At 67.1% G+C, this 55,578-nt stretch carries 54 protein-coding genes and 2 pseudogenes (1 of these 56 only partly in view); 30 read left to right on the top strand and 26 right to left on the bottom strand.

What is annotated here, in order from left to right; all coding sequences use genetic code 11:
* The 5 genes from ACFRJ8_RS00280 to ACFRJ8_RS00260 all read right to left on the bottom strand — a co-directional run.
* Positions 1-1,376: the 5' portion of an aspartate ammonia-lyase gene (locus ACFRJ8_RS00280; RefSeq protein ID WP_377984169.1), read on the bottom strand. It extends 40 nt beyond the left edge of the window; only the first 1,376 of its 1,416 coding nucleotides appear in the window; it begins with the start codon at positions 1,374-1,376; its stop codon lies beyond the left edge, outside the window.
* Between the two features lie 8 nt (positions 1,377-1,384).
* On the bottom strand, positions 1,385-2,428 hold the full coding sequence (locus tag ACFRJ8_RS00275; protein WP_377984168.1) for an asparaginase: 1,044 nt from the start codon (positions 2,426-2,428) through the stop codon (positions 1,385-1,387).
* A gap of 151 nt (positions 2,429-2,579) precedes the next feature.
* Positions 2,580-3,275 carry a FadR/GntR family transcriptional regulator gene (locus ACFRJ8_RS00270; RefSeq protein ID WP_377984167.1) on the bottom strand — a complete coding sequence of 232 codons (696 nt, stop codon included), beginning with the start codon at positions 3,273-3,275 and terminating at the stop codon, positions 2,580-2,582.
* 139 nt (positions 3,276-3,414) lie between these two features.
* Positions 3,415-4,182 carry a YcnI family protein gene (locus tag ACFRJ8_RS00265; RefSeq protein WP_377984166.1) on the bottom strand — a complete coding sequence of 256 codons (768 nt, stop codon included), beginning with the start codon at positions 4,180-4,182 and terminating at the stop codon, positions 3,415-3,417.
* Positions 4,183-4,297: 115 nt separating this feature from the next.
* Positions 4,298-4,909 carry a hypothetical protein gene (locus tag ACFRJ8_RS00260; RefSeq protein ID WP_377984165.1) on the bottom strand — a complete coding sequence of 204 codons (612 nt, stop codon included), beginning with the start codon at positions 4,907-4,909 and terminating at the stop codon, positions 4,298-4,300.
* A 379-nt stretch (positions 4,910-5,288) separates the two neighbouring features.
* Between ACFRJ8_RS00260 and ACFRJ8_RS00255 the strand changes: the two genes are divergently transcribed.
* Together ACFRJ8_RS00255 and ACFRJ8_RS00250 are read left to right on the top strand one after the other, a co-directional pair.
* The gene (locus ACFRJ8_RS00255) at positions 5,289-5,627 is read left to right on the top strand and encodes a type II toxin-antitoxin system Y4mF family antitoxin (RefSeq protein ID WP_377984164.1); all 339 of its coding nucleotides are present in this window, start codon (positions 5,289-5,291) and stop codon (positions 5,625-5,627) included.
* The gene (locus ACFRJ8_RS00250; RefSeq protein ID WP_377984163.1) at positions 5,624-6,892 is read left to right on the top strand and encodes a type II toxin-antitoxin system HipA family toxin; all 1,269 of its coding nucleotides are present in this window, start codon (positions 5,624-5,626) and stop codon (positions 6,890-6,892) included. The genes ACFRJ8_RS00255 and ACFRJ8_RS00250 overlap by 4 nt, the downstream gene beginning before the upstream one ends.
* A 91-nt stretch (positions 6,893-6,983) precedes the next feature.
* Here the strand turns inward: ACFRJ8_RS00250 and ACFRJ8_RS00245 are convergent, their stop codons facing one another.
* Positions 6,984-7,601: a uracil-DNA glycosylase gene (locus ACFRJ8_RS00245; RefSeq protein WP_091564911.1), complete on the bottom strand. Its 618-nt coding sequence runs from the start codon at positions 7,599-7,601 to the stop codon at positions 6,984-6,986.
* Between the two features lie 988 nt (positions 7,602-8,589).
* On the opposite strand from ACFRJ8_RS00245, the pseudogene ACFRJ8_RS00240 reads away from it, so the two are divergent.
* The 3 genes and pseudogenes from ACFRJ8_RS00240 to ACFRJ8_RS00230 form a co-directional block, all read left to right on the top strand.
* Positions 8,590-9,129: pseudogene (locus ACFRJ8_RS00240) on the top strand (serine hydrolase); the annotation flags it as partial.
* Positions 9,130-9,166: 37 nt separating this feature from the next.
* A complete protein-coding gene (locus ACFRJ8_RS00235) occupies positions 9,167-10,303 on the top strand; it encodes a serine hydrolase (RefSeq protein WP_377984666.1) in 1,137 nt (378 codons plus the stop codon).
* A gap of 56 nt (positions 10,304-10,359) precedes the next feature.
* Entirely contained in the window at positions 10,360-10,869 is a 510-nt protein-coding gene (locus tag ACFRJ8_RS00230) for a hypothetical protein (protein ID WP_377984162.1), read from the top strand.
* 51 nt (positions 10,870-10,920) lie between these two features.
* Here ACFRJ8_RS00230 and ACFRJ8_RS00225 read toward each other — a convergent pair whose 3' ends face one another.
* Positions 10,921-12,480 (bottom strand): amidohydrolase family protein, encoded by a 1,560-nt coding sequence (locus tag ACFRJ8_RS00225; RefSeq protein ID WP_377984161.1) that lies wholly within the window; start codon positions 12,478-12,480, stop codon positions 10,921-10,923.
* Between the two features lie 258 nt (positions 12,481-12,738).
* On the opposite strand from ACFRJ8_RS00225, the gene ACFRJ8_RS00220 reads away from it, so the two are divergent.
* The 4 genes from ACFRJ8_RS00220 to ACFRJ8_RS00205 all read left to right on the top strand — a co-directional run bounded on the left by ACFRJ8_RS00220 (position 12,739) and on the right by ACFRJ8_RS00205 (position 16,186).
* Entirely contained in the window at positions 12,739-13,086 is a 348-nt protein-coding gene (locus ACFRJ8_RS00220; RefSeq protein ID WP_377984160.1) for a hypothetical protein, read from the top strand.
* Complete coding sequence (locus ACFRJ8_RS00215; protein ID WP_377984159.1) at positions 13,083-14,138, top strand: zinc-dependent alcohol dehydrogenase family protein; 1,056 nt, start codon at positions 13,083-13,085, stop codon at positions 14,136-14,138. Before ACFRJ8_RS00220 ends, ACFRJ8_RS00215 begins: the two co-directional genes overlap by 4 nt.
* Positions 14,135-14,329, top strand: coding sequence for a hypothetical protein (locus tag ACFRJ8_RS00210; protein WP_377984158.1), 195 nt, complete (start codon positions 14,135-14,137; stop codon positions 14,327-14,329). The genes ACFRJ8_RS00215 and ACFRJ8_RS00210 overlap by 4 nt, the downstream gene beginning before the upstream one ends.
* A gap of 75 nt (positions 14,330-14,404) precedes the next feature.
* Positions 14,405-16,186, top strand: a complete 1,782-nt coding sequence (locus ACFRJ8_RS00205) for a DUF4389 domain-containing protein (RefSeq protein WP_377984157.1) — start codon at positions 14,405-14,407, stop codon at positions 16,184-16,186.
* 79 nt (positions 16,187-16,265) lie between these two features.
* On the opposite strand, the gene ACFRJ8_RS00200 is transcribed toward ACFRJ8_RS00205, so the two are convergent.
* From ACFRJ8_RS00200 to ACFRJ8_RS00190, 3 genes are all read right to left on the bottom strand, one after another.
* Entirely contained in the window at positions 16,266-17,216 is a 951-nt protein-coding gene (locus ACFRJ8_RS00200) for a hypothetical protein (protein ID WP_377984156.1), read from the bottom strand.
* Positions 17,213-17,695 (bottom strand): hypothetical protein, encoded by a 483-nt coding sequence (locus tag ACFRJ8_RS00195; RefSeq protein WP_377984155.1) that lies wholly within the window; start codon positions 17,693-17,695, stop codon positions 17,213-17,215. Before ACFRJ8_RS00195 ends, ACFRJ8_RS00200 begins: the two co-directional genes overlap by 4 nt.
* A 115-nt stretch (positions 17,696-17,810) precedes the next feature.
* Complete coding sequence (locus ACFRJ8_RS00190) at positions 17,811-18,287, bottom strand: hypothetical protein (RefSeq protein WP_377984154.1); 477 nt, start codon at positions 18,285-18,287, stop codon at positions 17,811-17,813.
* Between the two features lie 338 nt (positions 18,288-18,625).
* Between ACFRJ8_RS00190 and ACFRJ8_RS00185 the strand changes: the two genes are divergently transcribed.
* Positions 18,626-19,405, top strand: coding sequence for an SDR family NAD(P)-dependent oxidoreductase (locus ACFRJ8_RS00185; protein ID WP_377984153.1), 780 nt, complete (start codon positions 18,626-18,628; stop codon positions 19,403-19,405).
* A gap of 6 nt (positions 19,406-19,411) precedes the next feature.
* Here ACFRJ8_RS00185 and ACFRJ8_RS00180 read toward each other — a convergent pair whose 3' ends face one another.
* The 4 genes from ACFRJ8_RS00180 to ACFRJ8_RS00165 form a co-directional block, all read right to left on the bottom strand.
* Positions 19,412-20,071: a GntR family transcriptional regulator gene (locus tag ACFRJ8_RS00180; RefSeq protein WP_377984152.1), complete on the bottom strand. Its 660-nt coding sequence runs from the start codon at positions 20,069-20,071 to the stop codon at positions 19,412-19,414.
* 103 nt (positions 20,072-20,174) lie between these two features.
* Positions 20,175-21,182 (bottom strand): transketolase family protein, encoded by a 1,008-nt coding sequence (locus ACFRJ8_RS00175; RefSeq protein ID WP_377984151.1) that lies wholly within the window; start codon positions 21,180-21,182, stop codon positions 20,175-20,177.
* Positions 21,179-22,042, bottom strand: coding sequence for a transketolase (locus ACFRJ8_RS00170; RefSeq protein ID WP_377984150.1), 864 nt, complete (start codon positions 22,040-22,042; stop codon positions 21,179-21,181). The genes ACFRJ8_RS00175 and ACFRJ8_RS00170 overlap by 4 nt, the downstream gene beginning before the upstream one ends.
* Before the next feature lie 44 nt (positions 22,043-22,086).
* On the bottom strand, positions 22,087-23,424 hold the full coding sequence (locus ACFRJ8_RS00165; RefSeq protein ID WP_377984149.1) for an MFS transporter: 1,338 nt from the start codon (positions 23,422-23,424) through the stop codon (positions 22,087-22,089).
* A gap of 192 nt (positions 23,425-23,616) precedes the next feature.
* Between ACFRJ8_RS00165 and ACFRJ8_RS00160 the strand changes: the two genes are divergently transcribed.
* The 4 genes from ACFRJ8_RS00160 (at position 23,617) to ACFRJ8_RS00145 (ending at position 26,613) form a co-directional block, all read left to right on the top strand.
* Positions 23,617-24,441, top strand: a complete 825-nt coding sequence (locus ACFRJ8_RS00160) for a sugar phosphate isomerase/epimerase family protein (protein WP_377984148.1) — start codon at positions 23,617-23,619, stop codon at positions 24,439-24,441.
* Between the two features lie 99 nt (positions 24,442-24,540).
* A complete protein-coding gene (locus ACFRJ8_RS00155) occupies positions 24,541-25,314 on the top strand; it encodes an SDR family NAD(P)-dependent oxidoreductase (RefSeq protein ID WP_377984147.1) in 774 nt (257 codons plus the stop codon).
* 19 nt (positions 25,315-25,333) lie between these two features.
* Positions 25,334-25,633: a DAK2 domain-containing protein gene (locus ACFRJ8_RS00150; protein WP_377984146.1), complete on the top strand. Its 300-nt coding sequence runs from the start codon at positions 25,334-25,336 to the stop codon at positions 25,631-25,633.
* A 98-nt stretch (positions 25,634-25,731) separates the two neighbouring features.
* Positions 25,732-26,613, top strand: coding sequence for a cytochrome c oxidase assembly protein (locus tag ACFRJ8_RS00145; RefSeq protein WP_377984145.1), 882 nt, complete (start codon positions 25,732-25,734; stop codon positions 26,611-26,613).
* Positions 26,614-26,623: 10 nt separating this feature from the next.
* Here ACFRJ8_RS00145 and ACFRJ8_RS00140 read toward each other — a convergent pair whose 3' ends face one another.
* From ACFRJ8_RS00140 to ACFRJ8_RS00125, 4 genes are all read right to left on the bottom strand, one after another.
* The gene (locus ACFRJ8_RS00140) at positions 26,624-27,757 is read right to left on the bottom strand and encodes a sulfite oxidase (RefSeq protein ID WP_377984144.1); all 1,134 of its coding nucleotides are present in this window, start codon (positions 27,755-27,757) and stop codon (positions 26,624-26,626) included.
* A gap of 151 nt (positions 27,758-27,908) precedes the next feature.
* The gene (locus tag ACFRJ8_RS00135; RefSeq protein WP_377984665.1) at positions 27,909-28,763 is read right to left on the bottom strand and encodes an SDR family oxidoreductase; all 855 of its coding nucleotides are present in this window, start codon (positions 28,761-28,763) and stop codon (positions 27,909-27,911) included.
* Positions 28,764-28,773: 10 nt separating this feature from the next.
* A complete protein-coding gene (locus ACFRJ8_RS00130; RefSeq protein ID WP_377984143.1) occupies positions 28,774-29,778 on the bottom strand; it encodes an aldo/keto reductase family protein in 1,005 nt (334 codons plus the stop codon).
* Between the two features lie 41 nt (positions 29,779-29,819).
* The gene (locus ACFRJ8_RS00125; protein WP_377984142.1) at positions 29,820-30,467 is read right to left on the bottom strand and encodes a hypothetical protein; all 648 of its coding nucleotides are present in this window, start codon (positions 30,465-30,467) and stop codon (positions 29,820-29,822) included.
* Between the two features lie 289 nt (positions 30,468-30,756).
* Between ACFRJ8_RS00125 and ACFRJ8_RS00120 the strand changes: the two genes are divergently transcribed.
* A complete protein-coding gene (locus tag ACFRJ8_RS00120; RefSeq protein WP_377984664.1) occupies positions 30,757-31,161 on the top strand; it encodes a YchJ family protein in 405 nt (134 codons plus the stop codon).
* A 26-nt stretch (positions 31,162-31,187) separates the two neighbouring features.
* Here the strand turns inward: ACFRJ8_RS00120 and ACFRJ8_RS00115 are convergent, their stop codons facing one another.
* The 4 genes from ACFRJ8_RS00115 to ACFRJ8_RS00100 all read right to left on the bottom strand — a co-directional run bounded on the left by ACFRJ8_RS00115 (position 31,188) and on the right by ACFRJ8_RS00100 (position 35,139).
* Positions 31,188-31,982, bottom strand: coding sequence for a hypothetical protein (locus ACFRJ8_RS00115; RefSeq protein ID WP_377984141.1), 795 nt, complete (start codon positions 31,980-31,982; stop codon positions 31,188-31,190).
* A 113-nt stretch (positions 31,983-32,095) separates the two neighbouring features.
* Complete coding sequence (locus tag ACFRJ8_RS00110; protein WP_377984663.1) at positions 32,096-34,063, bottom strand: acyl-CoA dehydrogenase family protein; 1,968 nt, start codon at positions 34,061-34,063, stop codon at positions 32,096-32,098.
* A gap of 147 nt (positions 34,064-34,210) precedes the next feature.
* Positions 34,211-34,549: a hypothetical protein gene (locus ACFRJ8_RS00105; RefSeq protein ID WP_377984140.1), complete on the bottom strand. Its 339-nt coding sequence runs from the start codon at positions 34,547-34,549 to the stop codon at positions 34,211-34,213.
* Between the two features lie 206 nt (positions 34,550-34,755).
* Positions 34,756-35,139, bottom strand: a complete 384-nt coding sequence (locus ACFRJ8_RS00100; RefSeq protein ID WP_377984139.1) for a PepSY domain-containing protein — start codon at positions 35,137-35,139, stop codon at positions 34,756-34,758.
* Positions 35,140-35,322: 183 nt separating this feature from the next.
* Here ACFRJ8_RS00100 and ACFRJ8_RS00095 point away from each other — a divergent pair, with 183 nt between their 5' ends.
* From ACFRJ8_RS00095 to ACFRJ8_RS00050, 10 genes and pseudogenes are all read left to right on the top strand, one after another.
* The gene (locus ACFRJ8_RS00095) at positions 35,323-36,795 is read left to right on the top strand and encodes a DUF3375 family protein (protein WP_377984138.1); all 1,473 of its coding nucleotides are present in this window, start codon (positions 35,323-35,325) and stop codon (positions 36,793-36,795) included.
* Between the two features lie 2 nt (positions 36,796-36,797).
* Positions 36,798-37,604 (top strand): annotated as a pseudogene (locus tag ACFRJ8_RS00090) (DUF4194 domain-containing protein); the annotation flags it as partial.
* 437 nt (positions 37,605-38,041) lie between these two features.
* Positions 38,042-41,569: an ATP-binding protein gene (locus ACFRJ8_RS00085; RefSeq protein WP_377984137.1), complete on the top strand. Its 3,528-nt coding sequence runs from the start codon at positions 38,042-38,044 to the stop codon at positions 41,567-41,569.
* Positions 41,570-41,768: 199 nt separating this feature from the next.
* Positions 41,769-42,443 (top strand): hypothetical protein, encoded by a 675-nt coding sequence (locus ACFRJ8_RS00080; RefSeq protein WP_377984136.1) that lies wholly within the window; start codon positions 41,769-41,771, stop codon positions 42,441-42,443.
* A gap of 109 nt (positions 42,444-42,552) precedes the next feature.
* On the top strand, positions 42,553-43,659 hold the full coding sequence (locus tag ACFRJ8_RS00075; protein WP_377984135.1) for an iron-siderophore ABC transporter substrate-binding protein: 1,107 nt from the start codon (positions 42,553-42,555) through the stop codon (positions 43,657-43,659).
* A gap of 9 nt (positions 43,660-43,668) precedes the next feature.
* Positions 43,669-44,736 carry a FecCD family ABC transporter permease gene (locus ACFRJ8_RS00070; RefSeq protein ID WP_377984134.1) on the top strand — a complete coding sequence of 356 codons (1,068 nt, stop codon included), beginning with the start codon at positions 43,669-43,671 and terminating at the stop codon, positions 44,734-44,736.
* 83 nt (positions 44,737-44,819) lie between these two features.
* Positions 44,820-45,842 (top strand): FecCD family ABC transporter permease, encoded by a 1,023-nt coding sequence (locus ACFRJ8_RS00065; protein WP_377984662.1) that lies wholly within the window; start codon positions 44,820-44,822, stop codon positions 45,840-45,842.
* A gap of 1 nt (position 45,843) precedes the next feature.
* Complete coding sequence (locus ACFRJ8_RS00060; RefSeq protein WP_377984133.1) at positions 45,844-46,674, top strand: ABC transporter ATP-binding protein; 831 nt, start codon at positions 45,844-45,846, stop codon at positions 46,672-46,674.
* Positions 46,671-47,714 (top strand): siderophore-interacting protein, encoded by a 1,044-nt coding sequence (locus ACFRJ8_RS00055; protein ID WP_377984132.1) that lies wholly within the window; start codon positions 46,671-46,673, stop codon positions 47,712-47,714. The genes ACFRJ8_RS00060 and ACFRJ8_RS00055 overlap by 4 nt, the downstream gene beginning before the upstream one ends.
* Before the next feature lie 502 nt (positions 47,715-48,216).
* Complete coding sequence (locus tag ACFRJ8_RS00050; protein ID WP_377984661.1) at positions 48,217-49,071, top strand: SGNH/GDSL hydrolase family protein; 855 nt, start codon at positions 48,217-48,219, stop codon at positions 49,069-49,071.
* An 11-nt stretch (positions 49,072-49,082) separates the two neighbouring features.
* Here ACFRJ8_RS00050 and ACFRJ8_RS00045 read toward each other — a convergent pair whose 3' ends face one another.
* Complete coding sequence (locus tag ACFRJ8_RS00045) at positions 49,083-49,370, bottom strand: YciI family protein (RefSeq protein ID WP_377984131.1); 288 nt, start codon at positions 49,368-49,370, stop codon at positions 49,083-49,085.
* Between the two features lie 102 nt (positions 49,371-49,472).
* On the opposite strand from ACFRJ8_RS00045, the gene ACFRJ8_RS00040 reads away from it, so the two are divergent.
* Both ACFRJ8_RS00040 and ACFRJ8_RS00035 read left to right on the top strand, forming a co-directional pair.
* Entirely contained in the window at positions 49,473-49,952 is a 480-nt protein-coding gene (locus ACFRJ8_RS00040; RefSeq protein WP_277527846.1) for a MarR family winged helix-turn-helix transcriptional regulator, read from the top strand.
* A 74-nt stretch (positions 49,953-50,026) separates the two neighbouring features.
* Positions 50,027-50,788: an SGNH/GDSL hydrolase family protein gene (locus ACFRJ8_RS00035; protein ID WP_277527845.1), complete on the top strand. Its 762-nt coding sequence runs from the start codon at positions 50,027-50,029 to the stop codon at positions 50,786-50,788.
* A 24-nt stretch (positions 50,789-50,812) separates the two neighbouring features.
* On the opposite strand, the gene ACFRJ8_RS00030 is transcribed toward ACFRJ8_RS00035, so the two are convergent.
* The 3 genes from ACFRJ8_RS00030 to ACFRJ8_RS00020 are packed head-to-tail and all read right to left on the bottom strand — an operon-like array spanning position 50,813 to position 53,563.
* On the bottom strand, positions 50,813-51,580 hold the full coding sequence (locus ACFRJ8_RS00030; RefSeq protein WP_377984660.1) for an FAD:protein FMN transferase: 768 nt from the start codon (positions 51,578-51,580) through the stop codon (positions 50,813-50,815).
* A gap of 40 nt (positions 51,581-51,620) precedes the next feature.
* The gene (locus ACFRJ8_RS00025; RefSeq protein ID WP_377984130.1) at positions 51,621-52,124 is read right to left on the bottom strand and encodes an FMN-binding protein; all 504 of its coding nucleotides are present in this window, start codon (positions 52,122-52,124) and stop codon (positions 51,621-51,623) included.
* Entirely contained in the window at positions 52,121-53,563 is a 1,443-nt protein-coding gene (locus ACFRJ8_RS00020; protein WP_377984129.1) for a ferric reductase-like transmembrane domain-containing protein, read from the bottom strand. Before ACFRJ8_RS00020 ends, ACFRJ8_RS00025 begins: the two co-directional genes overlap by 4 nt.
* Positions 53,564-54,067: 504 nt before the next feature.
* Here ACFRJ8_RS00020 and rpmB point away from each other — a divergent pair.
* From rpmB to rpsN, 3 genes are read left to right on the top strand one after another with little or no spacing between them, the layout of a single operon-like run.
* Entirely contained in the window at positions 54,068-54,304 is a 237-nt protein-coding gene (gene rpmB, locus ACFRJ8_RS00015) for a 50S ribosomal protein L28 (RefSeq protein ID WP_011693744.1), read from the top strand.
* Positions 54,304-54,471: a 50S ribosomal protein L33 gene (gene rpmG, locus ACFRJ8_RS00010; protein ID WP_003798558.1), complete on the top strand. Its 168-nt coding sequence runs from the start codon at positions 54,304-54,306 to the stop codon at positions 54,469-54,471. Before rpmB ends, rpmG begins: the two co-directional genes overlap by 1 nt.
* Before the next feature lie 4 nt (positions 54,472-54,475).
* On the top strand, positions 54,476-54,781 hold the full coding sequence (gene rpsN, locus ACFRJ8_RS00005; RefSeq protein ID WP_026266887.1) for a 30S ribosomal protein S14: 306 nt from the start codon (positions 54,476-54,478) through the stop codon (positions 54,779-54,781).
* The last annotated feature ends 797 nt before the right edge of the window (positions 54,782-55,578 follow it).

The following is a 55,578-nucleotide window of genomic DNA, read 5'->3' as shown; positions in this document are numbered from 1 at the left end:
TCGGTGAGCTGCTCGGCAGTGAGCAGCCCGTGTTCGAGCACGAGTTCCGCAACCCCCTTGCCGGTGGCGAGGGCTTCCTGCGCGATGGCCGTGGCCGTGGCGTAGCCCAGTTGCGGATTCAGGGCAGTGACGAGGCCGATCGACTGTTCCACGGTGAGGCGCAGGTGTTCGGTGTTCGCGGTGATGCCCCGGACGCAGCGGGCCGTGAGGGTGCGGCAGGCGGCTTCCAGGTGGGAGATGCTCTTGTGGAGGCTGTGGACGATGATCGGTTCGAAGGCGTTGAGCTGGAGCTGGCCGGCTTCTGCGGCCATGGTGATGGTGACGTCGTTGCCGATCACCTCGTAGGCCACCTGGCTGACCACTTCCGGGATGACCGGGTTGATCTTGCCGGGCATGATCGAGGAGCCGGACTGCACCGCGGGGAGGTTGATCTCGCCGAATCCGGCGCGCGGGCCGGAGGAGAGCAGCCGGAGGTCGTTGCAGATTTTGGAGAGTTTCACGGCCACCCGCTTGAGCACGCCGGAGAGGTGCACGAAGGCGCCGACGTCCTGGGTGGCCTCGATCAGGTCCACCGCCGTGACCAGCGGCAGGCCCGTGATCTCGGCGAGGTGCCGGCAGGCGGCCTCGGCGTACCCGGCCGGTGCGTTCAGGCCGGTGCCGATCGCCGTGGCGCCGAGGTTGATTTCGTGGATCAGCAGGTCGGCTTCGGCCAGGCGGAGCCGGTCCTCGCCGATTGTGACGGCGTAGGTGCCGAATTCCTGGCCGAGCGTCATGGGGACGGCATCCTGGAGCTGGGTGCGGCCCATCTTGACCACCGTGCGGAACTCGAGGGCTTTGGCGGCGAAAGCGTCCTCGAGCTCGGTGAGGGCGTCCAGTAGTTCACGCGCCGCGAAGATCGTGCCGAGCTTGACCGCGGTGGGGTAGACGTCGTTGGTGGACTGGCTGAGGTTGACGTGGTCGTTGGGGTGCAGCCGGGCGTAGTCGCCCTTCGGGTGCCCGAGAATTTCCAGGGCCCGGTTGGCGATGACCTCATTGGCGTTCATGTTCGACGACGTCCCGGCACCGCCCTGGATGACGTCCACCACGAACTGCTCGCTGAGCTTGCCGCTCATGACGTCGGCGCAGGCTTCCCCGATGGCCGCGGCACGCTCGGCGTCGAGCAGCCCGAGCTCGTGGTTGGTGCGTGCGGCGGCCAGTTTCACGGCGGCCAGCCCGCGGACCAGGTACATGTTGGAGGAGAGCGGCTGGCCGGTAATGGGGAAATTCTCCACGGCCCGGAGGGTGTGGACGCCCCAATAGGCGTCGGCGGGAACATCCCGGTCGCCCAGGAGGTCGTGTTCGGAGCGGAATTCTGCGCGTGCGTCGAGCGAGGTCATGGCGGTCCTTACAGGGCTTCGGGGGCGTCGGAGGTCTTGGGGGCAGCGAGGAAATCAGTGGCCTGCAGCAGCCCGACGGGCCGGCCGCCGCCCAGCACAGGGGTGGCGGCGAGGCGGGCCAGGGGTGAGGTGTCGACGTCGAGCGCGGCCAGGACCCGCACGGTGACCGGCATCCGGGCGCGGTCTCCGCCGTCGGAGACCTTGACCGCGACGGCGCGGCCGTCGGGGAGGCCCACCAGTTGGACGCCCTCGAAGCCGTCCTTGGCCAACAGGCCGGGAACCAAGCGCATCAGTGTGGTGACATCCCGATCCTCGCCCGCAACCATCTCGGGGTGGCGGCGCATGGCGTGTGCGACGGCGGCTTCCGCGCCGCCGCCGGATCCGGCGGCCGCGGCGAGGCGGCCGAAGGCCCGGGCCATGCCGCGCAGCGTGAGTGCGAACAGCGGGGTCCCGCAGCCGTCAGCGGTGGTGGCCTGCGGGTCCTCGCCGGTCAGATCCACCACGGTCCGGGCCACGAGTTGTTGCAGGGGGTGCGCCGGGTCAAGGTAACCCTGGACCGGCCAGCTGTTGATGACGCAGGTGGCAGCCATCGCGGCATGCTTTCCGGAGCAGTTCTGTGTCAGCTGGGTGGCCTGGCCACCGTCGCCGAGCCAGTCCTCGCGCTCGCGGGCGCCGTACGGTAGGTCGGTACCGTTCTCGAGGTCGCCGGGCGTCAGGCCATGCAGGTCCAGGATGCGGAGCGCACCGTCACGGTGGGTGGCGGCACCGGAATGGCTGGCGGCGGCGAGGGCGAGGAGATCGTCCGGCAGGTCCAGGCCGGCGCGGACCATGGCGACGGCCTGCAGGGGCTTCAGGGCGGACCGCGGGTAGAACGGGGCGAGGGGATCGCCGGCGGCCAGGAGGGTCCGGCCGTCCGCTGCGGTGGCGATGACCGAGCCGTAGTGGACGCTTTCGACGATGCCGTCCCGGGTCTGGACCGCGAGCGGCGCGTGCTGCGGCAGCCGCTCCGGGGCCAGCGTGGGCGGGGTGTGCGCGAGAGCGGGAGAAATCATTGCATCCTTTAGCGGTGGCGGTGGCGGTGGCGGTGGCGGTAGCGGTCGGTGTGGTTGTGGCGGCAGGTGCCGTTGCCTTGGCAGGCCCTCTGTCGCTGACGCTGCTGTCCCGGCCCTGCTGTTCCTGACAAATGGCGTCAGGCGCCTGCCGTCAGGCGTTGAGGATCGAGTCGAGGGCAACGCCAACGGCATGGAGGTGCTGGCTCATGGCAATGCGCGCCGTCGCCGCGTCACCGGCTTCGATCGCAGCCAGGATGCGCCGGTGTTCCTCGTCAGAAGCGTGCTGGCGGTCCGCCACCATGTTCAGGGTCTCGGACTGGTGGGCGAGGGCGTCCCGGATGTCCGCGACGACGTTCTCGAACACTTTGTTCCGGCTGGCCCGCGCGATCATCGCGTGGAAGCTGGAGTCCAGGCCCACCCAGACTTCGGGGTCGTCCTCGCCGCTCATCGCGGCAACGATGTCCCGCATGGTGTCCAGTTCCTCGGGCGAACGCCGTTCGGCGGCCAGCCCGGCGGCAGGAACCTCGATATGGGGACGGGCCTCGGTGAGGTCGCGTGCGGAGTATTGGCCCAGGACCAGGTCCTTGGCCACGTGGTTGGCGACGACGAACGTGCCCCGCCCGGTCTTGGTGACGGTCAGGCCCAGGGCGGTGCAGGACCGCAGGGCCTCGCGGACCACCGAGCGGCTCACGCCGTACTGCTGGGCGAGGCTGGCCTCGGAGCTCAGCTTGGCGCCGACGCCGAGCTTGCCGGATTCGATTTCGGAGCGGAGGACGTTGAAAACGGCTTCGGCGGCGCTGAGGCGGGCCAAAGGCTGTCCTGCTGTCCGGCTGTCTGACAGGTTCACCCCTAAAATATGGCAGGGATCACACCGGGGTGTCAATTGTGACGGCGGCCCCGGGTGTCCGGAGCCGCCGTCGTGCCTGCCGCCGGAGGTCCGGCGACAAGCTGCCTGACCGTGTTACTTGTCGGGCTTAGTTAACGGGCTATTTGGCCGTTTGCTTGGTCTCTGCTTGCTTGGCCTGGGACGGGCGGGTGCGGGCCAGTGCTGTCAGGCCCACGGCGAGCCCGATCAGTCCTGCTGCCATCCCGATCCAGCCGGCCACGGAGCCGGCATCACTTGAGGTGCTGGCTGCCGCGGCCGGGGCCGCCGACGGCGCCGTTGTTGTTTCCGTGGATGCGGCGTGGGCCGCGGTCTCGGCGTCTTTGGCCGTGGTCACGAACGAGGGGGCCGGGTGTTCGGGTTCGGCCTGGCCTTCGACCGTTTTCTCGTCCCATTTCACGACCGTCCCGTCGGTGTAGGTCTGGGCGGTCGGCAGCGTCACGGTGGTGCCGGCATCCGGCAGGACTCCCACGGAGAGGGAGAACGCCTGGTATTCGTTCGGCCCGATCTGGTGGGCGGCGTCGGCGGTCCAGACCACGGAGCTGGGGGCCTTGGTGACGGTGGCGCCGGCGATGGTGACCGGCTTCGGCAGCTCGCTGGTGGTGACCACGGCCTTCCAGCCCTCGACGGGCTTGACCGACACCGAGGTGAACGGGGTGTCGGTGGGCAGCGTGACTTCGAGTTTGCTGGTCTTGGCCGTGGCGGACTCGTTGGGGACATTGAACGTCAGGTGGCTGTAGCCGCCCGCGGCCGGGTCATCGGAGTCGACGTGGACGTGGGCGGACGCGGCGGCCGCGCCGGCGGCGAGCAGCGCGGCGGTCATCGTGGCGGCCGCGGCGGTCTTGAGGGTGCGGCGGAGGGAGGTTTTCATGGCAAGGGTGCCTTTCACTAACGAAGAAACGGTGGGGACCGGCCGGTGCGGTGTCCGTCCGGCCGTGGCGGGTGGCCGCCTGCCGTCCCCGTCCGTGCGTGAAAGAGGGATGGTGTCAGGCAGCGGGAGTCAGTAGGGGCGGGCCGCGCCGGGTCGGCAGGAGCCGGCCCACCCGGGCCCTGGGCAGGGCCGGGGTGAGCGTGCAGGGGCCCGGGACGCGCAGCGGCGCCACGACGACAGGTTCCGGCAGCTGCACCAGCGGGCGGAGCCAGGCGCCCAGCGCGGACAGCGCCCGCTCGCCGCCGGCCAGCAGCAGGGCCGTGCCCAGGGTCGCCACCGCGTGGGCAGCGAACATGCCCCCGCCCATGTCAGCCGCGGACGAGGCCATGGACGGGTGGAGCAGCTCCGGAGGAATCACAGCCGCCGCATGGCCCGGATGATTGTTGGCCATCCGCGCGGAAACGCTCAGGGGCGCGGCGGCGGACAGTGCGCCGAACGACCAGTGCAGCCACAACTGCCCCGCGCCGAGGAGGCCGGCCAGGGCAGGAAAGTTCAGGCGGAAGCGCGTCAGGACCGCCACCGGGACCATCGCCACGGCACACAGCGCCGTCACGATCGCCGGCTCAGGCAGCCGCCCGCCGCCGGCCAGGTGGCCGCCGGCTGCCAGCGCCACGATGAGGGCTCCGATCAACCCGGTGCGGAAAAGCCGGAACGAAGCGCGCGTCATCGTGAGCAGTCCTCTCCGAATTCCTGGCTGGGCTGATTTTCTAGGGTCCCTTAAATCCTACGGGCCATTTTGAACCGCCACGCGCCGCCCGGCAGGACCGCCCGTTATGTGACGGTGGGCGACAGGGATCCCGAGTCAGCTGCGTCCGCCGGCTCCGGCAGGCCGGCCCCATTGGCTCCGCCGCACCCGCCCCACGGGCCCCGCCGCAGGCTCCCGAACCCGCCCCACGGGCTCCGCCGCACCCCACCGGTACGAACGTGCCGATATGACGCTGTGCAGCCCCGTGTGCGGGTTCTATACTGGAATTACACGCAAAACGGCACGTTCGTACCTATGCGCTCAGGTGAATCGGACGTATCTTGATCAACGGGAGGCGGCCATGGGGAACTCACTTCCGGACGAACTCGCCGCCGAGGCCCGGGCCCGGCGCGGTTCGCTCCGGCTGAGCCAACGCGAACTAGCCGAACTGGCCGGGGTCTCAGAGCGCTTCGTCCGGTTCGTCGAACAGGGCAAACGTACGGTCCAGTTGGATTCCCTGCTGGCACTCCTGGACACGCTGGGGCTGGAACTCCGGGTCCAGACCCGGACCAGAGCCGCTGCCCGAGCCCTCGCCGGCCCGCGGGCAGGCAGTGAAGCCCGGACCAGCAATGAACCGCTGGCCCACAGCGAACCGCGGGCCAACAGCGAACTGCGGGACGGCCCGGAAGTCCGGCCATGAGGCACCGCATCGCGGATATCTACAAGGCCGGCGTGTTGGCGGCCCGGCTGGAACGCCACGACGGCGGCACCAGATTCAGCTACTTGCCGGCTTACCTGGCGTCCGGAGGCCCCGCCGTCGCGAGTTCCCTGCCGTTGACTCCGGAGCCAGTGCTGTCCGCGGCGGGGGCAGCCCCGCCGTATTTCACCGGGCTCCTGCCGGAGGGCCGACGGCTGAATGCACTGCGCCGCTCCATCAAGACGAGCGTGGACGATGAGCTGTCCCTGCTCATCGCGGCCGGCGCCAACCCCGTGGGTGACGTGCAAATCGTTGGCCATGGCGAGAAGCTGGACCCGGACGAGCACGCCGTCGAGCTTGACCCCGGCACACCCGTGGATTTCGAGGCCCTGCTGGGAGACTCCGGGCTGATCGACCCCGTGGCACTAGCTGGCGTGCAGGACAAGCTGTCCGCAGGTATGATCTCCATGCCTGTGGCCAGCGCTAACAGGCGGTACATCCTTAAACTCAACGCCCCCGAGTTCCCGCACGTCGTCGAAAACGAATTCGTGATGTTCCGGTACGCGGCCCGGCTGCGGATCCCGTTGAGCCGGGTCCAGCTGATCCGCGACGTCGCCGGCCGGCCGGGGTTGCTCGTTGAGCGCTTCGACCGGGTGCCTGTCTCCGGGGAGCGTGTCTCTAGGGCCTCGGGGTCCAAAGCGGCGGCAGAATCGCCGGGGGCGGTGCAGCGGCTCGCCGTCGAGGACGGGGCGCAGGTGCTGGGGCTTTACCCCGCGGACAAGTACAACGTGGGATACGGGCAGGTGTGCCATGCACTGGCGGCGTATTGCGCGGCGCCACTACCTGCGTTGCGGAATTTGGCCCTCCAGGCGGCTTTTGCGTGGCTGACGGGCAACGGTGATCTGCACGCGAAGAACGTGTCCATGGTGCAGCAGCCCGCCGGGGAGTGGTCCATTGCGCCGGTGTACGACATCCCCTCCACTGTTGTCTACGGGGACAAGACGCTGGCCCTGACCCTGGACGGCAAGCGGACGGGGGTTTCCCGGAGGCACTTCCTGGGCTGGGCCGCGGGGATGGGGCTGACGGAGCGCGCCGCCGTCCAGGTGCTGGAGCTGGCCCTGAGGGCTTCGGAGCCGCTGCTGGCGGACCTTCAGGCGGGCACGGCCTTCCGCCACATGACCGACGACGGCGCCTCGCCGTTTTCGGCGATTGTCACCCGCAATTGGGTCAAGGAACTCAAGCACCGGCGCAGGCTGCTGGCGGGGTGATGCCCGCCGGCGTCGGCTGTTCCTGGCGCCGCCTGCGGGTGATGTTGCCGGGCTCGGCTGATGCTGCCGGCGCCGGCTGCTGCGTAAAGCCTTAGAGGTGCTGGATGCCGGCCCGCTGCATGGCGTCTTTGTAGACTTCTACGTTCTTGGCGAGGAGCTCTTCCTGCTTGGCCGGAGAGACTGCGAAGGCGCGGCCGCCGAGCGCGGTGGCCTTGTAGATCTTGACGCCATGGTTCTTCAATGAAGAATGGTAGGTCTTCTCGAAGAGGGTCAGGAACGAGTGGGCGTCCGCGCCGTGGGCAATAACGGCCGAGACGCGCTTGTTGATCTTGAGGAACTGGCGGAACGGCCGCAGGCCGTCGGTCTTTTCCTGGACGTTGAGCGCCGAGGAAGCGTCAGGATCGCGGATCCACGGATAGGCGTTCCACGGCATCACATAGCGGGGATCCAGCTCGGCGGCCTCGTAGATGGAGGTGGCGCGGCGGGCGGCCTCATCGTCGTTGAAGTGCGAAACAAAACCCGATTCCGTGCCCTTGCCGGGGCTGATATGCAGGCTGACGATCCGGCATTCGTCCTCATCATGGATGGGGTCGATGTACGGAACCACCGATCCAGGCTTCTTTTCCATGAGTTCGTCGCACAGCTGCGTCACGGCGGCGATGTTTGGCTCCTGCAGCAGGGTCTTCTTTTCGTCCCAGTCAATCGTCACGATTTCTCCCTCAGCACTTGGCGTCCAGAATCAGGCGGCTTCCTCCACTCTACGCTTTCGCGGCAGGGGGTGTTTCGGCCGGGGCCTTTATGGCCGGTCTCCCTGGTCGCGGGTCCTCATGATGGTCTTCGTTTCGGGCCCAGTGGCTTGCGGCCTCTGGTGATGGCGGTGAGGCGGGCGTAGGCTTAAAGCGCCTGCAGGTAGCCATCTGATGACGTCGGGTTGTTCGGGACATTGAAGTGTCCGAGCCTGCTCTTAGCGAGATCGCGAAGGTACCTGCAGGCCCGAACGTCAGGCCGCCTTTCGGTTGGAGGGCGGCTTTCTTTGTCGCCGTCGCCGGGTCAGGTTTGTCAGCGCGGCCAGTGGTTGGCATCGGTCGTTTTCTAACCGACCGGGGGAGCCTCGGTCGCGGGCAGCTCCCCGTCCCGCAAGGAGCATTGCCGTGGCGCTTCCGAGGTTTTTCACAAGGTTGCCGACTGCGACGAGTGGCGTAAAGACTAGACTCCGTCGGCCAGACCCGGTCATTCTGCGCCAACCCGGACCTGCTGGACCCCATGAAGCGTGCCGGGGTCCAGGGCGAGCCGCGAGCCGCGAATCGAGTCCTTCGAGTAGTGGCCCATTGCTGCCGTTCGCAAACCTGATCCAGGCAAGCACGGCAGCCAGCTGACTGGTCCTTAAGCTGCAGCACCCACATTGAGCCTGCCGCGCTTTCGCTTTTTGGCCTGGTGCCGGAGCTGGCGCCGGTGCCGGGAGCCCGGCTGGCCCGTGGCTAGGCCCGCCGATCCATCCCCCGTGCCCAGCGCCTCCAAGCGCCCGCGCCCGCCAGTCGTCCTGAGAGATCGACCGCTCCAGCCCGCCAGCTAATGCTTGCCCCCAGGCTCCCAGCGCCCGCCGACCCGGGCGCCCTGTCTCAAAACACCGGCGCGGGTCCATCATAAAAGAGGGCGTCAGCTCGGCGCCCCAGGCGGTATCGGGCGGAGGGTTGTCCATGAACCATAGGGAATCTATCGCGATGAGGATCGGGTCGCTGCCGTCGGACCGCCGCTCCCTGCTGAAGGCGGTCGGCGTCGGCGCCGCGGGCATAGCCGGGATGCCGTTGCTGGCCGCCTGCACGGCCCAAAATGCCCCCGCGGGCACCGGAGGCAGCGGCACTGGGGCCTCCGGCACGCCGTCGGCGTCGTTGCTTCCGGCGCCGGAACCGCAGGTTAAACCGCTTTTGGACCAACAAAAGGTCAACGGCGCCCTGGCCAAGCTGGACGGAATAATCCAGGGCGCGATGGAGAGCACCGGCGTTCCTGGAGTCGCAGTGGCCGTGGTTTACCGGGACGAGATTGTGTACGCCAAGGGCTTCGGCGTGCGGGAGTCGGGCAAGCCCGAAACGGTGGACGCGGACACCGTCTTTCAAGTGGCCTCAGTGTCCAAACCCCTGGCCTCCACCATTGCGGCCGTGGCCGTGAGCCGCAAGGCCATCTCCTGGACGGACCCCGTGATCAACCACAGCCCGGGCTTCGCCCTGAAGGACCCCTACGTGACGCGAAACGCCACGGTCGCGGACCTGTTGTCACATCAAGGCGGCCTACATACGGGGGGCGGGCGACCTGCTGGAGGATCTCGGATTCGACCAGACCTACATCCTCAGCCACCTCAACCAGCAGCCACTGGACTCCTTCCGGGCGAGCTACAACTACAGCAACTTCGGCTACACGGCAGGTGCGCTGGCTGCTGCCGATGCCATGAGATTGCCCTGGGCAGACCTCGCCGAGCAAGTCTTGTTCAAGCCCCTTGGCATGACATCCACGAGCTATCGCCACGCGGACTACCAAAAGGCGTCGAACAGGGCACTGATCCACGTGCCCGCCGGTTACAGGACTTGGGTGGCCAAATACAGCCGGGACGCCGACGCCGAGGCACCCGCCGGCGGGGCCAGCTCCACTGTGCATGACCTGGCCCGCTGGATCCGCCTGCAGCTTGCCAACGGCAGCTTTGAGGGCAAAGAGGTTATCGCCCCGGACGCACTAAGTGTCACGCATGTCCCGCACGCGGTATCGGGCCCTCCCGCGACACCGGCGGCCCGCACCCGCTTCTACGGCCTGGGCTGGAATGTCTCCTACGACGACCACGCCCGGCTCTCGCTCGGGCACTCGGGAGCCTTCGAGCTTGGTGCCGCGACCGCCGTCTCGCTGCTCCCCGGCGAGCAGTTGGGCATTGTGGCCCTGACCAACGGCCGGCCGCAGGGCATCCCCGAAGCCATCTGCGCGTCATTCCTGGACACGGCCCAGAACGGCGCCCCGACAGTGGACTGGTTCGGCTTCACCGCGGGCGTCTTCCAGAAGATCGATGAGGCGGAGAAGCCAAAGGTCGACTACTCCCAGGCGCCGCAGCGGGTCCAACCGGCGCGCGGCAACGATTTCTACGTTGGAAAGTATGCGAACTCCTACTACGGCCAGCTCAACGTCGCCGTGGAGAGCGGCGTGCTGACCCTTGAGCTGGGCCCGGCCGGCAGGACCACCAAGTTCCCGCTCAAACACTTCGACGGCGACACCTTCAGCTTCGAATCCATCGGCGAGAACGCCAACGGCCTTGCGGGGGCAATCTTCGCCCCCGGCGCGGACGGCGCCGCCTCCGGCGCCGGCGGAACGGCGTCGAGCGTCAGGCTCGATTTCTACGATCAAACCGGACTAGGCACTTTCACCCGCGGCTGAGGCTACTTTCGTACGCCGTAAGCTTCTAGGGCGAACACCCCCGAGCCAAGGAACCCATGCCGATCAACAGAAAGTCACTCAAGGAAGACGGGTTTACGGGGTTCAGGACTCTCGCGGCGCTGGACATCAACCGGATCCCGCAGCGGACCGGGATCTTCGCCGTACTGCAGCCTGCAGGCTATGAGCCGCGGTTTCTGCCCAGAAGCACGGCAGGGGTCTTCAAGAAGAAGGACCCTTCGGTCCCGGAGCCGGCGCTGACCGCCGAGTGGGTGGACGGCGCCGACGTCGTGTATCTCGGGAAAGCGGGCGTCGGCAGTAAGGGCAACCGTGGCCTTCGCCGGCAAATCCAGGAGTTCATCGATTTCGGCAAGGGCAAGCCGCCAGGACACTGGGATGGCAGGCTCATCTGGCAGCTCGCCGATCCCGGCTCCCTCCTGGTTGCCTGGAAGGAGCTGCCCGCGGAGGCAGTCAACGAATCGGAGGCCGGATACCATGCCCGGTTCCGGGACGACTACGGCCGGCTGCCGTTCGCCAACCTCGTCCAGGCCAGGGTCAAAGGCAAATAGTCAAAGGTAAACAGGCCAAAGGCAAATAAGTCAGAGTCACCAAGCAGGCAGCTACTGGCCGCCGTGGGTGAACCCTCCCGCCACCAACGTGGCGGCCACCGGCATCGCGGCAAATTCCGCGTCGGGAACCGTCAGCGGGTCGCCGTCGAGCACGGCAATATCGGCGGGGTCTCCCACCCGGAGCCGGCCGCGACCGCGGGTTGAGGCGGTGAGGGCCTCCTGCCGCGTGAGAGCCTGCTCGGCATGCCATGGGCCCCGGCCATCCTGCCGGGCCCGCGCCGTGGCGGCAGACATGGCGGTCCACGGGTCCAACGGGGCCACCGGGGCGTCCGAGCCAAGGGCCAGCGTCGCGCCGGCGGCTACCAACGAACGGAGCGGGAAGGACCGGTCCGTGCGTCCTGGCCAGTTCGCCTCGGCGGCGTCCCGGTCGTCGAGGGCATGCGCAGGCTGGACGCTCGCGGTCACACCCAACCGGCCGAAGCGGGGGAAATCCTCGCTCCGGACAAACTGGGCATGTTCCACCCGCCCGGCAATGCCCGCCGCCTCAAAGGCATCCAGCGCGACGCGGTTGGCGGCGTCGCCAATGGCGTGGACCGCCGGCACAAAGCCCGCCTGCCGCGCCCGGACCAACAGGGCAAGCAACTCCGCCTCGCCCACCGTCAGCAGGCCGTGACCGCCGTTCGGATACGGGTCAACGCAGTACGCGGTGCGGGTATTGAGCGAGCCGTCGATCAGCACCTTCAATGGGCCCACGGTCAGGAGCCCGCCGCCGCCAGCCACAGCCAAACCTGTCCGCAGCCCCTCGGCCACGGCCCGGTCGAGGTCCTGTGGGTAGACTCCCGCCTCAACCCGCAGGGCAGCGAAACCGCCGGCGATCCGCCGCAGCCAGACGTCGCGGTTCCAGGTCATCTCGAAGTCCACGATCCCCACCACACCCCGCGCCGCAGCAGCCCGCCCCGCATGCTGCACCCAGGAATCCACCACCGCATCCGGAAGCTGGGCGAGCTCGCCGGTCAGGGCGAACGCCGCATCTTCCCGGAGCAGCCCGTCGGCGTCCAAACGCACCCCGTACCGTTTGGCCGCTGCTGAGTTGAGCCAGACACAGTGGAGGTCGTGGCTGATCAGCGCCGCCGGCCGGCCGTGTGTCTCGCCATCGAGGAGGGCCAAGCTGGGCAGATCCGGCCAGACGGCGTCGCGGAAACCGACGCCCACCAGCGTCTGGACAGCTCCCGGAGCCGCAGGGCCGCCGCTGACCCCAGTGCCGCCTCCGGGGACTTGGGACTCGGCGGCAGCGGTCTCGGCGAGATAGGACCCGACGGCGGCAGCCGCCTCGCGCGCCGAGCCGGCGGCGGAGAGGTCAAGCCGGTTGGAGGCCAGCGCCCACTGCGTCATGTGGACATGCTCATCCCACAGCCCCGGAATGACGTAGCGGCCGTCCAGGTCCACCACCCGCGTTGCGGCCGGGACCGCAGGCGAGTCGTGGTGCGACGGGATGATCGCAGAAACGGCGCCGCCGGAAAGATGAACGTCGAAGCATATTTCGTCCCCGGGTTGCCGCGCCGAGGCCAGTACGAGGTCCGGCGCGAGGCACGGATCGAGCGGAGTAGACATAGAAACAGGCTAGGCGTGCACAGCCCGTGAATCTGAAACACACACCCAAAACCCTTCCACACGGGACTTTCGCCCCTTACCCCTGCCATGCATCGCCACCAAGCTAAATGTGGGGAGGTTCCTGCACGGCCAGTTGGGGGTCGTAGTTGAGGGAGGAACCGCTTCATGTAATGCAGCACGGTCTCACCGCGAATTGGGGAAGGAAATGGCGTTTGCACTTTCCGGCTTCAGCAGGAAATGGCAGGAGGCCACGGCCACATGACGATGCACCACCATATGCACCACCATTCCGGGGACCCCAAACTGAAAGTTCTCATGCGCCTGAACGCCGACGCTGAATCAGCGCGGATCGAGGTGCATGGCGTGGTGACCGCAGCCAACGTGCGGGCACTGTATGTGGTTTGCCGCCGCGTCACTAGCAAGCTTCCCAGCTTTGAGCTTGTGCTCGACCTCGCCCATGCCCGGGTGTCGGCCGCCGCGATCGAGGAACTCCGTGAGCGCGCCCGCGCCTCGCTGATGTCTTCGGGGATCGACGGTACGGAGACGCCGTGCCGTCTCCGCCTTGTAGACCCGCTGGTCATTCTCAAGACCAAGGAACACGTATGAAAGCCCTCGTCTACGGTGGGCCCGGTGAGAAATCGTGGACCGACGTCCCCGATCCCACAATTCAGAGCCCCAGCGATGTGATCGTCAAGGTGGACACCACCACCATCTGCGGCACCGATCTGCACATCCTCAAAGGCGATGTCCCCACTGTGGCCAAGGGCCGCATCCTGGGCCACGAGGGGGTCGGCACCATCACGGAGATCGGGGCGTCCGTCACCAGCCTCAAGGTCGGCGACCGCGTGATCATTTCCTGCATCAAGTCGTGCGGGCACTGCGCCAACTGCAGGGCAGGCCTGTATTCGCACTGCCTGGGCGAGGAAGGCACGTCCGGCATCGGCTGGGTTTTCGGGCACCTGATCGACGGCACCCAGGCCGAATTCGTCCGCGTCCCCTACGCCGAGAACTCGCTGCACCTCCTGCCTGAGGGAGTCAGCGACCAACAGGCGGTCATGCTCTCCGACATCCTTCCCACTGGCTTTGAGATCGGTGTGCAGTACGGCCGGGTCAAGCCCGGCGACACGGTTGCCGTGATCGGCGCCGGCCCGGTCGGACTCGCCGCGATCTGCACCGCCGGACTTTACGGCGCCGCGACGATCATCGCCGTCGATCTCGACGCGAACCGGCTCGAAAAATCCCGTGAATTCGGCGCCACTGATGTGATCCTCTCCAGCGCCCCCGACTGGAGGGAACAGGTGATGGTCCTGACCGACGGGCAGGGTGTGGACGTCGCGATCGAGGCCGTGGGCATCCCGGCGACGTTCACGATGTGTACCGAGATCGTGCGGCCCGGCGGCAACGTGGCCAACGTCGGAGTCCACGGCAAGGCAGTGGAACTGCATGTCGAAGACCTCTGGATTCGGAACATCAGCATCAGCATGGGCCTGGTGAACACCAACAGCACCCCCATGCTGCTTAAGCTGGTCGCTCAACAAAAAATCCCTGCAGACAGTTTCGCCACCCACCACTTCATCTTTGACGAGTTCATGGAGGCGTACGACACTTTCGCCCACGCCGCGGAGACGAAGGCCCTCAAAGTGGTGATCACGGCGTGAAAGCGTTCTTTGTCTACAGCACTGGCATCGGGCGGCACCGGCCACCAGCAGCCAAGGCGGTCGCCTGCAACACACGCCTGCGCACCTTCAGCCACGGCGGCGCCGTCACAAAGATTGCCCGCGTCCTCCGTGCCGGCGGTGCAGACATCATCGCCGAAGCCAAACCGTTCCTGACCTGGCGCGGGCGGTAGCGGCCCGGGCCGCCAGTTTCCGGAAGTCCCGCCCAGCCGGGCGTGGCAAAGGGACCATCTGAAAGGACGGCGGCCATGAAAGCAGGCCGGATTGTCATGCTGGTGATTGGCTCGCTCTGCGCGCTGCTCGGTCTGGGACTGCTGGCGGGCGCCGGCGTCGCGGGCTGGGTCAATTATCAGCAGCGGGACGGCAGGTACTTCATCACGCCGTCGGAGCAGTTCTCAGGAAATTCCTACGCGCTGACGACCCCCCGGCTGGATCTCACCACCGGAGGCGGCGTGAACGACGGTGTCCCCATGGACTTTGCGGGCAGCGTGCTGCTCCGCGGTTCCACCACCGATCCTGGCAAGGAAATCTTCATCGGAATTGCCCCGCGGGCCGATGTTGCGTCGTATCTGGCCGGTGTCCAGCGCACCGAAATCGTCGACGTCAGATTCCGCCCCTTCCGCGCGCTGTATCGCGACGTCAATGGTGCCAAAATCCCGGCCAATCCGGCACCGCAGAACTTCTGGGCCGCGTCTGCCACGGGGTCGGGGGAGCAGGAATTGACCTGGAACCTTCGCTCCGGGGCTTGGGCCGTGGTGGTCATGAACGCCGATGCGAGTTCCCCGGTGAGCGTCAATCTGCAGGCTGGGGCGCGCACGGACCTGCTCTTGCCGGTATTCATCGGACTGCTGATCGGCGGTCTGGTGATGCTGCTGATCGGGGTGCCGCTGATCGTGCTGGGCGCCGCGGGACTCGGCCGCAGCGGGCCCGGCCAAGGCGGAACGGGCAGCGGCGTCCCTCCTGGCTACCTGCCAGCCCAGCCCGGCCAGCAATATCAGGCCGGTGCCTACCCGCCCGGGACCGCTCCCGGCCAGCAGAACACCTCTGCCATGCCGGGTACTGTAGCGGCTTACGCTGCCGCGCCGGGAACTCAGTATCCGGTGACTCCCTATCCGGTAATGCCGGGAGCGACTACACCGTACGTTTACCCCGCACGCCTCCACGGCTACCTGGACCCGAATCTCTCGCGGTGGATGTGGCTGGTGAAGTGGTTCCTGGCCATCCCACACCTCATCATCCTGTTCTTCCTCTGGTTCGCCTTCGGCGTGGTCACGATCGTGGCATGGTTCGCGATACTGTTCACGGCGCGCTACCCCCGCTCGCTGTTCAATTTCAATGTCGGCGTGATCCGCTGGAACTGGCGCGTGGCCTTCTACGCCTTCAGTGCGATCGGTACGGACGTCTATCCGCCCTTTACACTGGCTCGCACCGATTACCCGGCGGACTTCGACGTCGACTATCCCGAGCGGCTATCCCGTGGCCTGGTGCTGGTGAAATCGTGGCTGCTGGCCATTCCGCATCTGCTGATCATCGGCGTGCTGACGGGGACCGCGACGACGTGGGTGTTCCAGGGCGGTGAGTGGGAGCCGCAAAGTGTGGGCATCTCCCTGCTGGGGCTGCTGGTTCTCATTGCCGGCGTGATCCTGTTGTTCACGGGTCAGTACTGGCGGGGGATCTTCGACCTCCTGCTCGGCCTGAACCGCTGGATCTACCGAGTGATCGCCTACGTTGCCCTCATGCGGGACGAGTATCCGCCGTTCCACCTCGATATGGGTCCCATCGATCCGGGCGAGCTGCCGGTGCCGGCCTACGCCGCACCCGCCGGTGGACCCGCCGTCGGACCGGGGGCAGGAGGCGCGGCAGGAGCGCCGGCGGCCGGACCCGCCGTCGGACCGGGGGCAGGAGGCGCGGCAGGAGCGCCGGCGGCCGGACCCGCCGGTGGGCCGCCTGCTCCCAAACCCCCCGACGGCTCGGTCGGCTCGGTCGGCGCAGTCGGTGAAGGCTCCCGCGATGAAGGCCCCCCGCGATGAAGGCCCCGGAGGGCCGCCCAAAAGCTAGTGCCGGGCCGCGTTGACGCTGGCGCCGGGCCTTATGACCGGATCGGAGCTGTCAAGGAAGTCGGTTCAGATCGAGCTGCTCTTCGGCGGCCAGGAGGAAAGTGCGCTCTTGCGCCGTCAAGGTCCCGCCGGACGCAAGCTCGGCATCCCAGACTTCAACGATCATCCGGTGCAGCCGTTCCCCGGTTGGCGCGGCGGGGTCGCTTTCGAGGAGGCGGTCGGCGCCTGTATGTTGCAGGACCCGGTCCCTGATGGGTTCGACGCCGGCGAGGGTGTCGGCCGCCCAGCGGGCCTGCCGCTTGAGGCGGGTATGGCCGGCCACGGCGGGCACCGTCAAGCCCGCCCCGCCCAGGATGAGGGTGAGCATCTCCACGACCCGGATGATGGTGTCGGAGGGCACGGGGACGGCCAGAAGCGCCGGGATCGGGACTGAGAGCAGCCCGATCGTGAACTTGATCGTCACGAACAGGGCAAGAACACTAGCGGCGCCGACCATGGTGAACCCGACCTTGAAGGACCGGCGCATCCTCGGGGTATAGCGGAAGCACGCGACGGCGACCCCGCCGCACACCCACCCTATGAAGGCGATCAGCACGGCGGAAAACAAGGCGGCCGGCAGACGCTCATGGTAAAGCCCCCAGCTGTCGGTCGTCGTGGTGGGGCCCGTCAGGACGAACAACGTCAATTCCAGCGCCAGTGTGAGGGTCAGCGGCAGGGAGCGCACCAGTGCCCGGCGCGTGTCCGCCGGCACGATCGCCTCAAGGACTGAACGCCGGAGGTACCAGAGGCTGAAGATCATCGAGAAATGCAAGGCAAGCTTGGCGAGATTGATTCCGCCGATGTGGGCATCGACCGCGGCGTACACGACAGGCGACATCAGCACCGAGCCGGTGCCGGCGAACACGGCCGAAAGGAACACGGTATCGCGGCGGTTCCGCAGCATGGCCGGAATCCGGGCCGCGGCGAGAACGAAAAGTACCGCGGCTGCCAGGAGCTGGATCACCCGAAAACCGATCCGAAGTTCCCCGGCTGTCCGCCCGAGCGGTCCTGGGAGCGGCGGATGCGTGCGGCCAGACGGTCGGCCAGGAGCTCTGCAGCGATCTCGTACTCATTGCGGAAATCGGTCCGCTTAAGAGCCCTGACGACGCGTTCGGGATCCAGGTCCGGGAAGAATGTGCCGGCGTATTCGGCCGACACGATGTCCTGCTCGTGCTGCAGGATCATATGGGCGAACTCATGGAGGACAATTTGTTGCCGGTGGACTTCGGATGCGGCCCGGGCGTGCAGGATCAAATCCATGTGGTCCAGTCCGAACCACAGCCCGCAGACCTTGTCCGTTGCCCCCTCGATGGGCTTGATGACGATCTTGCGGTTCCGCTGCCGTTCAACGTGCGCCTGGATTGATGCCAGGGAGACCGGCTCGCTGAGAGAAAGGCTTGCTTCCGCTTCCCGTGCCCGCGACCGGGCGGCGTCGTAGTCCATGTAACGAGTCCTTGGCTGTTAATAGAGCGTCAGCGTGGACACGCCACTTCCTGACGGCCAAACCTCGCCAGAATCATATCAGTGCAGGTCAGCGAGTGGTTAGGGGCGCTGGGTGTCAGGGTTGGTCAGAATTTCTGCGCGAGGTCTGGTCGGAATCCCCGCGGGAGAGCTGCTCGTCGATCAGGTCGCGGATCTGGAGCAGGGTTTCCGGGGAGAGCCCGTCCAGCTGGCGGGCCGCGAAGTTGCGCACCTTGTTGACCCGCATCGAGGCCAGCAATTCCAGCTGCGCCTCCACCCGAGGCGGAAGCTCTTCGTCCCCGTCGATCAGGTAATTCTCGCTTACGCCGAAAAACTTGGCCAGATTCTGCAGGAGTTCGACCTTCTTGACGGCGGGCCCCGTGCCCGCTCGCATGTAATGCCACCGGGCCCGGGAGAGCGGCGTCCCGGCGGCGGACATGGCGTCCCGGACATCGGTGAACGTGACTTTTCGGCCCTCGGCTTCGGCGGTGTCCAGCAGGATGTTCAGCTTGCGGGCCAGGGCTGGACCCGGCGCGGGGGTCGGCTGGTGGTCGCTCACAGGGGCTTCTTTCATCGGACAATATTCATCAGGCGCGGGCTCGTCACAAAACGTCAGGCCGCCTGCGAGTCTAGCAGATTGGACATGTCCAATATTTTCCGGGTAGGCTCAGGGCGAGAAATTGGACGTGTCCAATTTCTCGTGTGCTGGGGCGGCAACAGCCCGCCCGGTACGTCGTGGTTCGGTCAGGAGTGTGCATTGGGGGGACGCCTGGCCGGGTCCCGGCGTGGCAACCGTTCCCGCCACGCCGCGCGCAGCGCCGGTCCGCGGGGCCGCCGGTCCTCTTGCCACCGGCCCTCCGCAAGAACATAGTTGAGGGAATTCACGAACTCCGCGGCACTAGGCAGGCAACCATGCTGAATATCGGGCTTCCGGAAAACGGCTTGCTTCACGGCAAGACCGCCCTGATCTACGGCGGCGGAGGAGCGGTTGGCGGGGCGGTGGCGAGGGCTTTCGCGGCCGACGGCGCCACGGTCCACATCGCAGGGCGGACCGAATCGCGGTTGCAAAAAGTAGCCCATGAAATTCGCGAGGCAGGCGGCACCGCCGAGACCGCCGTCGTCGACGCCTTGGACGAAGAGCAGGTGGATGCCTTCGTAAGCCGGGTGGCGAAGAAGAGCAAGAGGATCGATATCTCCTTCAACGTGATCTCGTTTGGCGACGTGCAGGAGCCACTCATGGAGATCGACGTGGATGATTTCACCCGGCCGATCGCCCTGGCCGCGCGTACGCACTTCCTTACCACCCGCGCGGCCGCCTCTTTCATGGTCAAGCAGCGCTCCGGCGTCGTGCTCATGTTCGGCGGCTCCGGTCCGCAGACTATCCCGGGCCTGGGCGGGTTCAAGGTGGCACTGGACGCGATGGAAGGGCTGCGCCGGCAGTGGGCCCTCGAGCTGGGAAAACACGGCATCAGGGTGGTCACCATGGTTACCGGCGGCATTATCGAAACCATCCCTTGGCAGGCCGAGGGCCGCGAGGAGATCGTGGTGGAGATTGCCAGGGCCGCGCACTTGAACCGCACGGCCACGCTGGCGGACGTCGGAAACGTGGCCTCCTTCATCGTCTCGGACAAGGCGGCGGCCATCACCGACGCGACCGTCAATATCTCCGCTGGCGCGATCGTGGACTACTGACGCCGGCTAGGCCACCAGGTTTGCTGCGGCAACATCCATGTGTTCGAGGACCGTTGTGCGGGCCAGTGTCGCGTTGCCGGTCTCGATCGCGGCGACAATGTCGTGGTGCCGGTCCACGCTCATGTTTTTGACGGCCCGTTCGATCCCGGCAAACATGATGGACATCCGAATGGAGCCCTCAAGCGACTCCCAGGAGTGCAGCAGGGTCTCGTTTCCGGTGAGCCGGCACAGCGTCCGGTGGAACTCGAGATCGGATTCAATCCGTTCCTCCAGGCTCGCCTCGGCGGCAGCGGCCATGGCATCGACGGCCGAGCGCAGGGACGCAATCACCGACGCCCGGTCCGGCAGCTCACACAGCGTCCGGACCGCGAGCGATTCCAGCGCTGCCCGGACGGAGAAAATGTCCCGGATTTCCTTGCTGTCCAGGTGCCGCACGGACAGCCGGCCGCGCGGTCCTGCCGACAGCAGTCCTTCCTGTTCCAGCTGGCGCAGGGCCTCGCGCAGTGTTCCCCGGCTGATCTGAAGCATGTCGGACAGTTCGGTCTCCACCAGGTGCCGTCCGGGCTCCAGTTCACCGCTCGTGATGGCCGTCCGCAGCGCGGATAGCGCCTGCTCGCGGAGGCTCTTCTTTTCCAGTCCGAGAAGCTGGGCTGTTGCTCCGGCCATTGGGTTGTCCTCACTGTCAGTGGTCAACTGTTTACAGTTGGTCTGTTAACAGTTGATGGTACGGCACGGACGCGGGACCGGCAGCTGCCGGCCCCGCGCGTCTTCAGGCAAGCTCGGCGAGCACCTTGGCGACGATCCTCTGCACCGAGAGTCCGTAGCGTTCGTGCAGGGTGGGCAGTGCGCCGGCGTCGAGGAACTCGTCTGGCAGCGCCACCGGCACCACTCGTTTGCCCAGGCCCGCGGTGACCACGGCGGAGGCGACAGTCTCGAACAACCCGCCCACCACGCTGTGGTTCTCCAGCGTCACCGCGAGGCGGTCGGTGTTCAGCTCGGCGAGGACAGTTGCGGCGTCGAACGGCTTGATGGTGGGGGCATGGACGACGGCGACATCCACGTGGTGCGCCGCCAGCGCCTCGGCCGCCTGAAGCGCCCGCATGGTCATCAGCCCGCTGGAGATGAAGACGACGTCGCGGCCCCCGCGCAGGACTTTGGCCTTGCCGAGTTCGAACTTGTAGTCGTACTCGTCCAGCACGGTGGGGACGTTGCCGCGCAGCAGGCGCAGGTAGGTGGGCCCTTCGCTGGCTGCCAGCTGCGGAACCGCCTGCTCGATGTCCAGCGAGTCGCAGGGGTCAACGATGGTCAGGTTGGGCATGCCGCGGAAGATCGCCATGTCCTCGGTTGCCTGGTGACTTGGGCCGTAACCGGTGGTCAGCCCGGGGAGCCCGCCGACGATATTGACGTTGAGGTTCGGCTCGGCGGCGTCCAGGCACAGGAAATCGTAGGCGCGCCGGGCGGCGAACACCGAGTACGTCGACGCGAAGGGGACCAGGCCCGTCTCGGCCAGGCCTGCGGCCGCGCCGAAGAGCAGCTGCTCGGCCATGCCCATCTGGAAGAAGCGTTCCGGGAAGGTCTGGGCGAAGATGTGCATGTCCGTGTACTTGCCCAGGTCCGCGGTCAGTCCCACGATCTTGTCGTTCTCCTGTGCGGCCTTGACCAGGGCGTGCCCGAACGGCGCGGACATGGTCTTCTGGCCCGGATCCGCGAAGGAGGCGATCATGGCCGAGGTCTTCAGCTTCGGGGCAGTGCCCTTCAAATTTGTGGCGGTGCTCATCGTGCAGCCTTTCCTTCGTAACCTGCGGTCAGTTCCTCGCGGCAGATCTGCCATTCGTGTTCCTCGATGCGCATGAAGTGCGCCTTTTCGCGCTGTTCAAGCAGCGGAACACCGCGGCCCACCTTGGTGTCGCACAGGATGACGGAAGGACGTCCGACGGCGGCGGCCTGGGCGGCTGCGTTGTCGAACGCGGCCAGCAGCGCGCCGACGTCGTTCCCGTCCACGCGCTGGGTGTACCAGCCGAAGGCTTCCCATTTCTCGGTAACGGGCTCGGTGCGCAGCACGGTGTCCGTCTTGCCGTCGGCCTGCAGGGCGTTGATGTCCACCATGGCGGTCAGGTTGCCGAGCTGGTGGTGGTGGGCGCCCATCGCGGCCTCCCACGTGGAGCCTTCGTCGAGTTCGCCGTCGGAAAGGAAGTTATAGACCCGGGCGGCCGAGCCCTGGTAGCGCAGGCCCAGGGCGGCGCCGACCGCGATGGACAGGCCGTGGCCGAGGGAGCCGCCGGAGATCTCCATGCCGGGGGTGTAGGTGGACATCCCGGACATCGGCAGCCGGGAATTGTCCGAGCCGTAGGTGTCCAGTTCCTGGACCGGGATGATTCCGGCTTCGGCGAGGGCGGCGTAGTGGCCGATCGCGTAATGGCCGGTGGAGAGCAGGAACCGGTCCCGGGCTTCCCAGTGCGGATCCTCGGCGCGGAACCGGAGCTGGTCCGCGTAGACCACGGCGAGCATGTCGGCCGCGCCGAGGGCCTGGCCGACGTAGCCCTGGCCCTGGACCTCGCCCATGGTCAGTGCGTGGTGCCGGATCCGGTACGCCGCGGCTGAAACACTGTCAATGCGTTCGCTGGGGGCGGTAGTCATAGTTTCCTGGGTGTCAGTCAGTTGAGCTTCTTCTGTGGCGGCCATCAGGCGTTCACCGCCTGCGGGGTGTTTTTGGTGGCCTCGTCCGCGAGCATGCGCTCGCGCTTGCCCCAGGTTTCACGGGTGGCGACGGCGGCCCACAGCCCGATTGCGGCGTAGGTGCCGAACAGCAGTGCCGGGCCCATCCAACCGAAGCTGACGAACAGCAGGGTGGTGATGAACGGGGTGAAGCCGGAGACCATGGCGGAGATCTGGTAGGCCAGCGAGGCGCCGGAGGCGCGGGTCTTGGCCTGGAAGAGCTCCGGGAACCAGGCGCCCTGGGCGCCGGCCAGGGAGTTCTGGCAGACGGCGTAGGAGATCACGAGGGTGGCGATGATGAAGACGAACAGGCCGGTGTTGACCAGCAGGAACATCGGGACGGCGAACAGGACGGCGAAAGCTGTGGACCAGATGTAGAGCGGCCGGCGGCCGATCCTGTCCGTCAGCCGGGCCCAGGCCTGGGTTGCGAAGATGCCGATGGCGGAGGCGATGCACAGGGCCACAAGTGTCTGGGACTTGTCGGCCAGGTGCTGGCTGTTCAGGTAGGAAATCATGTAGGTGATGGAGACGGCATAGCCGGCGGTCTCGGCGATGCGGAGGCCGATGCCCTTCACGATATTGCGCCAGCCGGTCTTGATGACCTCGACGATGGGTGACTTCACGATTGCGCCGCTGTCCTTGACCTCGTCAAAGACGGGGGACTCGGGAACCTTGGAACGGATGATGAGGCCGACGATTACCAGCACGATGCTGGCAAGGAAGGGAATGCGCCAGGCCAGTTCGCCGCCGAGGTTCACGCTGACCAGGAACACGAGGTTGGCCAGCAGCAGCCCGACCGGGAAGCCGGCCTGGACGATGCCGGTGTATTTCCCCTTTGACTTCCAGGGTGCGTGCTCGTAGCTCATCAGGATCGCACCGCCCCATTCCGCGCCGAAAGCCAGGCCTTGGACAATGCGGACGAATACCAGCAAAGCGGGTGCGAGCAGGCCGACCTGGCTGTAGGTGGGGAGCAGGCCGATCAGGAAGGTGGCGACGCCCATCAGGATCAGCGAGGCCACGAGGACGGGCTTGCGGCCGAGCTTGTCACCGAGGTGCCCGCCGATGATGCCGCCGATCGGGCGGGCCGCAAATCCCACGCCAAGCGTGGCGAAGGCGGCGAGAGTTCCCGTCACCGGATCGCCGGTGGGGAAGAACGCCGTGCCGAAGTACAGGGCCGCGGCCGTACCGAAACCGATGAAGTCATAGGTTTCGATCACGGCGCCGACGCCGGAGCCGATGGCGACGCGCCGGGCGTCCTTTGTGCCGTGCACCGGGCCCCGCATGGTGAGAGCTTCGTTGCTCATGTCAATCCCTTTCGAAGAGAGCTGCCGACGCTTCCGCACCGACACTGTCGACTGTTAACAGATGATACGCCAGTGTGACCCACGCCATAAGCAATGTCAACAGTCAACTTCAAAGGTTGACTGTTGACAGTCGAATTTGTAGTGTGGTCCATATCACCATCGCCCCAGGGCGCGACCAGAGGATCAACGACGATGTTCAACCCCCGACTCGGCTGCTCGTCCATCAGCTTCCGCCATCAGGACCTGCCCGAGGCCCTGCGCACCATCGCGGGCCTCGGCTTCGAGGAAATAGATCTCGGAGCCCTCCCCGGGGTGTGCGACCACGTTCCCTACGAGCTCGACGCCGGGGCCGTCGCCGCCGTGACGGCCGAGGTCGTAGCCTCCGGGCTGCGGGTCCGGTCGGTCAACGGCGACATCGGGGACCTGAACGCCGTGCTCGACGCCGACGCACAGGCAGCGCGGAACCGGCACCTTGACGCCCTCCTCACCCTGGCGGCCGGAACCGGCGCCAAGGCCTTGGTCCTGCCCTGCGGCGCCCTCGGCCACGATCCCGTCCGCAGCCTCGACGAGGACCTGGACACCGTTGCCGGGCAACTCATCGCCGCCAAGCAGCGGGCCGACGGGTTCGGCGTCGAACTCTGGACCGAATCACTGCACTTCCTCCGGTTCTCCTGGAACCTGGAGCGCGCGGAACTACTGGCCCGGCGGCTGGCCGGCTCAGGCGTCGGGATCGTCATGGACTTCAGCCATATCGTGGCCGCCGGCGAGGACCCGCTGGACTACCTCACACGCCACCAGGGCCGGATCGCCCACGTCCACCTCCGCGATGCCGTACCGGGGAACATCAACCTCAGCATCGGCAACGGCCACGCCGATTTCGCCGCCGGCCTGGCCGCCCTCGCCGCCGGCGGCTACACCGGCCACTTCTCCCTGGAGTTGGAGACCAGGGACGTCACCCACGGGGAACGCCCGGCCGCGGCCGCCAAGGCCGCCAGCTTCATCACAGACCTCATCTGACTATCGGTTGCTCCGTAGCGGCCGTTTTGAACCCTCAAAACGGCGCTTGTGGAGCAATCGATCCCATCAACAGACACCAACACCCAATCAAGGAGCATCATGAGCACCATCCAGCGCACCGCCGTCCTCACCGGAGCAACCTCGGACCGGGGCATCGGCATCACCACCGCCCGCCGCTACGCCAGCCAGGGCTGGGCCGTGGTGATCCTGGACCTCGACGGCGAGAAGTCCGCCAAGGTCGCAGCCGAGATCGGCAACGAGTTCAACGTTCCCGCGTTTGGCTACGAGGTCGACGTCGTCAGCGAGGACTCCGTGACAGCGGCGTACAACGCCGTGGCCGCCGAGGTCCGCTCCGGCAGCCTCCCCGCCGTCGGCGCCCTGGCCAACATCGCCGGCATCACGTCCCCGGTGCCGTTCCTCGAGACCACACTTGACCTCTGGAACAAGGTCATGGCCGTGAACGCCACCGGAACCTACCTGGTGACGAAGGCCTTCCTGCCGGACATGATCGCCAGCGGCTGGGGCCGGATCGTGAACATGTCCTCCGTCTCCGCCCAGCGCGGCGGCGGCGTCTTCGGCAAGGTCCCGTACTCCGCAGCCAAGGCCGCCATCCTGGGCTTCACCAAGGCCCTGGCCCGCGAAATCGGCAGCACCGGCGTGACCGTCAATGCCATCACCCCCGGCGCCGTGGACACCAACATCCGCGTAGGCAGCACCGAGGAACAGGAGGCGGCCATCAATGCCGGCATCCCGCTGGGCCGCAACGCCAGCACCGAGGAAATCGCAGCCGTCATCACGTTCCTGTCCTCCGAGGAATCCGCCTACCTCACCGGAACCACCATCGACATCAACGGCGGAAGCCACATCCACTAGCAGCCACCCTGTCCAGTAGGTGGACGCGCTGGTCCCGTTTGCCGAGACCTTCGGCCGGCTCGCCAGCGAAGGGGCTGGGGCTGATGCCGGCTGGGCCGAAGCGGCGCGGGAGGCTGCCGCCGCGGCGCAGGCCACCGCGGCCCTGCGCCCCTTGAAGGGACGGGCGCGGCCCCTGGCGGAAAAGAGCGTGGGGACGCCCGACCCCGGAGCCACGTCCGTGGCGATGGTGTTCACCGTGTTCGGTCCACACCTTGCCGGTGTGAATCTTGCCGGCGTGAATCTTGCAGGTGTGCGGCAGCCGGCCGGGGCACGCCCGTGAGCCCGGGAGCAGGGATCCGGCTGATTGTGGGCGCGGATGGCCGGGTCCTTCCAAGTTGAAGTCGGGGTCCTCCAAGGTAAGGCATCTAGCATGAGCCCGTGCCGCCCCTTGAAGTAGTCCTCACCGCCTGGCAGATCGACTGGGCCGCCGCTGCCCTGATGAGCGGCTCGGCGGTGCTGTATGGGCTGGGCCTGAAGGCCGCGGCGGCTCGTGGCCACCGCCACCCCGTCTGGCGGGCGCTGGCGTTCTATTTCCTGGGCCTGGGATTCCTGACCGTGCTGACGTGCGGCTTCCCCGGCGTCTACAGCGCACAGCTCCGGTGGGCCTTCACGCTCAAGATTTCCCTGCTGCTCTTCGTGGTGCCCCTGCTGATCGGGCTGGGCAAGCCGATCTCCCTGGCCCGGGTCGCGCTCCCGCCAGGGGGCGTTGACCGGCTGAACAAGGCGCTCGCACACCGTGCTGTGCGGCTGGCCGGCAACTCAATGGCCGCCCCGCTCCTTGGCCTCGCGCTCTTCTCCACCTTCCTCACGCCGGCGTTCTACACCCTCCGCGCAGCGCCGTGGGCCGAGGCGCTCCTGACCATCGGGGTCCCGCTGCTGGGCATGATGATGGCACTGCCGATCATCGAGGACGCAGACTTCCGCCGATCCAGCGCGTTCTTCATCCTGGAATTCGTGTTTGTGTTCATTGAGCTGCTGGTCGATGCCGTGCCCGGGATCCTGCTGCGCCTCAACGGCCAGGTCCTCGATCACGTCATAACCACACCGTCCGCGCTGGGCTGGTTCCCCGATGCCCTGCGCGACCAGCAACTGGCGGGGGACGTTCTGTGGTTCATCTGCGAAATTGTCGACCTGCCCCTGATCATCCTGATGTTCATCCGCTTCTCGCGCAGCGACAAGCACGAGGCCCGCGGCTTCGATGACCTTACGGACGAGGAACTGGACGAACTGAATGCGGAGCACCTGCGGCGCGGACGCTAAAGCACCCGCACTACTCGACGCTGACCCTGATCCGCTGCACCACGTTGTTGCCCATGCCCTGGTAGTTCCACTCCGGTTCCAGCGGCTGCACCGCGCCGCTGGCATCGGTGGCGCGGCAGGAGAGCTCGTGTTCGCCGGGATCCGCCACCCAGGGCAGCGACCACGCGCACCAGGCGAACGGCGCGGCCGGGTGCTCCAGATGGGCCGGGGCCCACTTTCCGTCGATTCCGACGTCGACGCGCTGCACGGCGCCCTGCCCGGACCACGCCCGGCCGGTCAGCATCACCGGTCCGCGGGGCAGGATCCGGCTCCGGGTGAAGAAGTCCGGGACGCCCGGGGGGACCATGAGCGAGCGGACCTTGATCCACGTGACCGGGGTGCCGGGATCGTCGGCATCCTGCTGGTAGCGGTACGCCACGGCCTGCTGGAACCCGACATAAGGCTTGGTCAGGACCCTGATCGAGGACAGCCACTTCACGCTCGCCATGCCGTACCAGCCGGGCACCACCAGCCGGAGCGGATAGCCGTGCTGCGGCGGCAGGTCTGCGCCGTTCATCCGGTAGGCGAGCAGGACGTCGGGCCGCAGGGCCTCACCGATCGGAAGGCTCCGGGCATACTGCTGGGGGACGCCGCCCTGGACGCCGGAGTCCGCCCCGGTGAACAGCACCTCGACGGCGTCGTCCTCCACACCGGCCTGGGTCAGCAGGTAGGCCAGCGGAACGCCGGTCCACATCGCGGTGCCGACTCCCTCTAGGACCCACGGCTGGCTCAACGGGCGCGGCCGTAGCAGGGACCGGCCGTTGCCGGCGCACTCCAGGGTGACCGGAAGGGTGATGCTCGGTGCCCGGCGCAGGGCCCGCATGCTCAACTCCACGGCCCGCTGCACCGCACCGCCGATCTGCAGATGCCAGTGCTCGATGTCGATGAAGGGGATGTCGAAGTGGGTGAGCACGTAGTGCAGTCCGGGCGGAGTGGTGTCGATCTGCAGGGCCTCGAGCGGCATGGAATGATTCCGCACGGCGAGCTGGAGCTCGTCCGCTGTCAGCGGGCCGTGGCTCGGCTCCCCGGAATGCGGCGCGAGTCTCCGGTCCTGCCGCCGCGGACTTTTCAGGACGCCGGAGTGTCTGGACATTTGCTTTGGCATGGCGTTGCGATTCTTCTCCGCACCGATTCTTCTGTTCGCCAGCCCGTTGCTGGCCGGTGTCACCTGAAATCAGGTCTACGCCGCAGCGCGGAAACCGTCAACACCGCGACAGGCCGGCCCGACATGTCCCGCGAGGACGCCGGCGGTCGGGCTACAGCGTGTGTGCCTCGGCCAGGAACTGCTCGAGGCTCAGCGGTTCGCGGCCCGTCAGCTCATGCACCGCCGACGTCGGCCCGGCCAGTTCGCCGGACGCGATGGCCGTGTACGTGCTCACCCAGGCGTCAACCTGCCACGGCGGCGCACCGTAGGCGGCGCGGGACGCGTAGGCCTCCTCCAGAGTCTCGTTGTGGAAGGTGATGGCCCGGCCGGTTCCGGCGGTCAGAAGCTCCGCGCCACGGGCCAGCGAGATGTTCTCCGGGCCCGTCAGATCATAGGTCCGTCCCACGTGCAGGGCCGGGTCCCGCAGCACGGTGACGGCCGAGCGGGCAACGTCCGCCCGCGCCACGGCCGCCATCACGCCGTTCCCGGCGGGGCCGCGGATGACGCCGTCTTCGCCGGCCAGCAGCGGCAGGAAGTCCAGGTAGAAGTTGTCCCGCAGGAACGTGTAGTCCATGCCGGAGGCTTTGATGCGCTCCTCTGTCGCGAAGTGGTCCCGGCCCAGGGTGAACGTGGAGTCCGGCGCCGCGCCGAAGAACGAGGTGTAGACGATGTGCTGGACGCCCGCTGCGGCCGCCGCGTCGACGAAGGCGTGGTGCTGCTGCAGCCTGTCCTCGGCCTCGGCGGCGGAGATCATGAACAGCGTTTTCGCGCCGACCAGCGCCGCCTTCGTCCGGTCCTGATCAGCGTAGGCGGTCACGAAGGGGACGGCACCTTCGAGCTCAGGTGCCCGGGCGGCGTCCCGCACCAGGAGCCGTTGCTCGCTTCCGGCCGCCGCCAGCAGCCTGGCCACCAGGCCGCCCAGCTGGCCCGTGGATCCGGTGACGGCGAGCTCGGGAGCGTTGGGCATAGACATGGGCCTAGGCCTCGCGGGAGGCGGGCGATTTGGTCTGCGCCGGGTCGCGTTCGGCCAGCGGGCCGATGACGGCGTCGATCTTGTCCATGATCACCGCGTCCAGCTTCACGCCCGCGGCCGCCACGTTCTTCTCGATCTGCTCCGGCCGGGACGCGCCCATGATCGCGGAGGCCACATTCTTGTTCTGCAGCACCCAGGCGATGCTGAGTTGCGCCATGGTCAGCCCGGCCTCCTCCGTTATCGGCTTGAGCTGCTGGACGCCGGTGAGGACCTCGTTGGACATCCAGCGCTCGATCATCCGCGAACCGCCCTTGGAATCCGTGGCGCGGCTCCCCTCGGGGGCCGGCTTGCCGGGGTGGTATTTGCCGCTCAGCACGCCCTGCGCGATCGGGGACCAGACGATCTGGGACAGGCCCAGCTCTTCCGACGTCGGAATCACCTCGGCCTCGATCACCCGCCACAGCATGGAGTACTGCGGCTGGTTGGAGATCAGCTGGAAGCCCAGGTCCTTGGCGAGGGCATGGCCATCGCGGATCTGGTTCGCCGTCCACTCGCTGACCCCGATATACAGGGCCTTGCCCTGCCGCACGATGTCCGCGAAGGCCTGCATGGTCTCTTCCAGCGGCGTCTCGTAGTCGTAGCGGTGGGCCTGGTAGAGGTCCACGTAGTCGGTCTGCAGCCGCCTGAGGGAGCCATTGATGGACTCCATGATGTGCTTGCGGGACAGGCCAAGATCGTTGTGGCCCTTGGGCCCGGTGGGGCCGAAGACCTTGGTGAAGACTTCCAGCGACTCCCGGCGCTCGTCCTTCAACGCTGCGCCGAGGACCGTCTCCGCCGCGGTGTTGGCGTAGACGTCCGCCGTGTCGAAGGTGCTGATACCGGCGTCGAGCGCGGCCCGGACGCACTGGGTGGCGACGTCGTTCTCAACTTGGGAGCCATGGGTCAGCCAGTTACCAAACGTGATTTCTGAAATCTTGAAGCCGCTGTTCCCGAGGTATCTGAATTCCATGGGTTCCAACGTAGCGGACTTGCCTGCCCGGGGTAAGGGCGTTAGCCGGCCTTGCGCTCCTGGGCCGGCTGTTTGGCCTTCCCGGCCGGCAGGCTGCCGCGCAGTGACACCAGGGAGCCGGTGTCCAGCAGGGACTTAGCCGCGGGCATTGGCGGCTTTTGGAACGCCCGCGGGACAGCGCCAAGTGTTCCGTTGGTGTCCGTGGCCGACTGCACGAGGGCTGAGACTTCCTTGATGTCCCGTGCCGGTGCCATGGGGTTGGGCAGGTCCCGGACGGTGACCCGGACGGCCGGGCTGGCGGCCCTGGCCCTTGCGGCAGCGCGGGCATCTGCCCGGGCGACGGCGGCCGCCCACTCGGGCGACAACGCCGGCTCCTTTTTGCCTGCATTCCGGGCAGGGGGGCGAGGCTTCTTCGTCGCGGCCGGGCGCGCGGGCTTTGTGGCCTTGACTGGCTTGACCAGGGGCCAATCATCCCGGGCCCGGTCTTCACGCACTGTATTTTCCCGTACAACGGGGTTTTCGCGGAGGAGCCCGGCGGCGGCCAGGACAATGACTGCCGCCAGCCGGCCGATCCCTGCGAGCACGAGGGTGGCGGCGAAGACCATAAAGAGACCGAGGAACATGACGAACGCCACGCCGAGGGTCCCGAAAAACGTCAGGTTCAGCGCAATGGTTGTGGGATCTTCCATGTCACCTCTCCTGGCCGGCCTGCTGCAGCGTGGTCCCTGCCGCAACCACGTGGCGGGCAGGAGCCCCCTTAACAATACGTACTTTTCCTTGGCCGCGTGCCGCCCCGGGCGGTCGCGGCGAAGATGTGTCGAAGCCGTTATCCGCGAACGGGGCACGGCCCCTGCGCCCCGGCGTCTATAGTCAAAGTCAGCCCCGCCGGCGTCGTCCGGCCCGCCGGAAGGACACCTTGTGACGCACGCCGCAGCAGCCGATTCCGAGCCCGCGGGCGCGTCCGGCTCGGACAGGTCCCTGAGCAGTCCGGCCTCACCACATGAGGGGAACTGCCCGTGCCTGTCCGGCGAGGCGTATGTCCACTGCTGCGGCCGGTTCCATCGCGGAGATGCCGAGGCGCCGACGGCGGAGCAGCTCATGCGCTCCCGGTACAGCGCCTTCGTGGTCCGGGACGCGGACTACTTGCTCCGGACGTGGCACCCGGACACGCGGCCCGTGGAACTGGAGTTCGATGCCGGCATGCAGTGGCGTCGCCTGGACATTATTTCCACCAGCCGGGGCGGCCCGCTGGACAGTGAGGGCGTGGTGGAATTCGCCGCGCACTACCGGCACGAGGGCGAACGCGGTGTGCAGCGCGAAGCCAGCCGCTTTGTCCGGGTGGACCGGCGCTGGTATTACGTGTCCGGCGTCGTTTCCGGCTGACGCCGCCGCGCCGGCGGTATCCCGGGCTAGCGGCGTGAGGGCGAGGAGTCCGCGGCCGAGGAGTCCGCAACAGGGTTCTCCTCGACCGTTGCCGGGGTGAAGCCTGCCCGGTCCACCTTGCGGTGGAAATGCATGCCCGCGAGGCCGCCCAGCACCGCACCCACCAAAGCCACCAGGGCCACGACAATCGCGGCGATGATGCTCAGGGTGTTCAACTGGCCCTCGTTGATCGGGATGCGCGGGAAGCTGTTCAGGTTTGCCAGGATGTTGAAGCGCTGCCCGGCAACCAGACCCAGCACGGCGACCACGATCGCCGCGATCAGGGCCCAGATCCAGACCATGAAGCCCTGCCTGGCGCCGTTGAAACGGGCCATCCGTCCGGCCACATAGCCGCCGCAGTAGTACGAGATCAGAAGGATCACCAGCAGCACGATGATGCCGGCCAGCCCGACCGTCTGGTTGCTTGAGGCCTGGTCTACGGCATCGTTCACATCGGTGTTGGTGGCCAGTCCGACGGCGGTGCCGCCGGCCGCAACCAGCGCGGTGAGCAGCACGGCCGTACCCGTGGCCGCCAACCAGCCGAAGAATGCCGAGCCGACTTGGATGCCGCCGAACTGTTCCTTCTCGCGGGCCACCACCGTTTGGCGCGTGGGGATCTCTTCCCCGGCGGTGTCGGCAACATTGTCGTGGCGGGGTGCGTCGTGGCGTGGTGCATCACGGACGGGGTCGTTGTGGCGGACTGCCGTAACTGGCCCGGCCGTGCGGTCTTCCTGCGTGGTGAGGCGTGTCGTCTTGTCGTCGGGGCCTGGAGTGCTGCTCATGAGGGTTGCTCACTTTCGCTGAATGACCGGGCACCGTAGGGGTGACAGTCTGGCGTCCACCTAACCACGGCGGTATCCAATTAGCAAGGGTGCTTACCATTTGTGTGGCGCCGTCAGCGGTACTTGCGGTGCAGGTCTTCCCGGACCGAGGCGCGCCGGCTGGCGTCCGCGATCCACGGACCGGTTCCCTCCGACTGGTCAAGGACACCCGCCTCCAGCCAGGCGTAGTCGCCGGCCAGAGTCTTGCGGGCCAGGGCGTGGTCGGCGTCGTCGGTATTCCGCCACAACCGGTCGAAATATTCGTCGACGCGAACACGGGCCTGTTCGCAGTAGGCCTCGGCGAGTTCGTACGCGGAGGCGCCGCGTTCCGGCTGCGTCCGCAGCAGCATCTCGGCCCGGGAACAGCAGGCCGCCATGGCAAAGAGCTCCGCACCGATGTCCACGATCCGGCCCAGGAAAGCCTGCTTGTGCTCAAGCTTCGCCTGCCAGCGGCCCATGCCGTAGAAGGTCTGCCGCGCCAGGCGCCGGGAGGAGCGCTCCACGTAGCGGAGCTGCTTGGCGAGCCGGCCGAAGTCGCTGTAGGACCGCGGATCCATGCCCGCGCCGGCCACGAGTTTGGGCAGCCACTTCGCGTAGAAGCCGGAGGCGCCGACGGCGGCTTTCGCCTTGTCCGATAGGCGGGCGTCCTCCGAGGCGAGGTCTCCCGCGGCCGCCAGGTGCGCGTCCACGGCTTCGCGGGCGATCAGCAACTTCATGATTTCCGAGGAGCCCTCGAAGATCCGGTTGATCCTCATGTCGCGGAGCTGCTGTTCCGCGGCGACGGCGCGCTCGCCGCGGGCTTCGAGCGAGTCCGCCGTTTCGAAGCCCCGGCCGCCACGGATTTGCACGAGTTCGTCAGCGATGAGACAGCTGATCTCCGTGGACCACAGCTTGGCCAGGGCCGCCTCGATCCGGATGTCCTTCTGCCCGGCGTCGGCCATTTCCGCGGAGAGTTCAAACACGGCGTCCAGGGCGAAGGCGCTGGCCGCGATGAAGGCGATTTTCTTGCCCACGGCCTCATGCTGGCCGATCGGCCGGCCCCACTGGGTGCGGGCGTTGGACCATTCACGGGCGATCTTCAGGCTCCACCGGCCCGTGGCGACGCACAGCGCGGGGATCGAGAGCCGGCCCGTGTTCAGCGTGGTGAGCGCGATCTTCAGGCCCTGGCCTTCCCGGCCCAGCCGGTTGGCGGCGGGGACCCTGACCTGATGGAAGCGGGTAACTCCGTTTTCGATCCCGCGGAGCCCCATAAAGGTGTTGCGGTTTTCCACGGTGATGCCGGGGGAGTCCATCTCCACCACGAACGCGCTGATGCCACCTTTGTGGGCGGTGCCGTCCGGATCGGTGTGCGGCGGCACGAGGGCCATCACCACGACGAGTTCGGCGATGACGCCGTTTGTGGTCCACAGCTTGACGCCGTCCAGGACGTAGGACTCGCCGTCGTCGGAGAGGACAGCTGTGCTGCCCATCCGGGCGGGGTCGCTGCCGACGTCGGGCTCGGTCAGCAGGAAGGCGGTGATGGCTCCGGCCGCGCAGCGGGGCAGGTATTCCCGTTTCTGTGCAGCGGTGCCGAATTCCTTGACCGGCTCCGGGACGCCGATCGACTGGTGCGCGGACAGCAGGGCGCCGAGGCTGGGGTGCACCGATCCAAGCAGGCCCAGTGCACGGCCGTAGTACACGAGGGTCAGGCCCAGCCCGCCGTATTCGCGCGGAATCTTCATGCCGAAGGCGCCGAGCTCGGCGAGCCCCTTGAGATAGTCGTCCGGGATCCGGTCGTCCCGTTCGATGGCCCGCCCGGACATCGTCCGGCAATAATCGGTCAGCCGGGCCATGAAGGCCTCGCCGCGTTCGACGTCGTCGGCGGGGGCTTCGGGCCACGGGTGGATCAGGCTCAAATCGAAGCTGCCAAGGTAGAGGCCCTTCGCGAAGCTGGGCTGCTTCCAGCTGGTCTCACGGGCGGCCTCGGCGATGGCCCGGGCGTCGGCGGCCGTCGCGTCGGGGCCGATGTGGTCCGGCGCCCCGGCGGTCTCCGGCGCCGGCACGCCCGGCGTCGCGGTGCCTGGTGTTAGGGAGTCGGGTGTAGGAGAGTCGGGTGCGGTGGCGGGGTCTTCAATGGCGGAGCTCACTGGGCATCTCCTCTAACCGGGTGGCCGGCTCGAGCCCTGGATCCGCCGCGGGTGGTGGACCCTTCAGCTGTCCCGCAATACTACTCGCGGGTAAGTGCCTGTGCTAGGGGAAGCCTGACCCGGATGGTCGGGCCGGAAGTCCGCGCCAAAGTCGACCTGGAATTCGGCGGGTAACTCCACGGTTGAGGCGTGGTGGACCAGCCGGTCCCAACCGTGGTTGATGCCGTGAACCAGGCCAACCACCGCGCCGGCTACGAGGTACCAGGCGAGCCGGCCCACGCCGACCAGAACCATGGCCGCGAACGCGGACACCATCATGAAGGCGGCGATCACCAGGGCGAACACGAGGGTTCCAATCACCACCATCGTGCCCGTTTCCACTGCGCTTAGGTCGAACTGCATTCTTCCCCCTGCACCATCGCTTCGGTTTGAACCAGTAGCCAGAGCGTAGGGTGCAGGAGACGTGCTGAACTAGGGTCCCGTGGCCGATCTTGCCCTCTTGATACGGGATCGAAATGCTACCGGGGCGTAGGTCACGGCACGGTCGCGGCACCCTCACCAATCCCGGGTGTCGCACCGGACGTCAATGCCAGGAATGCTGCCCTGTGTCAGTCCTCGTCGTGTTCAGGGGCGCTCTGGCTCACCACCTGGAAGTCCGCTCCGAGGGCAACGTCCACCTGGGTCCCGTCGTTGAGTCGGACCTCGACCTCATACGCCGCGCCGGACTCGTCGTCGCGCTCCACTTCGGTGACGCTGCCTTGGCCAACCTTCGCCAGTGCGGCGCTGGTTGCCCTGGCGCGGTCGGCGTCAGTGAGCGCCGGTCCGTCGGAATCGTCACCAAGGGCAAGTTTCCCGATGCTGGCTGTCAGGTCATCCGGACTCAGGGACGGAAGATCCCGGGCCTGTTGGGTTGCCCCGACCGCAATCGAAGCTCCCCCCAGCACCACTGCTGCAGAGGCCGCCCCCGTGATCCACATCGTTCTCTTCCGCATGATCGTCTCCCTTCAGCTGGTCATTCCAGTTTGCTCCGACATAGGGGAGCGCACAACGATGAATGCGGCAGGGGCTCTGCGTTAACGGCTGGGGGCCTGCGTTAACCTTGTAGCTGGCAGTTTTTCGATTCCGCTGCCCCGCAGCACCACCCCAACCATCCCCCGGCAGCCGAAGGAGAGTGCGTGTCCCGCTCCGCCGTGTCATCAGCCGACGCCATCAGCGCCCGGCTCCGGGACCTTGAGCTCCTCACCAAGGGACCTGCCTGGGCGCTGACGCGCTCGGCGCCGTGGGTGATCGCCGTGCTTCAGGCCTCCTTCACCCGCACCCGCGCCCAGCTGCCGCTGGAGCAGTTCCACGCCGACGTCGACGCCTTCCTCGAGCAGCTCCGCCGGCAGGACCCCGGCACGGGAGAGCAGCAGGGCGGCCCGGCCGGCGGCGCGCTCTCGGGAAAAAAATATGCGGACGAATGGACGCGCAAGAACTTCCTGACGCGCCGGAACCAGTCCGGCCAAATCGTCTACGAAGTCACCGAGCCTGCTGCCCGCGTCCTGGCTTTCCTGGACAGCCTCTCCAGCGAGCGGTCCACGCTGAACGGCTCCCGGCTCGGCACACTGCTCGGCGACGTGGAGAAGCTCGCCAACGAGACCAACCCGGACCAGAGTGCACGGATTGAATCCCTCGAAGAGGAGATCGACGAGCGCCGCCAGCTGATGGAGGACATCAGCTCCGGGGACTTCGACGGACTGCTCGACGACGACGAGGCCGTGGAGGCCGCCGGCAACATCCTCGATCTCGCCGCCAGCCTGCCCGCGGACTACAAGAAGATGCGTGACCGGATTGAGGAGCTCGTGGGGGAGCTGCGCAACCAGATCATCGAGGAATCCCTCAGCAAGGGCGCCACCATGGCCCAGGTCCTCGAGGCCGACAAGCGGCTGCGGCAAAGCCCCGAAGGCCGGACGTTCCGGTCCTTCACCGCGTTCCTGGAGGACCCGCAACAGCAGCTGAGGTTCCGGTCGGCGATCGGCGAGGTGCTGAGCCGGCAGTTCGCGGATGAGCTCAGCCACGACGAACGCGAGACCCTCAAGAACCTCGTGGCCGAACTCCGCAGCCAGCACAGCCAGATCCAGAGGATCTACGGCAAACTCAGTGAGAGCCTCAACACCTACGTCCAAAGCGACGACTTCCGGCAGTCGGTCCGGCTCCGCAAGGTCCTGCGGGAGGCCGAGCAGGCGATCCGTTCCCTCCCCTACGAGCGCGAACGGCCCGGCCTGGTCCGCGGCCCGGTGTTGTTCAGTGCCGGCTTCGAATCTCTGGCCATGGTCAAGCTCTTCGACCCGGACGAATTCGCCGCCCCGCCCAAGCTGGCTGACCCCATCGCGTTCTCCGACTCGGACCGGGCGCGCTCGCCCCGGACCGCCAAGGCCAAGCCGGAAGCCATCCGCGCCGCGCTCGCGGGGGCCACCACCCTGACCGAGGCCTGGGCGCAGCTGCCGGCCGGGGAACGCCACATCAACTCCATCCGGGCCCTGCTGTCGCAGACCCTCCACGACGGCGCCGGCTTCGACCGCGGCGCCTGGGGCCCCATCGAATTCGAACAAATCGACGGCACCACCCGCACCGCCTACCTGCCCGTCGTCACGCTCGCGAAGGATTGACCATGACTGAAGAGACTGCGACAGAGACTGCGACAGCGGATCTACCGCCCGCGGACAACGACGGCGGCCACGTCCGTAGCGACCCCTTTACCGTCACTCCCCGGGACACGTTCGTCGACGGCGCCGCCCTCTTCCCGGGCGACACCGGCGTGCTCCCGATGAAAGTCCGCCAGGCGCTCGTGAAGCTGCTCAAGGGCCCATACATCGACGGCGGACGCGACGAAAAACTGTGGACCACGCTCCTGGACAACCAGCTGATCCTGCGCAGCCGCCTCTCCGAGCTTTTCCTCACGCTGCAACTGGACCACGAACGCAAGGTGGCTGTCCTGCGCCCCGTGGACCCCGAGGCGATCGGCGGCAGCACCCGTTCCAGCATCCTGCGCCAGCAGCGTGCCCTGAGCCGGGTCGAAACCATCGTCCTGCTCCGCCTGCGCCTGCTCCTGGACCGCCACGTCACCGCCCAGACAGACCCCACGATCACGCGCGAGGAAATCGCCGAACTCGTCGCCCACTACCAGCCCACCGGCCAGCAGGATGCCCTGCGGGATGCCGACGTCGTCAATCGCGCCATCACCAAGCTCCTGGCCCGCCAGCTCCTCCTCACCACGGGCCTGGACGAGGTCTACACCATCTCCAACGCCCTCCCCCTGGCCCTCCCGTTCGAAAACATCGGCGACATCCCGGCCCAAATCGAAGCCCTCATCGCGGCCAGCACCGACCCGTCAGGCACCGAGCCACTCCTAGAGCTCGACGCAGACACCGTGGCCACGGGGGATTCCGAAGACGACGCAGACAATGAGCCGGCCAGCGACGACGACGGCTATGTCGCCACCGGCCGGGATAACGAGGCGGCAGCCGTTGCCGGTGCTCAAGGTGACGCCGACGACGACGCAGCAGCCGTTACATACGCCCAAGGTGACTTGAACAACGAAGACGACGACGATGCCGCCGTCGAAAGTGACAGCTCGAGCGACGCAGCAGGCGTTACGGACGCCCAAGGTGACTTGAACAACGACGACGACGGCGATGCCGCCCCGGGAGTGGCATCCAAGGGACTGGACGAGGGCCCCGATGCGAGCTTGCGAGCATTGGGAAGTCCGGACCCGCTGTCGGAGCCGCGCGCTGAGCTGATCGAAGATCAGCGGCGCGGCGAAGGGGCGGGGGCGGCATCGGCTGCGGAGTCAAACGCAACCACGCCTAACGCAACCACACCTGAAGCAACCAAGGAAACAAGCGAGGCCAACAAGTGAGCATCGCAACCATGCTGCCGATGGGCGAGCTCACCAACCCCGGCCAGATGCGCCTGGCCCTCGTCCAGGTGGTCAACTGGGGCACGTTCCATGGCGCCCACACCATGCACGTGGACCGCAACGGCACCCTGCTGACCGGCAACTCGGGCGTCGGCAAGTCCACGCTGTTCGATGCCATGCTTCGGGTCTTCGACGCCCGTCCCCGCTCCAACGAAGCCGCCGCGCAGCGGGCAGGTGGCGCTGTCGAGGACAAGCGCACCACGTTCACGTACATGCGCGGCAAGGTGGGCGACAAGGCGGTGGGCGAGGGCTCCGCGAGTGCGTTCCAGCGCCCCGGCGCCACCTGGTCCGCCGTCGCGCTGACCTTTGACAACGCCGCCGGCACCCGGGTGACGGTATCGGCCCTGTTCGACCTGCCCAAGAACGGCACGGAATCCAGCGTCGGCCGCTACTACGTGATCGACAACAAGCCGCTGGATCTCGCGGCGATCGAGGGCATCGCTGAGAAGCGCTTCACCAAGTCAGCGCTGGACGCGATCTTCCCGGACGCCCAGATCTTCGACGTCCACAAGGCCTTCGCCGAACGCTTCCGCCGCCTCCTCGGCATCAACTCCGACCAGGCCCTCCCGCTGCTACGCGTCATCCAGGCCGGCAAGGGACTCGGCGGCAGCGTCAACACCTTCTTCCGCGACCAGGTCCTCGATGCCCCCGCCACACTGGCTGCGGCGGACGACGTCGTCGAGGAATTCAGCAACCTCATGTCCATCCGGCAGCGCCTCGAGGACGTCCGGCAGCAGCGCGACCAGCTGGCTCCCGTCCCCGGGCTGAACAGGGAATACGCGCAGGCACTGCTGGACGCGAACCGGCTGCGGGACCTAACAGGTGAGGAATTCGAGGCGTACAAGCAACAACTCGCTGTCACGGTCCATGAGAAAACCCTGGCCCGTTTGAAGGAGCTCGCCCAGGCCAAGGCCAGTGACCTTGCCGCCGAACGCGCAGTCCGCGACGGCTTCGCCAAGGAGCTGCGCCAGCTCGAGGGGGAGTACAACAACCAGGGCGGCAACGCGATTTCCGCGATAGAGCAGTCCCTGGAGAACGCCCGGGTGGGGCTCAAGCTCCGGCAGGAGGTCGAGGAATCGACCCGCAAGGCGCTGACCGACGCCGGGCTGGAACTCCAGTGGTCGGCCGCCGGCTGGGAACAGGCCCACGAGCACGCCGCGGCACGCTCGGCCGAGCTCCAGGACGACTCCGAGGCGCTCAAGGAACTGCGCTTCGAGGCCTTTGACGGCCACGCCACCCGGAAGCGCGAACTCGCCGCGGCCCAGCAGGAGCTCGTCTCCCTGAAGACGCGCAAGTCGCTGCTGCCGCCGTCGAGCATTGAAAACCGCGGCGCCATTGCGGCCGCCACGGGCGTGCCCGAGGAACAGATGCCCTTCGGCGGCGAGCTGATCGACCTCGCCGAGGGCCAGGAGCAGTGGCGCCCGGCCGCCGAGCGGGCGCTGCGAAGCCTGGCCACCACGCTGCTGGTCCCGGGCGAGCACTTCGCGGCAGTCACCCGGTACCTCAACGACCACTCCGTGCGCGGGGCGCTGCGCGCCGTGGACGTCTCCCGGCCCCTGGCCGGCGGCGCGCTGGCTGTCGAGGACGTGGCCGACGGCGATCTGCTGACCAAGCTCCGCTTCCTCACTGACGCCGGCCTCGCCGCGGGCGCTCACGCCGATGCCCTGGGGCAGGCCAGCGCCTGGCTGCGCGAACGGATTGCCCTCGACTTCGCCTACCCGTGCGTGGAAGACCCGGACGAGCTCGCCGGCCTGGACAAGGGCCTGAGCCTGGGCGGCGTGGTCAAGCGCAACCGCCACACGGTGGAAAAGGATGACCGCTTCACCTCCCGGCAGGATTACGTCCTCGGGTTCGACAACGCCGCCAAGCTCGAACTTGTGGCGGCCCAGGTTGAGGACTTGCAACAGGCGCTGGCCAAGGCTGCCGATCTGGCGCAAACCCGGGAAGAGTCACACCAGGGCATGACCCGGCAGCTCGATGCCCTGCGCCGCGTGGCAGACGACCACCGGACCTGGGAGCAGGTCTCGGCTGCCGTGGCAGCGGAGGAGCTCGCCCGGATCGAGCAGCGCCTCAAGGACGCCCTGGCCGCGCAGGCGGACCTCGAACCGCTGCGCGCCAGCATCGAAGCCGCGCGGCACAAACACCAGTCCAGCACCGAGGCCGCGGCCGTGCTGCAGAGCGAGTACAAGGCCCTCGATGCGCGCATGACTGCCGCTGATTCGCTGCTCGACGCCGCACGCAACCGGCTGGCCCAGGCGCCGCCGTCGGACGACGGCATCGCCGCGCTGGAACCGTACTTCACCGGCTTCGGCGACGTCCTGGAGATGCACGAACTCGACAACCTGGCCAACCAGGTGCGCACCCGGCTCCTTGCCGAACTGCATGGGGCCGAGTCCCGCGGGCAGGCCACTTCGGAGCGCCTCACCCGCATTTTCGAGGGCTTCGTCCGGGAATGGGGCACGGCGATTTCCGCGGACCACGGCACCTCGATCGGCGCCGCGGGGGAGTTCGAATCCCGTTACCACGCGATTGTCAGCGACGGGCTGCCCGCCCAGGAAGCCGAGTTCCGGCAGTTCTTCAACCAGCGGACACACGAATCCTTTTCCACCCTGCTGCACCTGCTGGACGAGGAGCGCCGCGCCATCACGAGCCGCATCCTGCCGCTCAACGGGATCCTGTCCGAGGTCAACTTCCACGAGGGCAGCTTCCTGGAACTCGACATCAAACAGACGCTGCCGGCAACGGCGAAGCAGTTCAAGGACGCCATCCAGAACGCGCTCAAGGTCCGGCATACCCGGCCGGGCAAGACGGCCACGGCAGCGTCCGCCGCGGTGTCCGGGGCGGAGACGGACGACGACGCCGAGCTCACCACCCGCTACAAGTCGCTCGAAACGCTGGTGAAGCGCCTCGGTTCGCAGACTCCAGAGGACCGGCGCTGGCGCGCCGAGGTGCTGGACGTCCGCGGCCACCTGTTCATCCAGTGCAAGGAGCACCGCGAGGTGCAGAGTGCCGGCGCCCGGGGTGCCGGTCCCAAGGGGGCGGGGAAGGGCCAGAAGAAGACCGACGTCTACATGCACGCGGACACCGGCTCCATGTCCGGCGGTGAGCGGCAGCGCTTCACCGCGTTCATCATGGCTGCGGCGCTGAGCTACCAGCTGGGCATCGCCGAGCAGGGCTTCACCACGTATGGCACCGTGATGATGGACGAGGCGTTCGTGCTCGCCTCCGAGGAATTCGCCGGGGCGGGTATCAAGGCCCTGCACGAGTTCGGCTTCCAGCTGCTGCTGGCCGCGCCGGAGAACGTGATCGACCTCTCCCGGCACCTGGGATCGGTGACGGAGATCCTGCGGGACAAGCGCACCAACCGCTCCGGCGTCCTGACGGCCCCGGTGATTGCCCCGCGTGCGGGGACCGAGGGCGTCTGGCGGTCCGAGGCGAGCCCTGTGGACATCGTCCTGCGCTGACCCGAGACGCAGCGTGGCGAATAATAACAAATCGGTGGATTTATTGTGGATTGTATTGAGGGGTCCTGCGTCTGCGTGCGATTCTGCTTTGCACAACACATCGCCGCATGCTCCATCCGGGCCACCATAGGCAACTCGTTTCACGGCGTGACGGAAGTAGGCCTGCCGAGCTGACGGCTTCATCGCGAAAGGCACCATCATGCTTTCTGCACGTCGGCTCCCCGTCATAGCTGCCCTCGCGGCTGCCACGGCCCTGATCTTGTCCGGATGCGGCGCGGTCACTCCTGCCGCCACTCCTGCGGCCACTCCTGCGGCCACGGCGGGCGCGACGGCGGTCGGCACCCCGCCGCCGTCGTCGGCTCTCGGTGCTGCCGACGTCGCGAAGTACACCTTCCCCGACGGCCGCCTGTCCTTTGAGTACCCCGCAGATTGGCGGGTGGAACTGTTTACTGGCCCGGGGGAGCCCTCCCTGTCGCGGACGGCGACCGTCTTGGACGCGAAGGGCACCGAGCAGGTCACGGTTTACTCCGGGCGGATCGCTGACGGCGTGAGCCATCCCGTGCGCAGGACGGTATTCGAATCAGAACCCGTGCCGGGCCTCAGCCGGCAGCCCGCTCCCGCGGCCCATTACGCGTTCTACGTGGACCGGATGGATGCGAGTCCGACGTACCGCATGCACCTCTCGGCCGGGGCGCCCCCCGCCGGGGACAGTGCTCGGCTGGACGGAATCATCCGGATCGGCAAGGAAGTCCTGGTGGCGGAAATCAAGTTCATCGAGAAGCCTTTCGCCAGCGACGACGCGGCCAAGGACTGGCTTGCCGGAGCCGAGGGCCAGGCCCTCAAAGCGCTTTTGCTGAGCGTCTCTTACAGCTGACATCGCGCAACCAAGCCAAATGAGACAATTACGTTACTCAAACCTTTCTTAATTAACCAAAGGATAGGCTAGCCTTACTTAGGTTTGCATCACATACCTAAGGAGTTCCGTGGCTTTCGCCGTCTTCCCCCGTTCCGCCGGCCGCCCAGCCGGCCGCCGCCCCCGCAAGACCGCAGGGCGGGCCGCAGCTCTTCTGGCCGCCGTCGCGCTTACCCTGACGGCTTGCTCCACCGGGCCGGCAAGTTCGCCGGCGACGGACGCCCCCAGCCAGCCGGTCAGCATCGCTTTCCCGGTTAGCATCAAGCACCTCTTCGGCGAGACCACTATCAAGGAACAGCCCAAGCGCGTTGTTACCGTTTCCTGGGTCAACGACGACGTCGCCATCGCCCTCGGAGTGGTTCCCGTGGGCGTCCCCAAGAACGAATGGGGCGGTAACGACAAGGGCTCCACACCGTGGAAGGACGCCGCGCTGGAGAAGCTCGGCGCGGGCTTCGGTTCGGCGAAGGCCCCCGTCCAGTTCTCCGAGGCGGACGGCATCAACTTCACCGAGATCGCCAAGCTCAACCCGGACGTCATCCTCGGCGCCTACTCCGGCCTGACGGCAGAGGACTACAAGAAGCTCAGCGAAATCGCACCCGTCGTGGCCCAGCCGGAGATCGCCTACGGCACCTCCTGGCAGGACTCCACCACCATGATCGGCAAGGCACTCGGCAAGGAAGCCGAAGCCGACAAGCTGGTCTCAGACACCGAGACCACCATCAAGGACAAGGTCTCCAAGTACCCGCAGATCGCCGGAAAGTCCTTCATCTACGGCAACCTGGAGCCGGACAAGAGCGACGGCGTCAACGTCTACACGGCCAACGACAACCGTCCGCGCTTCCTCAGCGAAATCGGCATGAAGCTCGCACCCGTTGTGGAGGAGAACTCCAAGGGCTCCAAGGAATTCTTCATCCCGTGGTCCGCCGAAAAGGCCAATGAACTCAACTCGGACATCTTCGTGACCTGGGTGCCGGATGCGGCCACCACCGGCTCCATCAAGGCCGACCCGCTGCTGGGCCAGATCCCCGCCATCAAGAGCGGCGCCCTGGTTGCCGACTCGAACAACACGCTGACGCTGTCCATCTCCGCATCCTCACCGCTGAGCCTGCCCTGGTCACTGGACACGTTCCTGCCGCAGCTGGCCTCCGCGGCGGACAAAGTCACCGCGGCGAAGTAACACCCTCCCATGACGAACAGTACGACGACGGCGCCCGCCGCCAGCGCGCCCGGCGCACCCCCGGCCCCCACCGGGAGGAAAGCCCACGCGGCGCAGGCCGCCTGGCTGCTGGCCGCCGTCGTCGTACTTGTTCTGGTCTGTGCAGCGTCCCTGACCGTCGGTGCCCGCGGGGTTCCCCTCGGCACCGTCTGGCAGGCGCTGACGCAGTTCGACCCCACCGACGGCAACCACGCCGTCATCCACGCCCGCATCCCGCGCACCGTGCTGGGCCTGCTCGCCGGCGGCGCACTCGGGCTGGCCGGCGCGGCCATGCAGGGGGTGGCCCGCAACCCGCTCGCAGACCCCGGCATCATCGGTGTCAACGCGGGCGCCGCCCTCGCCGTCGTCACCGGAATCTACGTCTTCGGCGTTTCGTCCCTGACCGGCTACATCTGGTTCGCGTTCATCGGCTCCGCGGCAGCGGCCGTCGCCGTCTACCTGATCGCGTCCATGGGACGTGACGGGGCGACGCCGGTCAAACTGGCACTCGCCGGCGCGGCCCTGAGCGCAGGGCTGTATTCGCTGATGAACGTCGTCCTGGTCTCCAGCCAGGACACCCTGGACCGGTTCCGTTTCTGGCAGGTCGGCGGGATCGCCGGCCGTGACTGGTCGGTGGTGCTGCCCGGGCTGCCGTTCCTGGCTGCCGGGGCCCTGATCGTCCTGTTCACCGGGCGGATCCTGAACAGCCTGGCCCTCGGGGACGACATTGCCCGGGGCCTGGGCCAGCGCGTCGGCCTGGCCCGCGGCGTCACCGCGCTGGGCATTGTGCTGCTCTGCGGCTCCGCCACGGCCCTGGCCGGGCCAATCGGATTCGTCGGGCTGGTGGTTCCGCACGCCGTCCGCTTCCTGACCGGCCCGGACTACCGCTGGATCCTGCCCTTCTCGCTGGTCCTGGCACCCGTGCTGCTCCTGCTCTCGGACGTGGTGGGCCGTGTCATCCTGCTCCCCGGCGAAGTCCCCGCGGGCATCATGACGGCTCTGGTGGGTGCGCCCGTCTTCGTGTGGCTGGTCCGCCGCGGGAAAGGAGCAGGGCTGTGAGTCAGGCAGACCTCGCCAACGTGAGGCATGAGCTGGGAGGCAACGCCCCCGCGGAGCACCAACCGGCCGGCAATACCCGGTTCATGAGCCGGACGGCCCTCCTGGCCTTCGCCGTCGTGGTGCTCCTGGCCGTCAGCATCCTGCTGGGCAGCTACACCGTCACCATCCCGGACTTCTTCAGGATCCTCACGGCACACCTCACCGGGGGCGAGAAAATCCCCGGCGCCAGCTTCATCGTGATGGAGAACAAGCTCCCGCGGGCAGTCATCGGCACCATGATCGGAATTGCCTTCGGGCTCTCGGGCACCCTGTTCCAGACCATGCTGCGCAACCCGCTGGCCAGTCCCGACGTTATCGGCATCAGCTACGGGGCAAGCGCGGCCGCTGTCACTGCCATCGTGGTTTTCGGGGCCTCCGGAGCGGCCGTTTCCGGTGCTGCGCTGTGCGGGGCCATGGCCGTAGCGGTCTTGATTTACACAATCTCCCGGAGCGGTTCCCTCGGATCAGGCGGCGGCAACCGCGGCAACGCGGCCGGGAGCCGGCTTATCCTGGCCGGCATCGGCATCGCCGCGGCACTGAACGCCGCGGTCAACTTTCTCATGACGCGGGCGGACATCCGCACCGCGGCCGAGGCCCTGATCTGGCTGAACGGATCCCTGAACTCAGCCAGCTGGGAGCGCGCCGGCGTCCTGGCGCTGGCGCTGCTGGTTCTCGTGCCCGCCGTCGCCGTCCTCGCCGGACCGCTCCGGATCCTGGAACTGGGGGACGACGCCGCCGCCGGGCTCGGCATCCGGGTAGGCATCACCCGCCTGGGCGTCGTAGCCGCCGCCGTCGCCCTGGCCGCCGTCGCCACGGCAGCCGCCGGGCCTGTGGCGTTCGTGGCCTTCCTGGCCGGCCCCATCGCGCGCCGCTTCACCGGGACGTCCAGCCTCCCGGCCGCCGCGTTCGTCGGCGCCCTGATTGTCCTCGCCGCGGATTACTTCGCCGCCAACATCGCCCCCCTGCTGCTGGACGGCACCGTCCTGCCCGTCGGCGTGGTCACCGGCGCGCTCGGTGCACCGTTCCTGCTGTGGCTCCTGGTCACAGCCAACCGAAAGGACGCCTGACATGGCAGTTCTCAACGCCAAGGACCTTACGCTCCAGTACGACCAGCGCCGGGTGGTGGAAGACCTTACGGCGGAGCTCCCCGAGGGCAAGGTGACAATGATCGTGGGCGCCAACGCCTGCGGCAAGTCCACGCTCCTCCGCGGCCTGTCCAGGCTGCTGAAGCCGGCCGGCGGTACCGTGACCCTCGACGGCAAGGACATCCATTCCCGCCCGGCCAAGGAACTCGCCCGCATCCTCGGCCTGCTCCCGCAGCACCCCACAGCCCCCGACGGCATTCTGGTCCGGGACCTGGTGGGCCGCGGCCGCTACCCGCACCAGGGCTTCTTCCGCAGCTGGAGCACGGCCGATGATCTCGCCGTGCAGGGCGCGCTCGAAGCCACCGAAACGCTGGAGCTCGCCGAGCGCAATGTCGACGAACTCTCGGGCGGGCAGCGCCAGCGCGTGTGGATCGCGATGGCGCTTGCCCAGGAAACCGAGGTCCTCCTGCTCGACGAGCCCACCACCTACCTGGACCTGGCCCACCAGGTGGAGGTCCTGGACCTGATCACCGACCTGAACCGGCAGCGCGGCACCACCGTGGCTATCGTCCTGCACGACCTGAACCTGGCGGCCCGATACGCGGACCACGTGATTGCCATGAAGGGCGGCAGAATCGTGGCCGAGGGCACCGCCGCCGACGTCGTCACCGAGGACCTGGTCCGGGACGTCTTCGGCCTGGACTCGCGGGTGCTGCCCGATCCCATTTCCGGCACGCCACTGATCATTCCTCTTGGCCGGCACCACACCCATTTCCCTAAAGCCGAAACAGCAACCCTGGAGTTGGTCCCATGAGGGCAGTTAACAGCAAAGCAACCACCCAACCGATGACCCTGGCGTTCGACGTGACGGTGGCCGCCGTGCAGCAGCTCAGCCCCAATGTCCGCCGCATCACCTTCGGCGGGTACTCCCTGCGTGACTTCGGCGTCCACGGCGGAACCCTGGACCTGCGCGTAAAGCTGATGATCCCGTCCCTCGCCGAGGACGGCACGCAGCTGCCGTTGCCGGTGTTCGAGATGGAGCAGTCCGGCTGGTACCAGGAATGGCTGGCCATGGATCCGGCGACCCGCGGCTCCATGCGCACCTACACCGTGCGGCAGGAACGCCTCGACGCCGTCTACCCGGAGATCGACGTTGACTTCGTGCTGCACTTCGATGCCGCCGGTAACGGCGGACCCGCCGCGAACTGGGCCCTGAACGCCAAGCCCGGTGACGCCCTCACCATCATCGGGCCCAACAACCGGGCCGCGCACTGTGTCACGGCGGAGACCTACTCCGGCATCGAATGGCGGCCCGGCATGGCCCAGCGGGTACTCCTTGCCGGCGACGAAACCGCTGTTCCGGCCATCAGCGCCATCCTGGAAAGCCTCCCGTCCTACATGAGCGGGCACGCGTTCCTCGAAGTCCCCGAGGCCGGCGACTTCCTGGAGCTTCAGTCGGACGCCGACGTCGAAATCACCTGGCTGGCACGCGGCGCCTCAATCGGGCGCTCACGTCCGCACGGCGAACTGCTGCAGGAGGCGGTCCGCGCCGCTGTTCCCGAGCCGGGCTGGGTGGGCATCAAGGCCGCCGCCGGCGGAGCCGGGCCCGAACCCGATGACGTCAACGTGGACCAGGACATCCTCTGGGAGACCCCCGCCCGGATGGACGCCGCGGCGATCGGAGCCAGCAAAAACCCGGACAAGCCGGCCGGGGCCCTGCCGTTCTACGCCTGGATCGCCGGCGAAGCGGGTACCGTCAAGGAGCTGCGCCGGTACCTTGTGCGGGACGTCGGGATCGACCGGAAGCAGGTTGCGTTCATGGGGTACTGGCGGCAGGGGAAGGCCGAGCTGTAGTTCTGGCTCCTCCTTCTCTTCCACCACCGTCTCGCCGTCGCCCGCGTTGTGCGGGCTTCCGCCCTTCACCCGTCGCTTGCCGTCGCTCCCGCTGTCCGGGCTTCCGCCCTTCACCTGTCGCTTGCCGTGGCTCCCGTTGTGCGTGCTTCCGTGCGGGCTTCGCCCGCAATCGCCGCTTTGCCGTCGCTTAGACACCTCCCGCCGCCTCGTTCGGCCGCGGGCGGCCTCTCTCGGCTCTGGTCGGCGATGCGCTCCTTAGCAAAGCGGCGATTGCGGTCTTGTGGGTCGGTCACCTTCGGTGCGCCCCACCTTTCGCAAGCTGACTCAACTGTTGCGGCAGCGTCCTTGCGGTCGGCTCACCTTCGGTGCGTCCCGCCTTTCACCAACGCGACTCGACGGTTGCGGTTGCGGCTGCGGGTCTTGGGGGGTCACCTTGGGTTAACTTGCTCTTTCCCTGCCCGTTTTTTGGGGTGGTTAGGGTGTTGGGGTGGATTCATATCCTTTGCTTCCAAATCCCTTGCTTCCGGATCGGGGTGGGCGGCGGGTCTTTGTTGCCTTGGGGGATTCCTTCACCGAGGGTGTGGGGGACTACGATCCCCGGTTTCCGAACGGCGTGCGGGGCTGGGCGGACCGGGTCGCGGAGAAGCTGGCCAAAGCGCAGCCGGGGTGGGAGTACGCCAATCTGGCCATCCGCAGCAAGCGTCTGCGTCACATCATCGCTGAGCAGCTCGGTCCTGCTTTGGCCATGGAGCCGACGCTCGTCACCCTGTACGCGGGCGGCAACGACATCCTGGATTTCGCCACGGACATCGGATCCCTCATGGAGGACTACGAGTCTGCGGTGGCTGCGCTCGCCGGCACGGGGGCAACTCTGGTGCTTTTCACCGGCTTCGACGTCAAGGTCTCCGCGCTGCTGGAGCCGCTGAAGAAACGCAACGCCTTATACAACCGGCGGGTCCGCGAGATCGCCGGCCGCTACGGCGCGGTGCTGGTGGACTACTGGCGCTTCGACGCATTCCATGACCCACGGATGTGGGATTCGGACCGGCTGCATATGTCCAAGGCAGGCCACAAATACCTTGCCTCACAGGTCCTGGACCACCTAGGCGTGCCCCACAAGATCAAGCCCAAGGCGTGGGAGCCGCCGGTGAAACCGGGACTGCGGGAGTGGGAACGCCGGCAGCGCCGCTGGGTCCACGACTGGGTGCTGCCCCTGTTCGGACGCAAACTCCGCGGCGTCACACTCGGCGATCAGCTCCGGCCGCGCTGGCCCGAACCCGTGAGAGTCCCGTGCAAGGGCGGCCTGAAGAAGCTACTGCAGAAGCAACAGGCCGGGGGCCAGACCGGCGCCGGGTAGCCGCCAGGGACTCAGCTGTCCAGCAGGTTTTCGTAGCCCGGTGCCACCCTGTTGGCATGGAACTCCATGACCTCGAAATCAGCCACACCATTGACGTAGAACGGGTCTTTGGCCAGGGCCGCATCAAGGCTGGCCCGGTCCGCGTTGGAGAGCAACAGGCCACCGGTGCGGGGGATTTTGCGCCCCGCGACCATGAAGACGCCCTCGTCGAAGGCCGCCTGCAGCCACGTGACATGCGCCGCAAGATGGAAGTCCACGATGTCGTCGGGGACCTTGTATGTCAGGGAGACTACGTACATGCGGCCAGCCTACCGGTAGCCGGCTGCCGGCAGGCGGGAACTTTTCTGGAATTCCCGGGCTGAAGTTGAATCGTCAAGCTTCCAGTCTCCTAGAATGTAGCCATGACCGAACCCCGCTGGCTCAACGCCGACGAACGCCGGGCCTGGCTTGCCCAGCTCAGCATCAACACCATGCTGCCGGCCGCCCTGGACACCCAGCTCCATGCCGCGGGCAAACTTTCCCTGTTCGACTACAACGTCCTGGCGATGCTTTCGGAGACCGAGGGCCGTTTCCTGCCCATGAGTGAGCTGGCCGCCCGCACCAGCGCCTCCCTGTCCAGGCTCTCCCACGTGGTCACCAAGCTGCAGAACCGGGGCTGGCTTGAGCGGCGGCCGCACCCCGGCGACGCCCGCGTCACCACGGCGCACCTGACCGATGTCGGCATGGAGACGATCGTGAAGCTTGCCCCGGGCCATGTGGAGGCGGTCCGGTCACTGTTCCTCGACGCCTTGAGCCCGCAGGACGTCGCGGACCTGGCCCGGATCGGCGAAAAAATCGTGGCCCGCCTCGACGACGACCACTGGATCCTGCGGGACACCTAAGCACGAAAGCTGAATGCGCCGCCGTCGGGCATCCCGTCTTTGTTGCTCGCGGCAACTGCTGGCAGACTTGACCCATGGATTTCACGTCCCGCTATGTAGCCCTTGGAGACTCCTTTACGGAAGGTGTCGGCGACGACGACCCCACCCGGCCCAACGGCGTACGGGGCTGGGCGGACCGGGTGGCAGAGGGGCTCGGCGCCGCGGACCCGGGCTTCGGGTACGCGAACCTTGCCATCCGCGGCAGGAAACTCCGCCAGATCATGGCCGAACAGGTGGATGCCGCCGTCGCACTCAAACCCACCGTGGTCAGCATCTACGCCGGCGCCAACGACATCCTCCGGCCCAAGGTCGACATCGATGACCTGCTGGCCGAATACGATGCCGGGATCCGCAAGCTCACGGCCACCGGCGCCACTGTGGTGATGTTCACCGGCTTCGACGCGCGGGGTTCCAAGATTTTCGGCACCATGCGCGGCCGCACGGCCATCTACAACGAACTGGTTCGCGGCATCGCCGGAGACCACGGTGCCCTGCTGGTCGACTACTGGCGTTTCAGCGAGTACTACGACTGGGGTATGTGGGCCACGGACCGGATGCACATGTCCGCCGCCGGCCACGCGAACATGGCCAAGCGCGTCCTCACGGTCCTGGCGCACGAGCACTCGATAGACGTCCCGCCCATGACTCCGGTCCCTGAGTTGAGCCGGGTGGACGCCCTCCGTGCGAATGCCCGATGGGTCCGCGAATTCGCTGGGCCGTGGGTTGTCCGGCGCGTCACCGGCAAGTCGTCCGGCGACGGCCTGGAGCCGAAGTACGGCCAGCTGACCCATCTCTAAACCCCAACGGCAGAGTACGGCAAGCTAGGTGCGGAATCCCGGCGTCGCGAGCAGTTCCCCGGTGCGCCGCACGGCGAGCACATCGATGTCCCAGCCGTCTGTGGCCCGGTGCAGCATCGCGGTCCCGCCCGCAACGATCGCAGTCGCGAGCACGTCGGCCGTGACAATGTCTGCCGCGGCCACGGAGACCTGGGCGAACTCGACGCCGCGGGAGCCCGCCGTCCAGATGTGGTCACCCCGCTCCGCCGAGCCCGACGTCGCAAGGGCCCGCCGGGTGCCGGGCCCGCCTAGCCCGTAGGCGGCAAGCAGTGCCGAGCGATCCAGCGGGTCAACTACCCCGGCCGCCCAAGCGGCTCCGCTGCCCGGCACGGGCGAACCCATCACCAGGACGTCGCCGCCCGCATTCAGGCACCAGTCGGTGATCCCCTGGCTCCGCAGCGCCGCGCCGGCCTGCCCGATCGCGTAGCCCTTGATGATCCCGGAAAGGTCAAGCACGCCGTCGGGCCGCTCCGGGGAGAACGCGCCCTCCGTCATGAGCCGCCAGCTGAGCGCATCCGCGTAGCGGTCCCGCATGCTGGCGGATGCGTCCCGAAGGGAAAGTTCCCCGCGCGCCAGCCGGCTGGCCTCGGAATCGGGACGGTACAGGCTGAAGGTCTCATCCGCGCGGGCAAACACCCGTTCGACGGCGGCGACTGCGGCATCGAACTCGCGCTCGCCGCCGCATGCTGTTCCGGGGAAGGCCGCTGCTCCCAAGGCTCTGGCAGGAACGGTCAGGCTGATGACGGTGCCCATGGAGCCAAACGTCCGGGCCTTCAGGGCCGAACCGGCCAGCTCAGAGGTTGGCTGCATCGAGGGCCGCCTGAAGGGAGTTCAAGTACGCGTCGGAAGTCACTGTGGCGCCGCTGATGGTCTGCACATTCGCGGATTGGGCTTGGAGCACCTCGTCGCGCAGGAGCGGTGCCGCCCGGTTGCTGATTTGCACGGACTTGCGTTCAGCATCTGTCAGCTGGAGCGCCGTGACATCGGTGATCTTTCCGGCCTGCACGGTGATCTGGACCTGGACGGAGCCGAACCGGGTTTGGACCACTGAGCCGGCGTACGTCCCGACGGCCTTGGCCGATGCCCCGGTGGTGCCCGTGGCGCCTGTAGTGCCGGCGCCCGACGAACCGGACGACGCCGTGGAGTCGTCCGTGCCCGTGCCGGTGGAGCCGGCGGTTCCGGTCGCCGCGCTGGCGACGGCGCTGCTGGTATCGGCTATGTGGACGCCCGACTGCCAGCCTGCAATGAGGATGCCGGCGGAGGCCAGGGCGGCTGAAACTGCTGCGCGGGTTCTCACCAGTCGAACCTTTCGTAGTGGAGTTGGTCTTCCCGGACGCCGGCGGCGCGGGCGTCCTCAAGGACGCTTTGCGCCCAGGCGGCGGGGCCGCAGACGTACACGTCAGCATCGGCGACGTTCGGGTCATAACTGGCCAGCCGGTGGCCGGCACGCGCGGAACTCTCCGGCAGCCAGCTCCGTACGCCGGACGGGCGGGAGCCGGTCAGGTGGAAGAGCGTGGCTCCGCGCTGCTGGCAGAGGCCGAGGATTTCCTCGCCCAGGTAGAGCTCGGATTGGCTGTGGCCGCGGAGAATGACGGTGGCGTTCCCGGGCTGGAACGGTGTGCTCTCCAGCAGGGCGCGGATCGGCGTAATGCCAATCCCTGCACCGACCATCACCACGTGGCTGCGGCTCCGCGCGGCCGTGCTGAACAGCCCGTACGGACCCTCCAGCGCCACCTTGGTGCCGGGCCTCAGTGCTGCTAGCTGAGCCGAACCCCGGCCCAGGTTGCGGACCGTGATCCTCAGCGTGCCGTGGCCTGCGGCGTCGAATCTGATGGGATCGGCGGACAAGCTGAACGGATGCGGGTGCCACCACAGTCCGGGTGCCAGGAACCGCCAGATGAAGAACCGGCCGCCGCTGCCTGCCAGCTGGTCCAGGCCAAGGCCGGACATCTCGATGCTCACCACCCCGGGGGCCACCGGCACCACTCGATTAACGGTCAACTGGTGCCTGAACGTTGCCACCAGCGGCTGCACCAGGCGGTAGTAGAGCAGGGCGGCGCCGGTTGCGATGCATAGTGCCAGCCAGTACCAGCGCTGCCAGGTGCCCTCAGCAAAGAGGCCGCCCACACTGAACTGGTGGGGGAGCGCAGTTAGGACCGCCGCGTACGTCAGGAGGTGGACGGCGTACCAGAATTCGTAAGGGAACCGACGTCGGACGGCTACCAGCGAGGTGACGACGACGGCGATGAACAGGAGCATGGATATGTAGGCCAGCCACATGTCCGGCACCAGGACCCACAGCGCGACCGCTTCGCTGACAGGATCCAGACCTTCCGCCATGCCGTAGCCGATCGCAATGAGGATCCCGTGGGCGAGCAGGAGGTACAGGGCAGGCTTGCCCAACTTGCGGTGGAACTCGAGCGCGCGGTCGTGGCCGACTGTGTGGTCGATAAGCGGGATGCGGGCCGCCAACAGCAGCATGAGAAGCACCAGGTCCATGCCGGCGAGGCCGGCCACAATCCCCAGCGCGGTGAAGGAGCCGGCTGCAGTCGAGAAGCCGGCCATACCGCCGTCGGCCAGCCACAAAGCGACGGCGCCCGCCAGCGACGCCCAGAAATTGACCGTCAGCAGATCCGCTCTCAGCAACCGCCGCCGGTGCTGCCCCCTGAAGGGGTTCACAGCGCCACGGGAGCTGCGGGGAACCTCGGGGCGGCTCGTCAGAAGTTGTGTGTTCATGGACCCAGAATCGCTTCGCCGCCTATCATTTGGCTGTGAAAACGCTTCGTCGGGCATATGACCTCGGAGGGGCCCGCTCCTCCGCCCAGACTGGCCGAGGGCGGCGGCCCTATACACCATTCAGCGACGGATTGGTCTTTAAATCGCCGAACTCGTAGACTTGGTAGGCGCTAGGTGGCGCGGAGCGTGCGCAATTGCTCCGGTTGGCAGGAACCGTCTGAGAAATCGACGGTCTTGGAGGCCGGTAGTTAGGGGCTCAAGTTGCGCGCATTCCTGTATTCGCCCAGCATCCCGGCACTTCGCAATGGCTGTCCAAAGGACCGTCAGCGCCAGGTGCCCGTGGCCCACAATCTTCGCCGCAGTGAGGAACCAGACGGTTTGTGCCGTCTGCCTGAATCCCGCGGAACCGGTGATTGGGGGGTGGGAGCCGGATGCGGACGCCGCCTAACGCACGGTCAGCGGGAACTCCGTTAGCCGTTTCATATATTTTTGAGGAGAGTCGTCATGGCAGCACACTGCCAGGTGACCGGAGCCGAGCCGGGCTTTGGACACAGCATTTCGCACTCGCACCGTCGCAACAAGCGCCGGTTCGACCCGAACATCCAGAAGAAGCGCTACTGGGTTCCGTCCCTGCGCCGTAACGTCACGCTGCAGGTCTCTGCTCGTGGCATCAAGACCATCGACGTACGCGGCATTGACGTAGTCGTCGCCGCCATCCTGGCACGAGGAGTGAAGCTCTAATGGCAAAGGATAAGGACGTACGTCCGATCATCAAGCTGAAGTCGACCGCGGGCACGGGCTACACCTACGTGACGCGCAAGAACCGTCGTAACGACCCGGACCGCCTGGTTCTGAAGAAGTACGACCCCAAAATCCGCCAGCACGTCGAATTCCGAGAGGAGCGCTAAACACATGGCTAAGAAGTCAATGATCGCTAAGAACGAACAGCGTAAAGTCATCGTCGAGCGTTACGCTGCAAAGCGCCTCGAACTGAAGAAGGCTCTGGTTGATCCCAACTCAACCGACGAAGTACGCGAAGCTGCTCGCCTCGGCCTGCAGAAGCTGCCCCGCAACGCCTCGCCGGTACGTCTGCGTAACCGCGACATCATCGATGGCCGTCCCCGCGGTACCTTCCAGAAGTTCGGTATCTCCCGTGTTCGATTCCGCGACATGGCTCACCGCGGTGAGCTCCCGGGCATCACGAAGTCTTCCTGGTAATTCAGTAGTCCTGAAGCCAGTGGCTTGAAGGAGGGCCGGCAACCGTTTGGGTGCCGGCCCTTTTTGCGTTTAATGCCTGTTTGCGGGCGCCTGGGGTGCGGTGGTTGGTCGGATGTCCGGGTGCCGGGCTGCGTCGCGGGCGCGGTGGGGTAGTTCATTGGGGTGGTGTTGGTGGTGTTGGCGGTGTTGGTTGGCTGGGACCGGCGGCGGCGTGTTGGACTGCGCGCTGGTTGTGGTGATGCACGGCATAGTTCGAGGTTGTGGTGCCGGGGTGCCGTTTGGGGGTCCGAAGCCTCGTTCTGCCGCGGATTCCCGGGGCTGCGGGGCGGTGGGAGCGTGGCCGGGGGTGGAGTTGCGGTGGGGCTTGGGTGGGTGTATTGTTTTCTAAGTCGCCGAGAGGGAGACCAGCGGAAAGCTGGGAACCGGAGGCGGCCAATCCCCTAAATTTCAAGACCGGATCTGGTCGGCGTTTCGTGCGCTCCGGGTTCGGGTGGGGCGGGTCGGATGGTTTGTGGGTCGCGGAAACGTTGATTTGCAAAGTGGTCCGGACTCGGGTAAGTTTGAAAAGTTGCTCCGGAGCGATCCTCGACTGAATGTTGGTTGTGGTGGTGCCGGGTGTGTCTGTTGTTTGAGAACTCAATAGTGTGCCAAGTTTGTTGATACCAATTTATTGTATTGAATTGGTTGAATTGACCGGATCCCGCCACCCCGTGGTGTGGTCTGGTTTTTACAGCTGGTTTCAAATTTTGTGCATTGTGTGTTTCCCGTTTTCCCGGGGGCGCATGGTGTGTCTGTTT

The sequence above is a fragment of the Arthrobacter sp. NPDC056886 genome (assembly GCF_042788715.1).
Lineage (GTDB): Bacteria > Actinomycetota > Actinomycetes > Actinomycetales > Micrococcaceae > Arthrobacter.
The sequence above is the reverse complement of the archived record's forward strand: the minus strand, read 5'-3'. Positions and strand labels throughout refer to the sequence as shown.

Coding starts and splice junctions, on each gene's coding strand:
- ACFRJ8_RS00275 (WP_377984168.1), bottom strand. CDS start 2,428: ATGATTTCTCCCGCTCTCGCGCACACCCCGCCCACGCTGGCCCCGGAG.
- ACFRJ8_RS00265 (WP_377984166.1), bottom strand. CDS start 4,182: ATGAAAACCTCCCTCCGCCGCACCCTCAAGACCGCCGCGGCCGCCACG.
- ACFRJ8_RS00260 (WP_377984165.1), bottom strand. CDS start 4,909: ATGACGCGCGCTTCGTTCCGGCTTTTCCGCACCGGGTTGATCGGAGCC.
- ACFRJ8_RS00255 (WP_377984164.1), top strand. CDS start 5,289: ATGGGGAACTCACTTCCGGACGAACTCGCCGCCGAGGCCCGGGCCCGG.
- ACFRJ8_RS00250 (WP_377984163.1), top strand. CDS start 5,624: ATGAGGCACCGCATCGCGGATATCTACAAGGCCGGCGTGTTGGCGGCC.
- ACFRJ8_RS00230 (WP_377984162.1), top strand. CDS start 10,360: ATGCCGATCAACAGAAAGTCACTCAAGGAAGACGGGTTTACGGGGTTC.
- ACFRJ8_RS00225 (WP_377984161.1), bottom strand. CDS start 12,480: ATGTCTACTCCGCTCGATCCGTGCCTCGCGCCGGACCTCGTACTGGCC.
- ACFRJ8_RS00220 (WP_377984160.1), top strand. CDS start 12,739: ATGACGATGCACCACCATATGCACCACCATTCCGGGGACCCCAAACTG.
- ACFRJ8_RS00215 (WP_377984159.1), top strand. CDS start 13,083: ATGAAAGCCCTCGTCTACGGTGGGCCCGGTGAGAAATCGTGGACCGAC.
- ACFRJ8_RS00205 (WP_377984157.1), top strand. CDS start 14,405: ATGAAAGCAGGCCGGATTGTCATGCTGGTGATTGGCTCGCTCTGCGCG.
- ACFRJ8_RS00195 (WP_377984155.1), bottom strand. CDS start 17,695: ATGGACTACGACGCCGCCCGGTCGCGGGCACGGGAAGCGGAAGCAAGC.
- ACFRJ8_RS00190 (WP_377984154.1), bottom strand. CDS start 18,287: ATGAAAGAAGCCCCTGTGAGCGACCACCAGCCGACCCCCGCGCCGGGT.
- ACFRJ8_RS00185 (WP_377984153.1), top strand. CDS start 18,626: ATGCTGAATATCGGGCTTCCGGAAAACGGCTTGCTTCACGGCAAGACC.
- ACFRJ8_RS00180 (WP_377984152.1), bottom strand. CDS start 20,071: ATGGCCGGAGCAACAGCCCAGCTTCTCGGACTGGAAAAGAAGAGCCTC.
- ACFRJ8_RS00175 (WP_377984151.1), bottom strand. CDS start 21,182: ATGAGCACCGCCACAAATTTGAAGGGCACTGCCCCGAAGCTGAAGACC.
- ACFRJ8_RS00170 (WP_377984150.1), bottom strand. CDS start 22,042: ATGACTACCGCCCCCAGCGAACGCATTGACAGTGTTTCAGCCGCGGCG.
- ACFRJ8_RS00165 (WP_377984149.1), bottom strand. CDS start 23,424: ATGAGCAACGAAGCTCTCACCATGCGGGGCCCGGTGCACGGCACAAAG.
- ACFRJ8_RS00160 (WP_377984148.1), top strand. CDS start 23,617: ATGTTCAACCCCCGACTCGGCTGCTCGTCCATCAGCTTCCGCCATCAG.
- ACFRJ8_RS00155 (WP_377984147.1), top strand. CDS start 24,541: ATGAGCACCATCCAGCGCACCGCCGTCCTCACCGGAGCAACCTCGGAC.
- ACFRJ8_RS00140 (WP_377984144.1), bottom strand. CDS start 27,757: ATGCCAAAGCAAATGTCCAGACACTCCGGCGTCCTGAAAAGTCCGCGG.
- ACFRJ8_RS00135 (WP_377984665.1), bottom strand. CDS start 28,763: ATGCCCAACGCTCCCGAGCTCGCCGTCACCGGATCCACGGGCCAGCTG.
- ACFRJ8_RS00130 (WP_377984143.1), bottom strand. CDS start 29,778: ATGGAATTCAGATACCTCGGGAACAGCGGCTTCAAGATTTCAGAAATC.
- ACFRJ8_RS00125 (WP_377984142.1), bottom strand. CDS start 30,467: ATGGAAGATCCCACAACCATTGCGCTGAACCTGACGTTTTTCGGGACC.
- ACFRJ8_RS00115 (WP_377984141.1), bottom strand. CDS start 31,982: ATGAGCAGCACTCCAGGCCCCGACGACAAGACGACACGCCTCACCACG.
- ACFRJ8_RS00105 (WP_377984140.1), bottom strand. CDS start 34,549: ATGCAGTTCGACCTAAGCGCAGTGGAAACGGGCACGATGGTGGTGATT.
- ACFRJ8_RS00100 (WP_377984139.1), bottom strand. CDS start 35,139: ATGCGGAAGAGAACGATGTGGATCACGGGGGCGGCCTCTGCAGCAGTG.
- ACFRJ8_RS00080 (WP_377984136.1), top strand. CDS start 41,769: ATGCTTTCTGCACGTCGGCTCCCCGTCATAGCTGCCCTCGCGGCTGCC.
- ACFRJ8_RS00070 (WP_377984134.1), top strand. CDS start 43,669: ATGACGAACAGTACGACGACGGCGCCCGCCGCCAGCGCGCCCGGCGCA.
- ACFRJ8_RS00065 (WP_377984662.1), top strand. CDS start 44,820: ATGAGCCGGACGGCCCTCCTGGCCTTCGCCGTCGTGGTGCTCCTGGCC.
- ACFRJ8_RS00060 (WP_377984133.1), top strand. CDS start 45,844: ATGGCAGTTCTCAACGCCAAGGACCTTACGCTCCAGTACGACCAGCGC.
- ACFRJ8_RS00055 (WP_377984132.1), top strand. CDS start 46,671: ATGAGGGCAGTTAACAGCAAAGCAACCACCCAACCGATGACCCTGGCG.
- ACFRJ8_RS00045 (WP_377984131.1), bottom strand. CDS start 49,370: ATGTACGTAGTCTCCCTGACATACAAGGTCCCCGACGACATCGTGGAC.
- ACFRJ8_RS00040 (WP_277527846.1), top strand. CDS start 49,473: ATGACCGAACCCCGCTGGCTCAACGCCGACGAACGCCGGGCCTGGCTT.
- ACFRJ8_RS00035 (WP_277527845.1), top strand. CDS start 50,027: ATGGATTTCACGTCCCGCTATGTAGCCCTTGGAGACTCCTTTACGGAA.
- ACFRJ8_RS00030 (WP_377984660.1), bottom strand. CDS start 51,580: ATGGGCACCGTCATCAGCCTGACCGTTCCTGCCAGAGCCTTGGGAGCA.
- ACFRJ8_RS00020 (WP_377984129.1), bottom strand. CDS start 53,563: ATGAACACACAACTTCTGACGAGCCGCCCCGAGGTTCCCCGCAGCTCC.
- rpmB (WP_011693744.1), top strand. CDS start 54,068: ATGGCAGCACACTGCCAGGTGACCGGAGCCGAGCCGGGCTTTGGACAC.
- rpmG (WP_003798558.1), top strand. CDS start 54,304: ATGGCAAAGGATAAGGACGTACGTCCGATCATCAAGCTGAAGTCGACC.
- rpsN (WP_026266887.1), top strand. CDS start 54,476: ATGGCTAAGAAGTCAATGATCGCTAAGAACGAACAGCGTAAAGTCATC.